At 61.2% G+C, this 44,066-nt stretch carries 45 protein-coding genes; 24 read left to right on the top strand and 21 right to left on the bottom strand.

What is annotated here, in order from left to right; all coding sequences use genetic code 11:
• On the bottom strand, positions 1-895 hold an 895-nt coding region (locus L1075_RS14450; RefSeq protein WP_004574643.1), incomplete at its 3' end, for a cation efflux transmembrane domain-containing protein.
• Between the two features lie 95 nt (positions 896-990).
• Between L1075_RS14450 and cadR the strand changes: the two genes are divergently transcribed.
• The 4 genes from cadR (at position 991) to fhuE (ending at position 6,726) form a co-directional block, all read left to right on the top strand.
• Positions 991-1,398 carry a Cd(II)/Pb(II)-responsive transcriptional regulator gene (cadR, locus tag L1075_RS14445; RefSeq protein WP_004364961.1) on the top strand — a complete coding sequence of 136 codons (408 nt, stop codon included), beginning with the start codon at positions 991-993 and terminating at the stop codon, positions 1,396-1,398.
• Positions 1,399-1,852: 454 nt separating this feature from the next.
• A complete protein-coding gene (gene dbpA, locus L1075_RS14440; RefSeq protein WP_246942510.1) occupies positions 1,853-3,247 on the top strand; it encodes an ATP-dependent RNA helicase DbpA in 1,395 nt (464 codons plus the stop codon).
• Positions 3,248-3,473: 226 nt separating this feature from the next.
• Positions 3,474-4,334, top strand: a complete 861-nt coding sequence (locus tag L1075_RS14435; RefSeq protein WP_246942509.1) for a PA4780 family RIO1-like protein kinase — start codon at positions 3,474-3,476, stop codon at positions 4,332-4,334.
• A gap of 181 nt (positions 4,335-4,515) precedes the next feature.
• Positions 4,516-6,726 carry a ferric-rhodotorulic acid/ferric-coprogen receptor FhuE gene (gene fhuE, locus L1075_RS14430; protein ID WP_246942507.1) on the top strand — a complete coding sequence of 737 codons (2,211 nt, stop codon included), beginning with the start codon at positions 4,516-4,518 and terminating at the stop codon, positions 6,724-6,726.
• 58 nt (positions 6,727-6,784) lie between these two features.
• Here the strand turns inward: fhuE and otnI are convergent, their stop codons facing one another.
• From otnI to L1075_RS14405, 5 genes are read right to left on the bottom strand one after another with little or no spacing between them, the layout of a single operon-like run.
• Positions 6,785-7,573, bottom strand: a complete 789-nt coding sequence (gene otnI / locus L1075_RS14425; RefSeq protein WP_246942505.1) for a 2-oxo-tetronate isomerase — start codon at positions 7,571-7,573, stop codon at positions 6,785-6,787.
• A gap of 24 nt (positions 7,574-7,597) precedes the next feature.
• Positions 7,598-8,257 carry a 3-oxo-tetronate 4-phosphate decarboxylase gene (gene otnC, locus L1075_RS14420; RefSeq protein WP_246942503.1) on the bottom strand — a complete coding sequence of 220 codons (660 nt, stop codon included), beginning with the start codon at positions 8,255-8,257 and terminating at the stop codon, positions 7,598-7,600.
• Positions 8,254-9,519: a 3-oxo-tetronate kinase gene (otnK, locus tag L1075_RS14415; protein WP_343311275.1), complete on the bottom strand. Its 1,266-nt coding sequence runs from the start codon at positions 9,517-9,519 to the stop codon at positions 8,254-8,256. Before otnK ends, otnC begins: the two co-directional genes overlap by 4 nt.
• Positions 9,520-9,521: 2 nt before the next feature.
• On the bottom strand, positions 9,522-10,586 hold the full coding sequence (gene ltnD / locus L1075_RS14410) for an L-threonate dehydrogenase (protein ID WP_425531266.1): 1,065 nt from the start codon (positions 10,584-10,586) through the stop codon (positions 9,522-9,524).
• A complete protein-coding gene (locus L1075_RS14405; protein ID WP_178999059.1) occupies positions 10,514-11,269 on the bottom strand; it encodes an FCD domain-containing protein in 756 nt (251 codons plus the stop codon). Before L1075_RS14405 ends, ltnD begins: the two co-directional genes overlap by 73 nt.
• 423 nt (positions 11,270-11,692) lie before the next feature.
• Here L1075_RS14405 and L1075_RS14400 point away from each other — a divergent pair, with 423 nt between their 5' ends.
• Genes L1075_RS14400 through L1075_RS14390 form a run of 3 tightly spaced genes read left to right on the top strand, consistent with a single transcriptional unit; the run spans position 11,693 to position 14,066 of the window.
• Positions 11,693-12,574, top strand: a complete 882-nt coding sequence (locus tag L1075_RS14400) for a beta-keto acid cleavage family enzyme (protein WP_246942497.1) — start codon at positions 11,693-11,695, stop codon at positions 12,572-12,574.
• Between the two features lie 17 nt (positions 12,575-12,591).
• Positions 12,592-13,581 carry a 3-hydroxyacyl-CoA dehydrogenase NAD-binding domain-containing protein gene (locus L1075_RS14395; RefSeq protein ID WP_246894366.1) on the top strand — a complete coding sequence of 330 codons (990 nt, stop codon included), beginning with the start codon at positions 12,592-12,594 and terminating at the stop codon, positions 13,579-13,581.
• Positions 13,581-14,066, top strand: a complete 486-nt coding sequence (locus L1075_RS14390) for a thioesterase family protein (protein WP_246942495.1) — start codon at positions 13,581-13,583, stop codon at positions 14,064-14,066. Before L1075_RS14395 ends, L1075_RS14390 begins: the two co-directional genes overlap by 1 nt.
• 112 nt (positions 14,067-14,178) lie before the next feature.
• Here L1075_RS14390 and L1075_RS14385 read toward each other — a convergent pair whose 3' ends face one another.
• From L1075_RS14385 to L1075_RS14360, 6 genes are all read right to left on the bottom strand, one after another.
• Positions 14,179-15,450, bottom strand: coding sequence for a TauD/TfdA family dioxygenase (locus L1075_RS14385; RefSeq protein ID WP_246942493.1), 1,272 nt, complete (start codon positions 15,448-15,450; stop codon positions 14,179-14,181).
• A 92-nt stretch (positions 15,451-15,542) separates the two neighbouring features.
• Positions 15,543-16,523 carry a GlxA family transcriptional regulator gene (locus L1075_RS14380; RefSeq protein ID WP_246942491.1) on the bottom strand — a complete coding sequence of 327 codons (981 nt, stop codon included), beginning with the start codon at positions 16,521-16,523 and terminating at the stop codon, positions 15,543-15,545.
• A 175-nt stretch (positions 16,524-16,698) separates the two neighbouring features.
• Positions 16,699-17,553 carry a glycine betaine ABC transporter substrate-binding protein gene (locus tag L1075_RS14375; RefSeq protein ID WP_246942489.1) on the bottom strand — a complete coding sequence of 285 codons (855 nt, stop codon included), beginning with the start codon at positions 17,551-17,553 and terminating at the stop codon, positions 16,699-16,701.
• Positions 17,554-17,612: 59 nt separating this feature from the next.
• On the bottom strand, positions 17,613-18,881 hold the full coding sequence (locus L1075_RS14370) for a M24 family metallopeptidase (protein ID WP_246942486.1): 1,269 nt from the start codon (positions 18,879-18,881) through the stop codon (positions 17,613-17,615).
• Between the two features lie 57 nt (positions 18,882-18,938).
• On the bottom strand, positions 18,939-19,835 hold the full coding sequence (locus L1075_RS14365; RefSeq protein ID WP_246942484.1) for a HalD/BesD family halogenase: 897 nt from the start codon (positions 19,833-19,835) through the stop codon (positions 18,939-18,941).
• A gap of 182 nt (positions 19,836-20,017) precedes the next feature.
• Entirely contained in the window at positions 20,018-20,902 is an 885-nt protein-coding gene (locus L1075_RS14360; protein WP_246942482.1) for a LysR family transcriptional regulator, read from the bottom strand.
• Between the two features lie 86 nt (positions 20,903-20,988).
• Between L1075_RS14360 and L1075_RS14355 the strand changes: the two genes are divergently transcribed.
• Positions 20,989-21,516: an ankyrin repeat domain-containing protein gene (locus tag L1075_RS14355; RefSeq protein WP_246942480.1), complete on the top strand. Its 528-nt coding sequence runs from the start codon at positions 20,989-20,991 to the stop codon at positions 21,514-21,516.
• Between the two features lie 86 nt (positions 21,517-21,602).
• On the opposite strand, the gene glnK is transcribed toward L1075_RS14355, so the two are convergent.
• The 3 genes from glnK to L1075_RS14340 form a co-directional block, all read right to left on the bottom strand.
• Positions 21,603-21,941 (bottom strand): P-II family nitrogen regulator, encoded by a 339-nt coding sequence (gene glnK, locus L1075_RS14350; RefSeq protein WP_011508453.1) that lies wholly within the window; start codon positions 21,939-21,941, stop codon positions 21,603-21,605.
• Positions 21,942-22,099: 158 nt separating this feature from the next.
• The gene (locus L1075_RS14345; protein ID WP_246942478.1) at positions 22,100-23,350 is read right to left on the bottom strand and encodes an ammonium transporter; all 1,251 of its coding nucleotides are present in this window, start codon (positions 23,348-23,350) and stop codon (positions 22,100-22,102) included.
• Positions 23,351-23,377: 27 nt separating this feature from the next.
• Positions 23,378-23,716, bottom strand: coding sequence for a P-II family nitrogen regulator (locus L1075_RS14340; protein WP_011508451.1), 339 nt, complete (start codon positions 23,714-23,716; stop codon positions 23,378-23,380).
• 257 nt (positions 23,717-23,973) lie between these two features.
• On the opposite strand from L1075_RS14340, the gene L1075_RS14335 reads away from it, so the two are divergent.
• Both L1075_RS14335 and L1075_RS14330 read left to right on the top strand, forming a co-directional pair.
• Positions 23,974-24,327, top strand: coding sequence for an accessory factor UbiK family protein (locus L1075_RS14335; protein ID WP_040240098.1), 354 nt, complete (start codon positions 23,974-23,976; stop codon positions 24,325-24,327).
• Positions 24,328-24,484: 157 nt separating this feature from the next.
• Positions 24,485-25,999: a YifB family Mg chelatase-like AAA ATPase gene (locus tag L1075_RS14330; protein ID WP_246942476.1), complete on the top strand. Its 1,515-nt coding sequence runs from the start codon at positions 24,485-24,487 to the stop codon at positions 25,997-25,999.
• On the opposite strand, the gene L1075_RS14325 is transcribed toward L1075_RS14330, so the two are convergent.
• The 4 genes from L1075_RS14325 to L1075_RS14310 all read right to left on the bottom strand — a co-directional run bounded on the left by L1075_RS14325 (position 25,996) and on the right by L1075_RS14310 (position 29,740).
• The gene (locus tag L1075_RS14325; protein WP_246942474.1) at positions 25,996-27,045 is read right to left on the bottom strand and encodes an Lnb N-terminal periplasmic domain-containing protein; all 1,050 of its coding nucleotides are present in this window, start codon (positions 27,043-27,045) and stop codon (positions 25,996-25,998) included. The two genes, L1075_RS14330 and L1075_RS14325, sit on opposite strands and share 4 nt — an antisense overlap.
• A 2-nt stretch (positions 27,046-27,047) precedes the next feature.
• Entirely contained in the window at positions 27,048-28,157 is a 1,110-nt protein-coding gene (locus L1075_RS14320) for an aminotransferase class I/II-fold pyridoxal phosphate-dependent enzyme (protein ID WP_246942472.1), read from the bottom strand.
• A 93-nt stretch (positions 28,158-28,250) separates the two neighbouring features.
• Complete coding sequence (locus tag L1075_RS14315; protein WP_040240092.1) at positions 28,251-28,742, bottom strand: hypothetical protein; 492 nt, start codon at positions 28,740-28,742, stop codon at positions 28,251-28,253.
• On the bottom strand, positions 28,739-29,740 hold the full coding sequence (locus tag L1075_RS14310; protein ID WP_097021410.1) for an alpha/beta hydrolase: 1,002 nt from the start codon (positions 29,738-29,740) through the stop codon (positions 28,739-28,741). The genes L1075_RS14315 and L1075_RS14310 overlap by 4 nt, the downstream gene beginning before the upstream one ends.
• A gap of 232 nt (positions 29,741-29,972) precedes the next feature.
• Here L1075_RS14310 and L1075_RS14305 point away from each other — a divergent pair, with 232 nt between their 5' ends.
• From L1075_RS14305 to L1075_RS15890, 3 genes are all read left to right on the top strand, one after another.
• Positions 29,973-32,177: a malate synthase G gene (locus tag L1075_RS14305; RefSeq protein WP_246942470.1), complete on the top strand. Its 2,205-nt coding sequence runs from the start codon at positions 29,973-29,975 to the stop codon at positions 32,175-32,177.
• A 227-nt stretch (positions 32,178-32,404) separates the two neighbouring features.
• Positions 32,405-32,821 carry a hypothetical protein gene (locus tag L1075_RS14300; protein ID WP_143748557.1) on the top strand — a complete coding sequence of 139 codons (417 nt, stop codon included), beginning with the start codon at positions 32,405-32,407 and terminating at the stop codon, positions 32,819-32,821.
• An 89-nt stretch (positions 32,822-32,910) separates the two neighbouring features.
• Entirely contained in the window at positions 32,911-33,423 is a 513-nt protein-coding gene (locus L1075_RS15890; RefSeq protein ID WP_378111394.1) for a cytochrome b, read from the top strand.
• 80 nt (positions 33,424-33,503) lie between these two features.
• Here L1075_RS15890 and L1075_RS14295 read toward each other — a convergent pair whose 3' ends face one another.
• Entirely contained in the window at positions 33,504-33,956 is a 453-nt protein-coding gene (locus tag L1075_RS14295; protein ID WP_097021407.1) for a DUF411 domain-containing protein, read from the bottom strand.
• Positions 33,957-34,263: 307 nt separating this feature from the next.
• On the opposite strand from L1075_RS14295, the gene L1075_RS14290 reads away from it, so the two are divergent.
• The 7 genes from L1075_RS14290 (at position 34,264) to L1075_RS14260 (ending at position 39,979) form a co-directional block, all read left to right on the top strand.
• Positions 34,264-34,740, top strand: coding sequence for a cupredoxin domain-containing protein (locus tag L1075_RS14290; protein ID WP_097021406.1), 477 nt, complete (start codon positions 34,264-34,266; stop codon positions 34,738-34,740).
• A gap of 9 nt (positions 34,741-34,749) precedes the next feature.
• On the top strand, positions 34,750-35,415 hold the full coding sequence (locus L1075_RS14285; protein WP_097021405.1) for a response regulator transcription factor: 666 nt from the start codon (positions 34,750-34,752) through the stop codon (positions 35,413-35,415).
• The gene (locus tag L1075_RS14280; protein WP_246942468.1) at positions 35,402-35,797 is read left to right on the top strand and encodes a hypothetical protein; all 396 of its coding nucleotides are present in this window, start codon (positions 35,402-35,404) and stop codon (positions 35,795-35,797) included. The genes L1075_RS14285 and L1075_RS14280 overlap by 14 nt, the downstream gene beginning before the upstream one ends.
• Positions 35,798-35,927: 130 nt before the next feature.
• Complete coding sequence (locus L1075_RS14275) at positions 35,928-36,734, top strand: ATP-binding protein (RefSeq protein WP_246942466.1); 807 nt, start codon at positions 35,928-35,930, stop codon at positions 36,732-36,734.
• A gap of 70 nt (positions 36,735-36,804) precedes the next feature.
• The gene (locus tag L1075_RS14270) at positions 36,805-38,601 is read left to right on the top strand and encodes a copper resistance system multicopper oxidase (RefSeq protein WP_097021404.1); all 1,797 of its coding nucleotides are present in this window, start codon (positions 36,805-36,807) and stop codon (positions 38,599-38,601) included.
• A gap of 9 nt (positions 38,602-38,610) precedes the next feature.
• Positions 38,611-39,375 (top strand): copper resistance protein B, encoded by a 765-nt coding sequence (locus tag L1075_RS14265; RefSeq protein ID WP_224113345.1) that lies wholly within the window; start codon positions 38,611-38,613, stop codon positions 39,373-39,375.
• A 184-nt stretch (positions 39,376-39,559) separates the two neighbouring features.
• Positions 39,560-39,979, top strand: coding sequence for a PaaI family thioesterase (locus L1075_RS14260; protein WP_246942464.1), 420 nt, complete (start codon positions 39,560-39,562; stop codon positions 39,977-39,979).
• A gap of 7 nt (positions 39,980-39,986) precedes the next feature.
• Here L1075_RS14260 and L1075_RS14255 read toward each other — a convergent pair whose 3' ends face one another.
• Positions 39,987-40,370: a DUF423 domain-containing protein gene (locus L1075_RS14255; RefSeq protein WP_246942461.1), complete on the bottom strand. Its 384-nt coding sequence runs from the start codon at positions 40,368-40,370 to the stop codon at positions 39,987-39,989.
• Positions 40,371-40,552: 182 nt separating this feature from the next.
• Between L1075_RS14255 and L1075_RS14250 the strand changes: the two genes are divergently transcribed.
• The 4 genes from L1075_RS14250 (at position 40,553) to trmB (ending at position 43,978) form a co-directional block, all read left to right on the top strand.
• A complete protein-coding gene (locus tag L1075_RS14250) occupies positions 40,553-42,034 on the top strand; it encodes an alanine/glycine:cation symporter family protein (protein ID WP_246942459.1) in 1,482 nt (493 codons plus the stop codon).
• 56 nt (positions 42,035-42,090) lie between these two features.
• Positions 42,091-42,291, top strand: a complete 201-nt coding sequence (thiS, locus tag L1075_RS14245) for a sulfur carrier protein ThiS (protein WP_040240072.1) — start codon at positions 42,091-42,093, stop codon at positions 42,289-42,291.
• A 78-nt stretch (positions 42,292-42,369) separates the two neighbouring features.
• On the top strand, positions 42,370-43,170 hold the full coding sequence (locus tag L1075_RS14240) for a thiazole synthase (RefSeq protein ID WP_246942458.1): 801 nt from the start codon (positions 42,370-42,372) through the stop codon (positions 43,168-43,170).
• A 58-nt stretch (positions 43,171-43,228) separates the two neighbouring features.
• Positions 43,229-43,978 carry a tRNA (guanosine(46)-N7)-methyltransferase TrmB gene (gene trmB / locus L1075_RS14235; protein ID WP_246894383.1) on the top strand — a complete coding sequence of 250 codons (750 nt, stop codon included), beginning with the start codon at positions 43,229-43,231 and terminating at the stop codon, positions 43,976-43,978.
• The last annotated feature ends 88 nt before the right edge of the window (positions 43,979-44,066 follow it).

Genomic DNA, 44,066 nt, shown 5'->3' with positions numbered 1-44,066 from the left:
AACCCTTCAACGCCAAAATGCGTCTGGCACCGTTAAGTACAATGCCCCCCGCGATGGTGCCGATAATCAGATCCGGATAATTGGAACCGGTCCACGCGACCAGGGCGCCGGCGGTGATGACCCCCAGGTTGATCACCACGTCGTTGGCCGAGAATATCCAGCTTGCCTTCATGTGCGCCCCGCCTTCCCGATGTTTGGATATGAGCAGCAGACAACTGGTATTGGCAATCAATGCGACGAATGCGATAGCCATCATCACCAGCGATTCAGGCTCACTACCGAATACAAAGCGTCTCACCACCTCTACGAGCACGCCCACAGCCAAGATCAGTTGCAGTACACCAGCAAGATGCGCGGCACGTACCTGCATTTTCACGCTATGTCCAACCGCATAAAGGGCAAGCCCGTACACCGCCGCATCGGCAAAATTGTCCAGGGATTCTCCAATCAGGCCGGTGGACTGGGCGATCAGACCGGCAGTCATTTCCACCACGAACAGAAGTGCATTGATGCCGAGCAACCAGCGCAGGGTCCCGGATTCTTGCTTAGCAGAAGCTGCCGAAAACTCGGCGGCCTTGATGGTCTCCGGATTTGCAGCGACGGTTTCCTGAAGCGAGGCGCCTAGCCCCAAGGTCTTCAGTTTCGAGGTGACGGGCTCGACCTCGCCGTCATGCACGACCTTCAGCCGGCGGTTCGACAAGTCGAAGGACAGCGCCCGAATCTCCTCAAAGCCGTTCAGGGCTAGGCGAATCATTCGTTCTTCTGATGGACAGTCCATCTTCGGCACGGCATAAACACTGACCCATCTCCCTGGCGCCTCGGAGGAGGCCTGTATATCGGTATCCGCTGCGGACGTTGCATCACCGCCACAGGCGCCACCACAGGATTTGCTCATGATACGACTCCACTTGAACAATGTTGTGGTACCATTTAAAACTATAAAGCTACTATAAGGTCAATAGAGTAAAGAATCCGTTGGGGAGGAGGCTGATGCGCATTGGTCAGTTGGCGCAGTTGGTAGGGGTCGAAACACAGACGATCCGCTTCTATGAACAGCAGGGCTTGTTGCCGCCGCCTGATCGGCAGGACAACGGTTACCGTGTCTATACCGAGAAGCATGGTGAGGGGCTGGCCTTCATCCGTCGCTGCAGAATCCTGGGCCTGTCACTGGCTGAGATTCACGAACTACAGAGCTATCAGGACGACCCTCATCAGCCTTGTACCGCCGTCAACGCCTTGCTCGATGATCACATCTCTCATGTGCGGTCGCAGATAACCGCTCTGCAAGCGCTTGAGAAACAACTCGTTTCACTGAGAGCGAGTTGCAACGATGACCGGGAAGTTGAGGCGTGTGGGGTTCTTGCTGGAATTAGCGAAGGAAACATGCACCAGCAGTAGGTGAAGCATCAACCAGATAATCCGATGAGATGCCGGTCTGTCTCACTCTCATGCAAAGGTAAGATCAACCATTTAATCCGCTTACCCGTTCTTTATTGAGCCTGCGAAGCGTAAGCGCTTAATTGGTATTCTATCTAATATATGTATTTCTTGTTTTTGATACTTAAAGAGTTATTGATGAAATGAGAGCGGGCGATTACAAACACTTCTGTATGTGATGCGACCAAAGGTGCGCGACGAAAGTGGGGGCCAGGTAACGCATGCTTGCTGGCCGGTTTCTGAATAATGGTGTTCCGTGCCCTTCGGTTCTGGATCGCTATCACTTGCTTGTGCGCACGCTACTGGCACGATTCTGTTATCCTGCCGCCATTCCATCCTTGGCCATTGCCCCCGCTATCACACGCCACCCATTCGCGCGTATGGCGTGGCCAGCTTCACGACAGGATTTGCCGCCGTGTCCGATTCGCCATCATCCGATTTCGCCACCTTGCCGCTGGCGCCCGCACTGCTCTCTAACCTGGATTCGTTGGGTTATCACGCGATGACACCGATCCAGGCCGAGAGCCTGCCGGCGATACTTGCCGGGCGCGACGTGATCGGTCAGGGCCAGACCGGCTCGGGCAAGACGGCGGCGTTCGGCCTGGGGGTGCTCTCAAGACTCGAGACCAAGACGTTTCGCGTGCAGGCGCTGGTGTTGTGTCCGACCCGCGAGCTGGCCGATCAGGTCGCCGGTGAGGTACGTCGGCTGGCGCGCGGGCTGGGCAACGTCAAGGTGCTGACGCTATGCGGCGGGGCGCCGCTCAAGCCGCAGCGCGACTCGCTGGAGCACGGCGCGCATGTGGTGGTGGGCACGCCGGGGCGGATCGAGGAGCACCTGCGCAAGGGCTCGTTGACACTCGACGCGCTGACCACGCTGGTGCTGGATGAAGCCGACCGCATGCTCGACATGGGATTTCAGGCGGCCATCGAGGCGATCGTCGGCCAGGCGCCGGTCTCGCGGCAGACGCTGTTGTTCAGCGCCACCTACGGCGCGGGCATCCGACCCATCGCCGAGCGTATGATGCGCGAACCGCTGAACGTCGAGGTCGCCTCGACTCACGATGACACCAGCATTCGCCAGCATTTCTACCGCGTCGCGGACGAAAACGACCGTGTACCGGCATTAGAACGCCTGTTGCTCAATAGCCGCCCGGAATCCAGCGTGGTGTTCTGCAATACCAAGCGCGAGACCTTGCAGGTCGCTGACGCCCTGAGCGCGGCGGGCTTTTCCGCGCTGGCGCTCAATGGCGATCTTGAGCAGCCCGACCGCGACCGCATCCTGGCGATGTTCGCCAACAAGAGCGTGTCGGTCCTGGTCGCCACCGACGTGGCGGCGCGCGGGCTGGATATCGACGCGCTGGATGCGGTGTTCAATTACCAGATCGCCCGCGAACTCGAGGTTCACGTGCATCGCATTGGGCGGACTGGCCGGGCCGGTGGGCGCGGAGTGGCCTGTACACTGGTCGCCGAGAACGAATATTACCGGCTCGACAAGCTTAGCGAGTTCCTCGGCGAGTCGCTGGCCTGCGAGCCGCTGCCGACCCTGCGCGGTAATCCGCAGCCCTTCACGCCGCGCATGACGACGCTGCAGCTCGGCGCCGGCAAGAAGCAGAAGGTACGTCCGGGGGACATTCTCGGCGCCTTGACCGGCGAGGGCGGTATCGCCGGCGACCAAGTCGGCAAGATCCAGATCACCGAGCGCAGTGCCTTCGTCGCCGTCGAGCGCGAGGTGGCCAGGGCCGCGCTCGATCAACTCGCCAATGGACGGATCAAGGGGCGGTCGTTCCGGGCGCGCCGTGTCACCCGTTAGGATATCCTGACAAATGCCTGCGCGGGCAAATCGCTGCGTTGCGCGGTGCGCGGAATCCTCACCTATACCCCATAGGCTCCGGCTCCTGTGCTCCGTGCGCCTTGCGCTTTATCCCGCTCGACTATTTGTCAGCGTTTCCTCCCTAGACTGCTTTTCTGGCGCTTGCATTGATGGATGACCATGCGATGCTTTGCCGATTATTGGCCCATACCATATATAAGGTGATATGAAAGTACCCAAACGACTCCAGCCCTTGGTCGACGACGGTTTGATCGACGAGGTCGTCAGCCAGTTGATGAGCGGCAAGGAAGCCCAGGTCTACGTGGTGCGCTGTGGCGCCGAGCGGCGTTGCGCCAAGGTATTCAAGGAAGCCAGTCAACGCAGCTTCAAGCAGGCCGTTCAGTATCAGGAGGGTCGCAAGGAGCGTAACAGCCGGCGTGCCCGGGCGATGGCCAAGAAGACCCGCTACGGTCAGAAGGAACAGGAAGCGGCCTGGCTCAGCGCCGAGGTGGATGCCCTGTACCGGCTGGAGGCGGCGGGGGTGCGCGTGCCTCGGCCGCATGGCTTCGTCGACGGCGTGCTGCTGATGGACCTGATCGGCGACGGCGAGGGCGATGTTGCCCCCCGACTTGGTGAGGTGGCGCTGAGCCCGGAACAGGCGCGCGATTATCACGATCGGGTGATCGCCGATGTGGTGCGCATGTTGTGCGCCGGGCTGGTGCATGGCGACCTTTCCGAATTCAACGTGCTGGTCGACCGTGAGGGCCCGGTGATCATCGACCTGCCCCAGGCGGTCGACGCGGCGGGCAACAACAGCGCGCCGATGCTGCTGGTGCGCGACGTCGACAACATGCGTGCCTGGTTCGGGCGCTTCGAGCCGGCGCTACTGAATACCGACTATGGCAAGGAGATCTGGGCGCTCTATGAAGCTGGTGAGCTGCACCCGGATAGCCCGCTCACCGGACACTTCGAGCCTGATACCCTCGACGTCGACGTGATGGAGCTGATGGCGGTGATCGACGATGCCCGCGAGGAAGCCGAGGAGCGCCGCGAACGCGAGCGTGACGATCTTGAGGACGACGACTGAGGTCTCGACTGCCGCAAGCACCATTTTCAGCATCGATGGCGTCTTCAGCATCGATGGCGCCAATGATGCCAATGCGAATATTTATCATAATCATTGACTCTTGAGTCGAGGGTTTCCATACTTCGCGCTTCGGAAATGCCTCATGAAAGTGACGCCCATGACGCGTCCTCAAGGGAACACAATGAACAAACCTTCCTGTCGGCCGTACGAGTCGGGCCAGTCGTGCGGCCAAGTCCGCGCGCATTTTCTTCGCAGCCGCGCGTTACCGATCGCGTTTTTCTCCACCGTCTCAGTGCTTCCCTTCTCCTCGGCATGGGCACAGTCCGATGAGGCACCTGAGCTGGATACGGTGACGGTCACAGCCGTGAACCTCTATGACAATGTCGGCTATACGCGCCGCACCACCGCGGCGGGCACGCGTTTCGAGCTGAGCCCCAAGGAGGTGCCACAGGCGCTCAGCATCGTCACCGAGCAGCGCATCGAGGATCAGGATCTACAGGACATCGAAGAGGTCCTCACCAACACCACGGGCATCTCCGCCAGCCGCATCGACAGCAACCGTGTGTCGTTCTACTCACGCGGCTTTCGCATCAACAGCTATCAATACGATGGCATTCCCACGCTCAACACGGACAGTCGCTGGTACTTCGGCGAGGGCTCCCAAAACACGGCGATCTATGATCGGGTCGAGGTGGTGCGCGGCGCCAACGGCCTGATGACGGGCGCGGGGAACCCCGGTGCCTCGGTCAATTTCGTGCGCAAGCACGCCGACAGCCGCGAGCTGACGGGGTCGGTGTCCGGCACGCTGGGTAGCTGGGACCAGCGCCGCGGCGTGGTCGATGTCACCACCCCGCTGACGCCGTCCGGCAATGTGCGGGCGCGGTTCGTCGGCGGCTACGACGACAGCGACTCCTCTCTGGACCGCTACGCCGAGCGTGAGAAGTTCGGCTACGCGGTGATCGATGCGGACGTGACCGATCGCACCACCCTGTCGGTGGGTTACGACTACCAGAACACTCATGCCTCGTCGCCGACCTGGGGCGGATTGCCGCTCTGGTACAGCGATGGCAGCGAGACGGATTACAGCCGCTCGTTCAGCGTGGCCCCGGACTGGTCCTACAGCGATTACGAATCGAAGAAAGTATTCGCGCAGATCGACCATCGCTTCGACAACGGTTGGGAGCTGCGCGGCACGGCGACCCATGAAGAGACGGATTTGGACTCCCGCCTGATGGCGCCCTACTACGAGCCCTATTTTTCGTCACCAGATCCGATAACGGGGCAAGGGCCTGCCTTTTATACTGGCTGGAATCGCGGCGATCGTGATGTGGATTCTGCCGACGCTTATGTGAAAGGTCCTTTCGAGTTATTCGGTCGCGAACATGAGCTAGTCGTTGGAGGCAGCTACAGCGATCAAAGTAACGATTACGAAAACAGTTATACGTCTGCCGCTATCGACGTAGGCGACTTCGACAACTGGGGCGGGGCGACAGACGACCTTGATTGGCCGGCGTTTTCTCAGTCGGAAAGCGCCAGTGTGCGGCAGAAGGCGGTCTATGGCGTTGCGCGATTCTCGCTGGCTGATCCGCTGACGCTGATCGTCGGCGCTCGCTATACCGACTGGCATGGCAGCACCTGGTCGAGCGGCCTGGGCAACCATTCGCAGGACGAAGACGACATCACCCCGTATGGCGGCCTGGTCTATGACATCAACGATGTCTGGTCCACTTACTTGAGCTATAGCGAGATTTTCCAGCCACAGAGCTATCGCCTGGAGGGCGGCAACGGCTATCTGGATCCCCTCGTGGGCAAGAACTACGAGACCGGCATCAAGGCGGCCTGGTTCGAGGGATTGCTCAACGCCTCGTTCTCGGTGTTCCGGCTCGAGCAGGACAACGTGGCCGATATCGTCAGTACGCCCGGCTCGCTCATCACCACCGCGACCCCGGTCAGTGACGTGGTCAGCGAAGGCTTCGAGGCCGAGCTGACCGGTGCGGTGACCGACGATCTCGATATGACGGTCGGCTTTACCCACTACACGGCGACGTCCGCGGAAGGCTCGTTCAACACCGACCGCCCGCGTACTCAAGCCAATCTCTTCGCCAGCTACCGTGTACCTCAGTGGCGTCAGCTGACGATCGGTGGAGGCGCTAGATGGCAGAGCGACACCTTCATCGACGACCAGGCCGCGCCCGGCGGCGGAACCCGCGATTACGAGCAGAGCAGTTACGCGGTCGCGAATGTCTTCGGTCGTTACCAGTTCACGCCGCAGCTGGCGCTACAGGTCAACGTGAAGAATCTGTTCGACGAGAAGTACTACAGTTATTTCGACACCTACGGTGTCTATGGCGAACCACGACGGGTGACCTCGACCCTGACCTATTCGTTCTGAATGTCCTGGCGGGCCCCGGCGCATGTGCAAACGCCAGGGTCTGCCAGCGTCTCGGCCTCTAGCCGGCTGGCCGTTTCCACGCCTCGAACCATCCCAGTCCCGCCCGCGTGCCGGCACGGGGCTTGTACTCACAGCCGATCCAACCCTCGAACCCGTCTGCGTCCAACTGTTGGAAAAGCCACGGATAATTCACTTCCCCGGTATCGGGTTCGTGACGCTCGGGAACGCCAGCGATCTGAATGTGGCCGACCCCTGAGCGATGACGCCGATAGGTCGTCCAGATATCTCCATCCATGATCTGGGTGTGGTAGAAATCCATCTGCACCTTGACGTTGGGCTCGCCCAGTTCGGCCACGATGGCGTGCCCCTCGGCCTGATGATTGAGGCAGTACCCCGGCATGTCGCGGGTATTGATGGGCTCGAGCAGCAATTCGAGGTCGTGCTCGGCGAGGCGGCGGGCGGCATGGCGCAGGTTGTCCAGATACACCGCGCGCCATGTTTCCCGTGAAACACCCTCAGGTGCCAGCCCTGCCATGGCGTGCAGACGCGGACAGTTCAGCGCCCGGGCGTAACGAATCGCAGTCTCGACGCTTTCGCGGAACTCCGCCTCGCGCCCCGGCAGGGCGGCGATGCCGCGCTCGCCGGCGTCCCAGTCGCCCGGCGGCAGGTTGAACAGCGCCTGCTGCAAGCCATGACGTTTCAACTCGGCGGCGATGTCATCGGCCGCGAACGCATAGGGAAACAGGAACTCGACCCCTTCGAAGCCGCAGGCGGCGGCCGCGGCGAAGCGCTCCATGAAGGGCACCTCGTTGAACATCATGGACAGGTTGGCGGCAAAGCGGGGCATGGGGAGGCTCCTTTCAGAAAATGCTTACCAGTGGGCGCCGAAGGCCTGACGAAGCTCGTCGATTTCCGCTTCGCCCAGGGTGCGTACGTCGTGCTGGCGTAGCAGGAGATACAGCTTGGCGGTTTCTTCCAGTTCCTCGATGGCGTTGCGTGCCGCTTCCAGGGTTTTGCCCGCCACCACGGGGCCGTGATTGGCCAGCAACACCGCGCCATGGGTCTTGGCATGCTCGCGTATCGCGTCGCCGAGGGCGGGATCGCCGGGGCGATAGTAAGGAATCAGCGGCAAACGCCCCACGCGCATGACGAAATACGGTGTGATGGGAGGCAGACAGGAGCGTTCATCGAGGCCGTTGAGACACGAGACCGCCGCCGAGTGCGTGGCATGCAAATGAATGATGCCGCCGGTATCGGGACGCTGATCGTAGAAGGCGCGATGCAGGAACGATTCCTTGGTCGGTGGCGCGCCGTCGAGCAGGTTGCCGTCCCAGTCAAGTTTGGAAATCGCGGCGGGATCGAGGGCGCCGAGGCTGGCGTTGGTCGGCGTCATCAGCCAGCCGTCATCGAGCTTGGCGCTGATGTTGCCGGAGGTGCCCGGCGCCATGCCCAGTAGCCGGAAGGCACGACCGATGTCGGCGATCTCCTCGCGCAGGCGATTTTCGGTGGTCGTGGTGCTGATGTGGCTCATGGCAACATCCCCCATGCCTTGGTCATGAAGTCCCGGGCGCCGAAGTTGCCCGACTTGAGGGTCAGGGCGAGCGGCGCCGGGGTGCCAAAGGTGGTGGTCCAGGGCACGCCGGGATCGATGCTCGGGCCGATGCGCAAGCCTTGCACCCCAAGCGCGTTGACCACCGCGCCGGAGGTTTCGCCTCCCGCCACGAGCAAGCGCCGCACGCCATGGTGCTCGACGAGGGACTGGGCGATCTCGGCCATGGCGCGTTCGACCAGGGCCCCCGCTTCCGCGACGCCGAGGACCTCCTGCGCCCGTCGCACGTCTTCCGGCGAGGCACTGGCATACAGCAGTACCGGGCCACGGTCGAGATGCTCTTCGGCCAGCGCGAGTGCCTTCGCGATGACGCCTTCGAAATCATCGGCCAAGGCCAGGGCGTCGAGGTGATAGCTCGGGTAGTGCTCGCGGGCATGTTCGAGCTGCGCCAGGGTGGCGCGCGAACAGCTGCCGCTCAAGATCGCTTCTCGACCGGCGATGGCGGGTAATGCATCGGCTTGTCCCGCCGCAGGCAACCGATCGGCCAGGTTAGCGGGTAGCCCCAATGCCAGGCCGGAGCCGGCGGTCACCAGGGGCAAATGACGACAGGCGCGCGCCAGGGTATGCAAATGTTGCGTGTCGATGGCGTCGCAAATGGCGATGCCCACGCCCGCCGAACGCAGCGCCTGGATGCGGGCCTCGACGGCCTCAGCCCCCTCGCTGAGCGTGGCGTAGTCGATCAGGTCGACCCGCTGGTGCGTCTGGGCGCCGAGAACGCGCACCAGATTGGCATCCGTCATGGGCGTGAGAGGGTGGTCCTGCATGCCGCTTTCGTTGAGCGGCACGCCCCCCGCGAACAGGTAGCCGTTGTAGACGGTGCGCTGGTTGGCGGGCAGTGCCGGGCAGGCCACGGTGAAGTCAGTGCCAAGCGACGTCATCAGCGCGTCGGTCACCGGCCCGATGTTGCCCGCGGGTGTGGAGTCGAACGTCGAGCAGTACTTGAAGTAGAACTGCTCGCAGCCCTGGGCCTGCAACCACGCCAACGCCTCGAGAGACTGCGATACGGCCTCGTCGGCGGGCAGGGTGCGCGACTTGAGGGCGACGACCACGGCCTCGACGTCATCGTCCAGTGACGTTGTAGGGACGCCGATGGTCTGCAGCGTGCGCATGCCGGCACTGACCAGCATGCTCGCCACGTCCGTTGCGCCGGTGAAATCGTCGGCAATGCATCCGATGATGGGCATCGTCATTCCTCCTCCCCTGTGTCGGCATCGTTGGCCGCGTGAGATGGCAACCCGAAGCCCGGAAACGTCTTGATCACGGCAGCGTCATCGTCGCCGCCATGGCCTTGTGCCGAGGCTTGGGTAAACATGGTGAGCGCTTGGCTGGTCAGCGGCAGGGGAAACTTGTCGCGATGGGCAGTGTCGTGGACCAGGCCCAGATCCTTGACGAAGATGTCCACTGCCGAGCGCGGCGTGTAATCGTCCTCGAGAATGTGCGGCACGCGATTCTCGAACATCCATGAATTACCAGCACTCTGGGTGATGACCTCATACAGCACCTGTGGGTCGCAGCCGCCGCGAATGCCATAGGCCATGGCCTCGGCGGCAGCGGCGATGTGCACCCCCGCCAACAGTTGGTTGACCAGTTTGACCTGCGAACCCTGTCCCATCGCGTCGCCAAGGCGGAAGACCTTGGCGGCGAGGGCATCGAGAACCTCCTCGACGCTGTCGAAAACATCGGCCGGTCCCGAGGCCATGATCGTCAGCGCGCCTTGCGCGGCCTTGGCGGCACCACCGGAAATCGGCGCGTCGAGCAGGCGCAGGCCCCGGGTGGAGAGCTCATCGCCCAGGGCGACCACGGCATCCGGCGCGCAGGTAGCGCATGAGACGATGACGCTGCCGGACGCCAGGCCGTCGGCGATGCCCTGGGGGCCGAACAGAACCTCACGGGTTTGCTCGGCATTGACGACCACGCTGACGACGACATCGACGTGAGCGGCCATCTCGGCGGGCGTGGCAACCGCCCGGCCACCGTGCGCGTCGAATGCCTGCCTGGCGTCGGGTCGCAGGTCGCATCCCCAGGTCGTGAAGCCGGCATCGACCAATGACGTCGCCATGCCCATTCCCATCGACCCCAGGCCGATGATCCCCACCCGCGCGCGTCGTGCTTGTGTCATCTCGCGTTCCTTGTCTGTGGTTCTTTGATGAAACGGTCGTTGGTCAGAACGGCCATTGATCAGACCGGCGTGTCGGTTGCGGTGTCCTCGAGACGTTCCAGCAGATCCGTCGGCGCCTGTCGCAGGCGCCACTCGGCATGCTCGAGGTGGCGCGCGGCGGCCTGGGCGGCGGCGTCTTCGTCGCCTTGGTCGATGGCATCGACGATTGCTTGATGCTCTTCGATGACCTGCGCCATGAACGTTTCGCGTAGCGATTCATTGGTTCGCGTCACGGTAATGGCGTGATGCAGGAAGCGATTGTAGAAGTCGATGATTGCCGTGAAGTGCGTGTTGTTCGACGCCTCGGCGATGGCGCGGTGAAAGGCCATGTCCTGATCGACACCATCGGCACCGATTTCGACGGCCTCGTCGATATCGGCCATGGCATTACGGATTCGGCGCAATTGGGACGGCGTGCGGCGCTGCGCCGCCAGACGCGCCGCCTCGACCTCCAGGGCCCGGCGCAGTTCGAGAAGACGGATGACCGATTGCAGCGATGGGTCGGGAATCGCCAGGCGCAGTGCCACGGTGGGCACCTCGGCGACGAAGCTGCCGCTGCCGCGACGCGATGTCACCAGGCCGGCGTTACGCAGCATGGAAATGGCCTCGCGCACCACCGAACGGCTGATGCCATAGCGTTCGCCGAGCGCGGCCTCGGTGGGCAAACGCTCCCCGGGGCGCATGTCGCCGGTATGGATGGCGTGCGTCAGCTGCCGTGCGACCTGCTCCGAGAGTTGGGTGCCACGGGTCGGTTGGGTCTCTGGGTTCGTGATCACCGCTATTCCTTCTCCTTCGTTCGTCGCCGCCAGGCGTGGTGCGGGCCTCGCATCGATGGTGCGGGACGTCTCCGACTAATGGCGGTGTTGCCCCAATGGATTTGTCAGACAACATTATAAATAGTGTGGTGACGACACAATACGTCTTTGGACCAACGTCGCACTGCCAGTGGAGATTCATGCGAAGTGACGCTTCGCTCGACCGGGAGAAGTGCATGCAAGTCATTGTGGAGGTTGTGGTTTATTGGCTTCGCAATGATGTAGAGCCCGAGCGTGGATCATCCAAGACTGTTGGTGGCTGAGACGTTCTGACGCAACACGCCAACCGCATGACGTTTCATGGCAATCCCTTTTCCGCCGGACTTTCGATAATGAGGGCGTTCGACGGCATCGCGCCGCCATTTAGACGCTCAGGAAGACATCATGAATCGAAACGTCATTCTTACCTGCGCCATCACCGGCGCCGGTGATACGGCCGACAAGCATCCCGACCTGCCCATTACGCCCAAGCAGATCGCCGATAGCGCCATCGAGGCCACGCGCGCCGGGGCGAGCATCGTGCACTTGCACGTGCGCGACCCGGAAACCGGCGGTGTGAGCCATTCCACCGAGTACTTCCGTGAGGCGGTGGGGCGCATCCGCGAGGCGGATGTGGATGCGGTCATCAATATCACCGCAGGCGGCGGGGGCGATCTCTTCCCCGAGGTGCGCGATGGCGTTATCCATGGCCTAGAAGGCACCGATCTGCAGACACCGGCGGAGCGCCACGCGCCGGTCGGCGAACTGCTGCCGGAAATCTGCACCCTGGATTGTGGCAGCCTCAACTTCGGCGACATGGTCTATCTCAATACCGCCGACTGGCTGCGTGAGCATGCCCGGCTGGTCAAGAACGCCGGCGTCAAACCCGAACTGGAGTGCTTCGATCTGGGGCATGTGTGGTTCGCGCGCCAGTTGATCGAGGAAGGCCTGATCGAAGGCGATCCGCTGTTTCAACTGTGTCTGGGGATTCCCTGGGGCGCCGAGGCGGACACCGAGACCATGCTGGCGATGCGCAACAAGCTGCCCGCCAACGCTCATTGGTCGGCGTTCGGCATCGGGCGTAGCGAGATGCCGATGGTCGCGCAATCGATGCTACTCGGCGGTCACGTGCGGGTCGGCCTTGAGGACAATCTTTACCTCAGCCGCGGCGTGTTCGCCACCAATGCGCAGTTGGTGGAACGTGCCGCGACGATTGCCGAAAACCTGGGAGGCCGCGTGCAGACGCCGGCCGAAACACGTCAGACGCTGGGGCTGCGCCAGCCGTGAGCGACAAGGAGAACATGATGTCTCGACAAGACACGGCCGCGGCGGCCGATGTGCCTGCGCGGGTCGCCGTCATCGGCACCGGCGTGATCGGCAATGGCTGGATCGTGCGAGCCCTGGCGGCGGGCTGCGATGTGGTGGCCTTCGACCCGGCCCCCGGTGCCGAGGCGACGACGCGCGCCTTCGTGGAACGGGTTTGGGATTCGGTGGCGACGATGGGGCTCGCCGACACGGCGGACCCGAGCCGGCTGCGTTTCGCGGCCTCGGCTAGCGAGGCCGTCGAGGAGGCCGACCTGGTCCAGGAAAACGTGCCGGAGCGGCTCGAGATCAAGCATCGCGTCCTGGCGGAGTTGGATGCACATGCCCCCGAGGGCGTGGTGATCGGCTCCTCGACGTCCGGCATCAAGCCCAGCGAGCTGCAATCGGCCTGCACGCGCGACCCCGGTCGCGTCATCGTCGCGCACCCGTTCAACCCGGTGTACCTGCTGCCGCTGGTCGAGCTGGTGGGCGGCGAGCACACCGCGCCGGTCGTCACCGAGCGCGCCCGGGCTCAATATGCCGCGCTGGGCATGCGGCCGCTGGTGGTGCGTCGCGAAATCGAGGGCCATGTGGCCGACCGTCTGATGGAGGCGCTGTGGCGCGAGGCGCTGCACCTGGTCAACGACGGTGTCGCCACCACCGAGGAAATCGACGCCGCCGTGGTCTACGGCGCGGGGCTGCGCTGGTCGCTGATGGGCACCTTCCTGACCTTCCACCTAGCCGGGGGTGAGGGTGGCATGCGCCACATGCTGCACCAGTTCGGGCCGGCACTGAAGCTGCCGTGGACCAAGCTCGAGGCGCCGGAGCTGACCGACGAACTGATCGAGAAGGTCGCCGACGGTTGCGAGCATCAGGCCGCCGGGCGCAGCGTCGCCGAACTGGAGACGCGACGTGACGCCTTCCTCACCGAGCTGCTGGCATTGACCCGCAAGTACTGGCCGGAAGCCGAGGGGCTTGAGGGGCGCATCTGATGAGCCGGATACCAGACAGTTCAACGTTCGGCCCCTTGCTGGAAACCCGGGTGGCCGACGCCTGGGTCGACTACAACGGCCACATGAACGATGCCGAGTACGCGCGGGTCTTCTCGCTGGCCGTCGAGGCGCTGATGGAGCGTATCGGCCTCGATGTAGCGGGGCGAGCCGAGCATGGTTACACGCTCTATACCCTGGAGACGCATCTCTGCTACCGCCAGCAAGCGCATCGTAGCGAGGCGTTGGCGGTCGAACTGACGCTACTCGATCATGATGCCAAGCGGTTGCATGTCTTTTTTACCCTGCGCAACGCCGACGGCGACCCGCTGGCGACCAGCGAGCAGATGCTGATGGGCATCGATGTCGCTAGCGGTAGGCCCGGGCCATTCCCCGAACCGGTCGCGGCTGTGGTCGCCACGTTGCCCGCCGCTGGCGAAACGTGGCCGAGCGCTGCGGGGCGGCGCATCGGGATCGTACGCCGCTAACGTCGAATGGAGAGTCAAAACGCTCCATGACGTTTTCCCTCGCTGCAAAGAACCCGCCCATGGCAAGCCATGGGCGGGTTTTCGTGTTGGCAGATACTGCTGCGCGACTGGATCAGCCCTGGCCGAGTACCTCGACGCGTTGCCGGCGGTGGGCACGGCGCAACATGCGCAGCCGCGAGCGGGCTTCGTCGCGCTCGAGATAGCAGCCTTGCAGCCAGCGCCGGCCGCCCTGGCCGACATCGAAGGCATCACGAGCATGCAGCAGGCGGCGGTTGTCGAAGATCACCAGGTCGCCGGGGGTGTAGGTGAAACGCAGCGCAAACTCGGGCTCCCGCAGCAGGCGCTGCAGTGACATCAAGGCGGCATAGGCGGACTCCACGTCCTCGAACGGCGCCATCAAGGGGCCGCGCAGGAAATCGGCGATGCGCACTTCGTCGAAATTGCCGTCGTCATCGAGCTTGATCATCGGTGCGTACCACACATGATCGGTGGTCCGGGCGGTGTTGGCGTAGCACCAGCGTACACGCGTGAGCGTCGCGAAGTGCTCGGGATGACGCTCGCGCAGGGCCTCGGCCACGGCGAAACCGTCCATCATCACCGCTTCACCACCAACGGTGTCGTTTTCCAGGCAGTGCAGCAACTGCAGACCGGGCTGATACTCGCGGGTCGGCAGATCGACGTGCGGTGGCAGGGCGATCGAGGTGTAGGCATTGGAGTCGGGGTCGGGTTTGGCACGCACGTCGAACAGCGTGCCGAAGTTGGTGGCGCGCGGCGGGCCGATGCGCCGGGCGATGGCATCCAGGCTGCCGGGCTCGGTGGGCAGGTTGCGTAGCCGCACCAGGCCTTCGCCGATGACGGCCTCGAGGGCGCTTTCGAGGCAGGCATCCGGTGCCAGAGGATCATCGTCGGTGTCCAGCCAGTCGCGCGCATCGAGGGTCGTGGGCGCGTCGCGTTCGCTGCCTTTCCATAACGTGGCAGGAGGCAGCGGGGCGTCGAGTTCCGCCAAGTGGGTATAGTCGTGCGCGCGCAGCCAGCCGGGGTGAAAGCGCAAGCGGCGTTGCTCCGGGGCGAAGACGATCTCCAGCGCACCGGTGTCGTCGAGGCATGCCTCGCTGACGGTGGGCCAATCCTCGAGGCGTGACAGGTCGAGGATACGCTCGCGGGTGGCCGGATTGACGGTACTGTCGTCGGCGGCGTTTTCGCGCAGCCAGATGCTGTGGTACCGGCTGACGCGACCGTCTTCCCAGCGCACTTCGACCTGGCGGGGCGTGTGGCTCACGTTGTGGATGGCGACCTCGACCGGCCAGGCGTCGTAATCAGGCGTCGCGGGGAGCGTGCCGCCGGGCGTATTGGCAGACGTGGCAGCAGGCGTGGAAAGGGTCATGACGGCATCCTTGGCTACAAAACGTAGCCCCAGCATGGCTTGACTCGGCGTCCATATTTACACCCCAAGCGACGGCTTCTTGCCGTCAGTCGTCATCTTGTGTCGTCAGGGTGCGGGTGGCGTGCCTGGCGCGGGCTAGTACCGAAATGCTGCTTGTAGGCCCGCGAGAAACTGGAAGCCGAGGTGAAACCGCTGGCCAGGCCAATGCTCAGAATGTCGCGGTCGGTTTCCCGCAGTAGCTGACGAGCATGTTGCAAGCGCAGGCGCAGATAGTGATCGCGTGGCCGCTCGCCCAGCTCCTGTTCGAAGAGACGCTGAAGCTGGCGCAGCGAGATACCGATGCGCGCGGCGAGACGGGCGAGTGTCAGCGGTGTCTCGAGGTGGCGCTCCATCAGGGCGACGGCCTCGATCACGCTGTGCTTGTGGGTCCCCAGGCGCTGAGTCAGATCATGACGCTGGTGGTCGTGGCGAGGCCGCATGCGAGCGTGAATCAACTGCTCGGAAACGTCAGCGGCCAGCTCATCGCCATGGCGGCGGGCGATCAGGTCTAGTGTCATGTCCATCGCGGCGGTGCCGCCGGCGCAGGAGAAGCCGCGTGGGCCGACTTCGAACAGCGACTCGACGGCGTTGATCTCGGGGAAGCGCTCGCGAAACGCCGGTAAGCTTTCCCAGTGCAGAGTGACACGCTGCCCCTCGAGCAAGCCGGCGCGGGCTAGGATCAGGCTACCGGTGTCGATGCCGCCCAGCACACAGTCGCCTTGATGACGCTGATGCAGCCAATGCAGCAAGTGGTGGGTCAGGCGCTCCTCGGGCTCGAAGCTGGCACAGATGGCGATGCTGGGCAGTGCCGGTGCCGAGGCGAGGGTGTCGTCGGCGAGCAGGGTCATGTCGTTGCTGGCGGTGACCGAGGCGCCGTCCAGGCCGATCACGCGCCAGGTGAACAGGCGCTCTCCAGCGATGCGGTTGGCAATGCGCAGCGGCTCGATGGCAGAGAAGAATGCCATCATCGAGAAACGCGGCAATAGCAGAAAGCCGATGGGCTCGGGAAACGCCCCGGCATAATGTAGACGCATCTCTCCCCCGTGGCGGTAGCGACTCAGGCGGCGAACGGTGACGCGCCGAGGCGCGCGATGCGCTCACGATAGCAAATTCGATTGCCGAGGGCTTGCGGGTCGCGTCAGCGAGAGCGGGAAGAAAATAGGCAAGGCTTGGAGGTGGGCCGGTCCTGACGACCGGCCCGGAATGGGATCAGTCCTCGACGAGCCAGCCGTCGATGAGATCGCGATGTTCCTCGATCCACTGTTTGGCGCCTTGCGTGGGATCGCCGACGTTTTCGATGGTCAACATGAGATCGGCCAACTGGGCGTGGCTCATGTGCCAGGCATCGAGCATCTTGGTGACTTCGGGGTGCTCCTCGCCAAAGCCCTTGGGCGACATCCACATGATGTCGTCACCGCCGCCATAGCTTTTCTTGGGATCTTTCAGCGCCTTGAGGTCGTACTGCGCGTAGGCCCAGTGCGGCTGCCATAGCGTGACGGCGACGGGCTCTTCGTTGGCATAGGCTTCCTCTAGGGCCGCGAGCATGGCGGGCCCGGAGCTGTTCAACTGGCGGAACGGCAGATCGTAACTCTCGATGGCGTTTTCGGTCTCGCCGGAGATGGCCGAGCCCGATTCGATGCCGATGATGGTCGGTTCATTCTGGTAGACGAAGCGCTCGGCGTTGTCCTTGAGGTCACTAATGCTGTCGATGTCTTCCATGTAAGCCGGCACCACCAGTTCGTCCTGGGCGCCGTCGAACCAGGCATCGTGAACGTCGATCTTGTCCTCGTAGGGCTTGATGTACTGGGCGTCGCCATGCGGCAGCCAGACTTCCAACGAGATATCCAGATCGCCCTGCGCCAGTCCGCTGAAGAGCACGCTCTTGCCGGTAGTCGTCAGGTTGACGTCGTAGCCTTGCTCTTCGAGCAATTGCTGCCACATGTGCGAGACGGCGATGTTTTCCGACCAGTTGTTGGTGCCGATGGTCAGCGTGTCGTTGGCCGTGGCGGTCATCGAGATACCGGCCAGGCCACAGGCGACGAAAAGGGAAGTCAACGGTTTCATACGCGTCCTTTTTGTGTGGGTGAATCGAAAGGGATGAGAAAGGGTGCTGCGCTATGGCGTCATTCTGCCATCAGCGTGTCGGAATAGCCGTAGGTCGAGAGGCGTTCGATGCCATCTTCGGTGATTAGCACCTGTTCTTCCAACTTGACGCCCTCGGTGCCGTCACGGTGGCCGATATAGGCCTCGACGCAGAGCGTCATACCGGGCTCGATGGCGCCATCGTAGCCGACCTCGTCCCAGTCCATGTCGTGGGCGATAAGCGGCCATTCGCCGGTCATGCCGCAGCCGTGGACGATGTCCAAGTAGCGATTTTCACGATAGCCGTCGGGTATCGGCCACGCTTGTTGCGAGTAGTCGCGAAAGCTCATGCCGGGGCGCAGCAGGGCGATGTTGCGTTCGAGCTGGTCGGCGGCCATGCGATAAAGCGCCTTCTGCTCGGCGTTGGGCGCGCCTGCGCCGGGCACGTGGAAGGTCCGCGAGAAATCCGTGTAGTAGCCGAAGCAGCCCACGATATCGGTATCGAAGGCGACCAGCTCACCCGGGGCGATGATCTTATCCGAGCACTCCTGGAACCATGGATTGGTGCGCGCGCCGGAGCTGAGAAGCCGAGTCTCGGCGTATTCGCCGCCAGTGGCCAGCACATGCTGGTTGAAGATCGACCACAGCTCGTTTTCGCTCATGCCGGGGCGAATGGCGGCTTCCATACGCGTCATCGCGGCTTCGGTCAGCGTCACGGAGCGGTGGATGAGCGCCAGCTCGTCGACACTCTTGATCGACTTGGCGCCCTCGACCACGGTAGCGGCATCGGTCAGCTCGAAGCCAGCCTGACCCAGTGCCTCGATGGCGCCGGTGGGCGCGGACTCGATGCCCAGGCGTTGCCCCTGGGTATGCGAACGCTCGAATAGACCGCGGATGTCGTCGACGAAGGCCTGGGTATGCGCCGCGCAGCGCGGGCCGCTGTATTGCGGCATCACCGCGCGGGCGGGATGCACCTCGTCGAGCAATTCGGCGTTGGCCGCCAGGTGCAGGCAGGCGCTGAACTCAAACAGCACCACCGGGCCGTCCGCCGCGACGTAGAGGTAGCGCGCCGGGTTGCGCTGCGAGTAAACCTGCATGTTGCGCACGCCGCAGGCATAGCGAATGTTGATGGGATCGAACAGGATCACCGCGTCCAGTTCGTGATGCTTCATCTGCTGGCGCAGGCGTTGCAGCCGGTAGCGCTCGACGCGCGAGAGCAGCGCGGCGTCGAGCGTGGCGTGACGGAAGCCGCCGTCGGTGTAGGGGCCGCCCGTGGGGACGGACCCGGCGAGTGATACGATATCGCCCATTGAAAGGCATCCTTGTAAAGAGTGAACGAGACGCTTGGTGACGTACGCGAGGCGGTGTTAGCCCATGAGCGCGTCGTGACGGCGCTGATTGTCAGCATCGATGTGTTGCTGGGTGACGCGACCGTAGATGCGCCGGGTGTGCTCCAGGCTACCCATCATGTCGGGCGTCTTGGCGTAGCCGAGCAGGGTGCACAGACGCTGCCCCTTGGCGGCGGCGACGCGGTGCATGGAGTAGCGCCCCTTGAAGAGCTGCAGGTCACCGGTGTTGAGCGTCAGCGATTCGACGTCGGTGTGGTCGCCCTCGAGCACGCGTTTCACGGCCGCGAAGTTCTCCTCGCCGGGACGGCGGATGCTGGGGGCGTATTGGAATTCGCCGCCTTCGTTGGGGCGCCGCGTCATCAGGCTGACGATGAATTCGTTGGTATCGAAATGCCAGGGCAGCTCGGTGTCGTCGGGCATCACGTTGATGACCAGCCCCGCGATGGGGTCGGCGAACTCGTAAATCACCGGCTCTTCGAGGCAATCGGCGACGAAGCGTTGAAAGTCGGGGTCGCGATAGAGCTGCTGGACGATGGCGTCCTCGGGGATCAGGTCGCGCGCCACGAAGCCATTGGTGTAGTGCTGGAAGAAGCGAGCGGGGTGATCCTCGGGCAGCGACGGATCGTCCGGCGTGACGTAGGGATTGACGTTGTTGTCCGAGTAGAACGCCTTGGGCGCCAGGGCCTCGCTTTCCTCGCGCAGCGGTTCGATGAGGTCCTCGCGGATGAACTTCGACAACAGGGCGCAGCCGTCGGTGCGTAGTTGATCGCGCACGCCCTCGACAGTGGCCCGGTAGGCGTCGCTATCGCGCTCCAGGATCGGATAGCGTTCGAGGTCGATGAAACGCGCCAGGGGATGATGCTCGGCGGTGACGTCCTGTGCGGTAGTTTGAGTTGCGAGCGTGGCCTGTGACATGAGATCGCCCTCCTGTGCGGTCGTTGATCGGGACTCGTTGGTTGGGAGCCGATGATTGGGAGTCCTTGATAAGGAGTAGCGATACGGTAAAAGGAGGGAGGGCGTGAAACTAATGAGAATGTCCGGCCATCTGCGACGAGATTCTTATCGATCGCGTGCGTTGTAGCAGATGGCGTCTTGTCTCAGTCGTCGGTGCGGTAGAGATGACGCAGTGTGGCGGCCATCGACTCGGCAGCGGCGGTGATGTGGGGCGTCTGCGTATAGGCCAGATACCAAGGGATGCGTGGCAGCTCGCCAGCCAGAGGGCGCATGACGACGTGCCCTGCCTGATGGGCATCTCGCGCGGCCCAGCGCGAGAGAATGCTCACGCCCTTGCCGGCGGCGACGAGTTCCAGGATCAAGGCCACCGACTCGATCTGTACCATGTGCGAAGGATAGACGCCGGCCGGCTGGAAGAAATGCTCAAATTCATGACCGGATTCGGGCGTGATGCTGTAGGTGAAATGTCGGCCTCGATCGAAAACCTCGGCGGGAACCGCATCGCTCTGTGCATAAGGATGCTCGGGCGGCAAAACGGCCACCAGCGGTTCCTCGAACAATAGCTGATGAGCGATGCCGCGCTGCGAGGGCACCTCGATCATGCAGATCATGTCGACCCGGTTGGCGAGTAGCGCCGTGGTCATGTCCGCCATGGGCAGGCGGACCAGATCGATGTCGCGCGCATGCTGGTCATAAAGATGTGGAATTGCCCGCGAGAAGGTGTCGTAAGGGCCGATGCCCAGGCGCAAGGCGGGTTCGGCCCGGCGTGCCAATTGCCACGCCTCGAGCTCGGCACTACGCAGGCGGGGTAGCACGTCGTGCGCGGTATCGAGCAGCCGCTCGCCCGAGGCGGAAAGCGTCAGTCGGCGTCCTTCGCGATGGAAAAGAGCGACGCCCAGGCGGCGTTCCATCTCCCGAATGCGATGCGTCGCCGCAGGCTGGGTGATGCCGATGGCGGCGGCAGCATCGTGCACGGTGCCGTGGGTGGCAATGGCGTCGATCAATACGTAATACTTGATATCCAGCATGGGACTCTCGGGTCTCTTGGAGGGTGACGCGTCGCGTGAAACGACATGCTACGCTCGATGCTAGATGCCACAAGGAGCACGACACGATGTCGGATGATAATGACACCGGCAACGCCGAGCTGGATGAGGCCACGATTCGCCTGGCCACGGAGATTTTCAATAGCGCGCGCAACGGCGAGGCGGAAAAGCTACGCGGCTGGCTGGCTCAAGGGCTGCCGCCCAACATGTGCAACGACAAGGGCGACAGTTTGTTGATGCTGGCCAGCTATCACGGGCATCTCGAGGCCACGCAACTGTTGCTCGAGCAGGGCGCCGATCCCGAGATGTACAACGACAACGGCCATCATCCACTCTCTGGCGCGTCCTTCAAGGGCGACCTGGCCATGGCCGAGCTGCTGGTGTCGCATGGCGCCTCGGTCAACGCCCGCTCTCCCGACGACAAGACGGCATTGATGTTTGCCGCCATGTTCGACAACGCCGAGGTCGTCGACTTCCTGCTGGCCCAGGGCGCCGACCCCAATGCCACCGACAGCCGTGGCATGACGGCACACGAACTCGCCTCGGCGATGGGGGCGACCAAGACGCCTGCGATGCTGCCCGGCGCTCATACCTAACGCCCATGCCCTGAACACGACAATGCCCCTGGCTGCGCAGGGGCATGACGAATCAGAGGCGGCTTCAGCCAGCTGGCTGAGTGCGCTTACACCGCGTCCTTGCCGGTTTCTCCGGTGCGGATACGGATGACCTGTTCGAGCGGCGAGACGAATATCTTGCCGTCGCCGATCTTGCCGGTGTTGGCCACCTGCGTGATGGCGTCGATCACCTTCTCGATCATGTCATCGTCGACGGCGACCTCGAGCTTGACCTTGGGCAGGAAGTCGACCACGTATTCGGCCCCACGATACAGCTCGGTATGACCCTTCTGACGGCCGAAGCCCTTCACTTCCGTGACGGTAATCCCCTGGACGCCGATCTCGGACAACGACTCACGAACGTCGTCGAGCTTGAACGGCTTGATGATGGCGGTCACCAGTTTCATCGTCTTTCTCCTCGCATCGTATATGCGGGTGGCGTATACCACCCTCGATTATGCCCAACGATCATGCTTTCAAGCATACACCGCTGGTCGCGGGATTAAAAAAGGCCCCCCGAAGGGGGCCAGGGGAGCACGCCAGCTCACTCGGTACGTCGGCTTGCTTACTTCTTGCCGACGGAAAACTCGGGATAGGCTTCCAGACCGCATTCGGCCAGGTCGACCCCTTCGTATTCTTCTTCTTCACTGACTCGCACGCCCATCGCGGCCTTGATGATCAGCCATACGATCAGGCTGGCGATGAAGCACCACAGGAAGATGGCGAGGGCGCCGATGATCTGAGCGCCGAAGGAGGCACTGGCATTGGTAAGAGGCACCACCAGAACACCCCACAAGCCGGCCACGCCGTGCGCGGAGATAGCACCCACCGGATCGTCGATCTTGAGCTTGTCCAGCGCTACGATGGAAACCACCACCAGCAGCCCGCCGACGGCACCGATGAGCGTGGCGCCCAGGCCGGTGGGGGACAGCGGGTCGGCGGTGATCGCGACCAGGCCGGCGATGGCACCGTTGAGCGCCATGGTCAGGTCCGCCTTGCGGAACCAGATCTTGGCGAGGATCAGCGCGGCAATCACCCCGCCCGCGGCGGCGGCATTGGTGTTGACCAGCACCTGCGCCATGTTATTGGCGGAATCGATGTTGGAGACCATCAGCTCGCTGCCACCGTTGAAGCCGAACCAGCCCATCCACAGGATGAAGGTCCCCAGCGTCGCCAGCGGCAGGTTGGCGCCGGGAATGGCGTAGATCGCGCCGTTCTTGCCGTATTTGCCCTTGCGCGGCCCGAGTACCAGCACCCCGGCCAGGGCCGCGGCCGCACCCGCCATGTGGACGATGCCCGAACCGGCATAGTCGGAATAACCCAGCTCGGCGAGCCAGCCACCGCCCCAGGTCCAATAGCCGGACGTCGGATAGATGATCCCGGTCATCACCACGGCGAAGGCCAGAAACGCCCAGAGTTTCATGCGTTCTGCCACGGCCCCGGAGACGATCGACATGGCGGTTGCGACGAACACCACCTGGAAGAAGAAGTCGGCACGGTTGGAATAATAGATATCCCCGTTGCTGCCCATTACCTGATCGACGGAGTTCTCGCCGCCGAGCAGAAAGCCCAGACTCGGCAGGAAGCCGCCAGCGCCACTGGAATACATCAAGTGGTAGCTGAACAGCAGATACATGGTGCAAGAGATGGCGAACAACACCACGTTCTTGGTCAGGATTTCCGCCGTGTTCTTGGAGCGGACCAGGCCCGCTTCGAGCATGGCGAAGCCGGCGGCCATCCACATGACCAGCACACCGGCGATCAAGAAATAGAAGGTGTCGAGCGCGTACGATAGCTGTGTAATATCTTCAGTCATTTATTGTGTCTCCCTTCAGCCCTTGCCTTAAACGGCGTCGGCTCCGCGTTCACCGGTACGGATACGAATGACGTCTTCGAGTGGCGTGACGAATAGTTTGCCGTCGCCGATCTTGCCGCTATTCGCGGCATTGCTGATCGCCTCCAGCACGCTTTCCAGTCGGTCTTCTTCCACGGCGATTTCTATTTTTACCTTGGGAAGGAAGTCCACGACGTATTCGGCGCCGCGGTAGAGTTCCGTGTGACCCTTTTGGCGCCCAAAACCTTTCACTTCCGTGACGGTGATACCTTGGACGCCGTTGTCGGCCAGCGCCTCGCGAACATCGTCCAGTTTGAAAGGTTTGATGATGGCGGTAATGAGCTTCATGCCAGTTCTCCCGTTGTCGGCTTTCGCCTCTCGGGACGTACGCAGAAGCCATGCCATATTGGCTTGTGTGCCATTAAAAACAGCCAGTTACGGGAGGGTGTGGAAACGACGCTGTGTGTAGTGCCCAAACATGGAACGCCCCTCGCCAGCTTTTGGTGCGTGTTGCTGACGGGCCTGCACCAATATGGCGCATGCGTATTTCGTCGGCCTTGCGTATGCTGTGGCGAGAAGGAAACGTTCAATCCGAGGGAACTCTCATGGCGACACACGACCTCTTCTCACGTCTCGCACAGCAAGTCGGCGACCGGCTCCAGGATGCCTCGCACGCGCCGGAAGACATCCAGCGCAGCGTCCAGGGTGTGATGCGCGGCGCCTTCGATCGCATGGAGCTGGTCTCGCGTGAGGACTTCGATATCTTGATGGAAGTGCTGCAGCGCACGCGCTCCCGGGTCGAATCACTCGAGGCGCAGGTCGCGGCATTGGAAGCGGCGCTAGAAGTGGGCCAGAGCGCCCCGGTGGCCGCCGCCGAAGGCGCCGAGCCGGCGACCGAACCCGACGCCAATGGCGACGCCGACGAGTCGAGCGCGTCCGACACCTCCCGCAAGAACTGATCGCCGCTCGATCACGAATGCCGTCTCGGTCGAGACGGCATCCGCCTTTTGCCTCTTTCTTGCCGATAGGCCCTCTCGCCGCCTTCCGCAGCGCGTGCGTTACCGCCGTCAATCAATTAGTGTATACGCATATTTTGATGTGACGGAAGGAGGCTGCATGGCGCTTGCCATCATCAATACGCGTGCCGGCTTGGGGCTGGAGGCGCCGAATGTGTTGGTCGAAGTGCACCTCACCAACGGCCTCCCGGGATTGGCGATCGTCGGACTGCCGGAGGCAGCGGTAAAAGAGAGCCGCGAACGAGTGCGCAGCGCCCTGATTAATGCCGGTTTCGACTTTCCCACGCGGCGCATCACGCTCAATCTCGCGCCGGCGGACCTCCCCAAGGAAGGCGGACGCTTCGATCTTCCCATTGCGCTGGGCATTCTGGTGGCCTCAGGGCAGATTCCCGGCGAGGCGGTGGCGGATCTCGAATGCCTGGGCGAGTTGGCGCTGGATGGCAAGTTGCGCCCCGTGCGCGGGGTGCTGCCGGCGGCCCTGGAAGCGCGTCGCGCCGGGCGTGCACTGTTGCTGCCCGAGAGCAACGCCGATGAAGCGGCGTTGGCCGGCGACCTGGACGTCCTCCCCGCCGCCGACTTGCCACAAGTCGTTGCCCACTTGCTCAAACAAGCGCCGATCACGCCGCACCAACTTGGTGAACGGCCTGCACCGCGCTTGGCTGAGCCCGACCTCGCCGAAGTGCGTGGCCAGCATCAGGCCCGGCGGGCGTTGGAAGTTGCCGCCAGCGGCGGCCACAATCTTCTGTTCGCTGGCCCGCCGGGTACCGGCAAGACCATGCTCGCCAGTCGATTACCCGGGATTTTGCCACCCCTCCAAGAAGATGAAGCGCTGGAAGTGGCCGCCGTGCGCTCGGTATGCGGCCTGCCGATCCTAGAACGCTGGGGGCAACGGCCGTTTCGTACGCCGCATCACACCGCCAGTGGTGTGGCCTTGGTCGGCGGTGGCGGCAAGCCACGCCCGGGGGAGATTTCACTGGCGCATCACGGGGTGCTGTTTCTGGATGAATTGCCGGAGTTCGACCGGCGTGTGCTGGAGGTGCTACGCGAACCGCTGGAATCGGGCCAGATCGTCGTCTCGCGGGCATTGATGCAGAGCTGCTTTCCCGCTCGCTTTCAACTCGTCGCGGCAATGAATCCGTGCCCGTGCGGACATCTCGGCGACCCGCGCAAAGCCTGTGTGTGCACGCCGGCCCAAGTGCAGCGCTACCAGGCCCGTATCTCGGGCCCACTGCTCGACCGTATCGATCTGCAGGTGGAAGTCCCCGCATTGCCCGCCGCACAACTCACCGAACAACGCAGCGGCGAAAGCTCCGAGGTCGTTCGCCAGCGTGTTCTCGCTGCGCGCCAGCGCCAAGCCCAGCGCGGCGCGCTCAACGCTTATTTACCCAGCAGCGCGCTGGAGGACCTCTGCGCCCTGGATGGCCAGGAACGCACCTGGCTGGCCGACGTGCTCAACCGCCTCAACCTCTCCGCCCGCGCCTATCATCGCGTGCTACGCGTCGCCCTGACGCTCGCCGATCTTGCCGAGGAGCCCCGCCCCCGCCAGCCGCAACTGATGGAAGCCATCGGCTATCGTCAGTTGGATCGGCTGATCGGTGGCAATGGAGGGGCTTAGTTGTCGGCGTCGTAGGAAGGCGTGTCGGTGCCGGGGATGCCCTCGCGAATGCGGGCGGAGAAGCCGTCGGCGCCGTTCGTTTTCAGGGCCTGGGCGTTGATATGCCCCTTGGCCTTGAGTTCGGCGAAGGGAACGCCGGGTGCCAACGCGCCGACGCTGTGCACGTACTCGGGCAGGTAGCCGGATAGCAGCAGTCGGTAGTCGAAGGGCAGACCGGGGACGATGCGCTTCATCATGGCGTAGACCAGCGTGGTGCAGTTGGAGGTCAGCGTGTTGTAGTAGTGCGGCTCGCGTTGTAACTGGTGGGCCTCGTCGAGGTAGGCGCGAAACAGATCCTGCATGACCGGCTTGGGCATCTGCACGCGATATAGATAGACGTCCTCGCCGCGCGTGTTGGTGCGCACGCGCACGATATCGCGCTCGTCGGCGGCGATGATGCTGACTTCGTATTCCTTGAAGAAGCCGCCCAAGGTGGAGAAGGCCTCACCGCGCTCCTTGCGTATCTCCACCGAGAACGTCAGGTAGCGCCCGTCGTCGAAGCCGAAGCTGACCAGCGTATGGGCGATGGCCGGCCCCATCCAGTAGGACACCAGCAGATCGACCGAGCGTAGCTGGTCCAGGTCGTAGTGGCGGGTTTCCCAGCGCTCATCGAAATCCTGCGGGGTGCGCCATTGGAAGTTACGCACGTTGTTGACGGTGACGCGGTTGTCGTCTTCTTGTGTGCCGCTGACGATATGCGCGACATCCGGCGCCCAGTCGCGCTCGGTGGCGGGTTGGATCGTCCACCACCAGATGCCGAGCACGAGGTACATGGCTAGATAGCCGAGTAGGGCGCGTGCCGGCCAGCCCTTGAGGAACAGCCCCATGCAGCATGCCAGCGCGGCGATGATCCACAGCCCCGCCACGCCGTAACGCAGCACGGTGGGACCGGGAAGGCGATACCACAGCGCCAGCACCGCCCAGCCGCTGCTGGCGACGATGAGCAGTGCCAGCACGCCGGCGATGAGCCAGTGCCATAGTGAGGCAAGCCAGCCGGGACGTGCCATGATCAGTGCTGTGCCTCGAGCGCGCGTTCCAGCGCGGCCAGTCGACCGGGCGCCAGGGCGTCCTCGAGCGTGCTGATGCGCAGCACGTGGCCCAGCGCGGGATGCGCGGGACGATGCACGAGCGTGCCGGCCTCGAGCAGTTCGCGATGGATGCGGGCGGCGAGCTCCGCCTCCGGCAGGCGCACGGCGATGAAGTTGGTGGCACTGGGCGGCACGTCAGCGCCGAGAACTCGTAGATGGCCGGCCAGTGCTTCGCGGCGGGCGATCACGTCGCGTACGTGCTGCGTGGTTTCCTCCGGGTGGTCGAGCACAGTCTCGGCGGCGGCCAGTGCCAGCGATGAGACCGCGTAATGAATACGCACCTTGTGCATCACCTCGATCAGCGCCGGTTCGGCGATGGCATAGCCGATCCGCAAGCCGGCCAAGCCGTGTGCCTTGGAGAAGGTGCGTAGGCGCACCACGCCGGGCCAGACTTCGCCTGCAGCGGGAGCGTCGGCATCGTCACGGAAGTCGTGATAGGCCTCGTCGAGCAACAGCGTGCAGTCCTCGGGCAGAGCATCGCGCAGCGTGAGGATATCGGCGTCGCTGTGCAGGTGGCCGCTGGGGTTGTCGGGATTGGCCAGGTAGACCACGCGGGCGTTATCGCGCACCGCGCGGTCGGCCAGGGCGTCGAGGTCCGGCGCCAGCACGCTGGGCGCGTCGTGATAGTCAACTTCGACCAGCCGACAGCCCTGACCCTCGGCGAAGTAACGAAAGGTGGGATAGGTACCCGCGCTGGCGATGACCGTGCTGTCGGGATCGCACAGCGTGCGCAGGGCGAGCGCCATCAGGCTGTCGGCGCCGGCATCGATGATCAGCGCCTCCAGTGGCGTGCCGAGCAGGGCATTCAGGCGTTGGCGTACATCCATGGCCTCGGCGTCGCCGTAGGCGCGGGCCAGGGTGGCGACCTCATCGCCAAAACGCGCCTTGAGCGCCTGGTGGGGCATGTCCAATCCTTCGTTGGAGCCCAGGCGATGCGGCACCTCACGGCCTAGCTTGCGTTCCAGCGCTTTGAGGCCGGGGAACGGATTGGACGGCCCGGAACGATCAAGGTGGCGAGCGTGACGCGACATGCGAGACTCCTGAAACGCAAAAGGCTCATTGTGCGACCGAGACGCGCTGGGCACAACGTGACACGCATACGTCCGATGCCTCGCACGCACGCATTACAACGCGCTGGCGTCCAGGGCTCCGGAGAGCGTGGCGCGCCAGCTGGGGGCGTCTTGGCCGGGACGGCGCAAGGTGATTTCCCACTGATAGGGACGCAACTCTCGATCGGAGAGGCGCAGTACGCCGTTGCCTTGGAGCCGACTCTCGAGTACCCAGTGATTGTCCGGCGCATCGTCGGCCAGCATGCCCGGCGTCCAATCGAGGACTTGGGGGCCCTCTGCCTGTGCCAGTAGGGCGCGGCCCAAGGTTTCGGTGAGTCGTCCCGGTGCGATACCCAGCGCTGGTGATACCGTCGGTGGTGCCAGCATCACCACCATATCCTGCGCTTCACCCGACCAGGGCGGCGATTCGAGCAGTGCCTCGGCGGCCTGGCTACTCATGCCATATACCGCCTGGCGCATGTCCTCGGGCGGGGCGTCGCCGAGCCCAGCGCATCCCGCCAACAGCAGGCAGAGTGCGATGATGCCAGCGGCGTGGGCATGCTTCATGGTGTTTCCTGCGGGCAAGGGTCGGCACTGGATAGCGCGTCGTGCGGGTCGAGCCGGCGCTCGTAACCCGCCAGGAAACCACTCAGTTCATGGAAGAGAGGGGTGCGAATCGGCTTGGCCTCGTTGACCAGATGATGACGGGCTTCCGGATGCCGATGGACATCGGCATTGGGGAATTTGTCCGTCAGCGTTTCCAGGTTCCACTGCCAGTCCACGGTGAAGTCTTGTTCGCCCTGGAGGATCAGCACCGGCAATTCGCTGGGCGGCATGGACATCAGCAGGGGGATCCAGTCGCGCATGGCGCTGACCCAGGTCAAGGCCAGGCGGTCCGGCTGCAAGGGGTCGCCGCGGCGCAGGAAATCGGCGAAGCCAAGATCGGTGGTGTTGGGGCGAAACCGGCGCGGCACCGAGCGCACGAAAGGACTGACCACACGGTGCAGCCAACTGGATTGCTGCCAGCCCCAGGGGCGCACCAGCGGTGCCAGTAGCGCCAGGCCGTCCCAGCGTGTCTGATGGCCGTGGGTCAGGGCGTCGGTGGCGAGAATCGACGCGCCGGTGCTTTGGCCGATGCCGATCCAAGGGCCATCGGCCAGGCCGAGACGCGTGACCTCCTCAGTCAGCGCGCTCAGGCAGCCGACATAGTCGCCGAAGTCGTCGATGGAAGCGCGCGCGCCGCTGGAGAGCCCGTGCCCCGGGAGATCCCACATCACCACGCGCCAGCCACGCGCCAGCAGCAGTTTGAGAAGATGGCGGTAGAGCCCTAGGTGATCGAAGTAGCCGTGCACGACGAACGCCGTGCCTTGCGGTTTGGGCGGGCTCCATACCTGAGCCCACAACTGAAACCCCCGAGCCTCGAAGAAGCCGGCATGTAGATCGGTATTCTCTGTCAACAGCGACGCTAAGCGATAGTGCTCGAGATAGGCATTCATAGCCGGCGACACGGGGCGTGCCATCGGCGTCAGCAGGCCTAGCTGTTTCAAGGGGGTAAAGTCGGTCATTCAATTCTCCCGGTGCGTTCCATGCTAGCGTCCGCGCGGTCCCCGAGGCTATAGGGAAGTGATTGCCGGGCCCATTTTTTCAGGTCTTGCACGGCATTTGTCAGCATTGGCATCGCTTTCTTCCGTGCCGAAAAACGACGCTCAGACCAATGGTGGAGATGACAGCGCGAGGATTTACGTCTAATTTGTGGAATTATTTTCCACGTTTGAGGCGACACCCGAGGAGAGCCGCATGACAGACCGTACGACACGCCATCGTTTGCAGGTGGCCAGCCAGCTCGATCGTTTCATCAACGACGAAGCTTTGCCCGGTACGGGTGTCGACTCCGAGGCCTTCTGGGCCGGGTTCGATGCCTTGGTCCACGACCTTACGCCCACCAATCAGACGCTACTGGCCGAACGCGAGCGGTTACAGGCTGAGCTGGATGCGTGGCACAAGGCTCACCCTGGCCCGGTGCAAGACATGGACGCCTATCGCGCCTTCTTGAAAAACATCGGCTATTTGGTCGAGGCGCCGGCGAAGGTGCAGGCGACGACCGCCCATGTCGACGACGAGATCGCTATCCAGGCCGGGCCACAACTGGTGGTGCCGGTGAGCAATGCGCGCTACGCGCTCAACGCCGCTAACGCGCGCTGGGGCAGCCTGTACGACGCGCTCTACGGCACCGATGTGATTCCCGAGACCGATGGCGCCGAGAAGGGTCAGGACTACAATCCCAAGCGTGGTGAAGCGGTCGTCGCCTATGCGCGTGGCGTACTCGATCAGGCCGCGCCGCTGGCCGAGGGCTCGCACGCCGAGTCGAGTGGCTACAGCATCCGCGACGGTAAGCTGGTGGTGCAGTTGCAGGGGGGCAGCGAGACGACGCTGGCGCGTCCCGCCCAACTGGTGGGTTATCAAGGCGAGACGGAAGCACCCACTGCGGTACTGCTGGCCAACCACGGTCTGCATCTGGAAGTGCAGTTCGACGCTACGCATCCCATTGGCAAGACCGATCCGGCGCACGTTAAGGACGTCCTGGTCGAAGCGGCGGTGAGTACGATCATGGATTGCGAGGACTCCGTGGCCGCAGTCGATGCCGAGGATAAGACGCTGCTCTATCGCAACTGGCTGGGGCTGATGAAAGGCGATCTCGAAGAGCGCTTCGACAAGGGTGGCAAGACCGTGACGCGGCGTCTCAATCCGGATCGCGACTACACGGCGCCGCAGGGTGGCCAGGTGCGTCTGCCCGGGCGCTCGCTGCTGTTCGTGCGCAATGTCGGCCACCTGATGACGACCCCGGCGGTGCTCGACGGCGAGGGTAACGAGATCCCCGAGGGCATACTGGATGGCGTAATTACCAGCCTGCTGGCGATCCACGACCTTAAAAAGCGCGAAGGTGACGCAAGTAACTCGAGGACGGGCTCGGTTTATATCGTCAAGCCGAAGATGCACGGGCCCAAGGAAGTCGCCTTCTCCAACAGCCTGTTCATGCGCATCGAGGACATGCTGGGCCTGCCGCGCGATACCCTCAAGATGGGCATCATGGACGAGGAACGTCGCACCTCGATCAACCTCAAGGCGTGCATCGCTGAAGCCGCCTCGCGCGTGGCATTCATCAACACGGGCTTTCTGGATCGCACCGGCGACGAGATGCATACCGCCATGGAAGCCGGTCCCATGCTGCGCAAGGGGGAGATGAAGGGCACCAAGTGGATTGCGGCCTACGAAAAGAACAATGTCCAGACCGGTCTGGCATGCGGTCTGCGCGGTCGGGCGCAGATCGGCAAGGGCATGTGGGCGATGCCGGAGCTGATGGCAGCGATGATCGAGCAGAAGATCGGTCATCCCCAAGCGGGTGCGACTACGGCTTGGGTCCCCTCGCCTACAGCGGCAGTGCTGCATGCGCTGCATTATCACCAGGTCGATGTCGCGACGATTCAGCGTGAACTGGAAGCCAAGCCGAGCGACGACCTGCTCGACGATCTACTCAGCGTGCCGGTGGTCAAAAGCGCGGCTTCGGGTGCTAACAAGAACCCGAGCTGGGCCGACGACGAGATTCAGCAGGAGCTGGATAACAACTGCCAGGGGATCCTCGGCTACGTGGTGCGCTGGGTCGAGCACGGTGTGGGCTGCTCCAAGGTGCCGGACATCCATGATGTGGGGCTGATGGAGGATCGTGCGACGTTGCGTATCTCCAGTCAGCACATCGCCAACTGGCTGCATCACGGCATCGTCAGCGAAGCGCGGGTGCGCGAGACGCTGGAGCGTATGGCCAAGGTGGTCGACGACCAGAACGCCCACGACCCCGACTATACGCCGATGACCTCGCACCTGGCGGAGTCCAGCGCCTTCCAGGCGGCATCCGACCTGATCGTCAAGGGACGCGAGCAACCGGCCGGCTACACCGAACCGCTGCTGCACCATTGGCGAGCGGTGCACAAGGCCAAGTTGGGTTGATCTGAACTGGGCGCCGAGGCTAACTCTTTCCTCGGCGCTCACCATCTGAGCCTGGCATCCCGCTTTCTGTCATGTCAGGCTTTTTGCCGATTTTGAACGCAAAAGTTTGGCGAGCTACGTCGCTCGTCAGGCTGCACATGGTTGCCGCATAGTGTAAGGGTGTTTTTAATACTCATTTCAGCTTTATGGGATATAAAGTATTTGTACCCAATGAAATGAGGTGTGCCATGAAAGTGAAAATGATTGCATTGACAGCTTTTATCTCCAGCGTGTTAGCAATTCCTGCTGTTGCGAGCGTTGGTCATGACGGTGGCGTTCCCGTGCTAGAAGATGGTATTTCATCGAGTCAGATGATTAGCAATGGCAACGAAAACCGATACACCGTGCCTATTGATAAGCCGACTACTTTAACAGTAACAAGTGAGCACTATGCTGGTAGCTCTAGCCGTGGAAACTATCTGAAGGCGGTGCTCTATGACGCATCAGGAGAAATGGTTGCCGCAGCGTCAGATCCTGATGGGCACTTTTCTCTTGTCAGGTCATTAGAGCCAGGAGATTATCAGCTTATGGTTACTGGAAGCACTACCATGGGAGGCGCTCATGAAAGTCGGAATATCTACCAACTCCACACCCAATATCAATAAGTGATGCATGGTAAATTAAGGGCCGGCTGATTGGGGTTGGCCGGTTCTTCTTGTAGTGTGCAATCCTAAAATAGCATGGGGTGTGGATAATGAAGGCAACGGACTCATATAAATGCTATGGTGTTGTTAGTCGCGTATTGCATTGGATAACTGCAATATTGGTCATTATACAGCTAGCCGATGTATATATGCGTAGTTGGGACCCCAAGAATATTTTTAGTCAGTATGTACAGCCGTGGCATATGACGATAGGGGTTTCTATTTTGGGGGTAATGTTGCTCCGCATGATCTGGTTGTTGGTGCAGAGAAAGCATAGGCCACGAAGTAGAAGTATAATGGTAAGGTTTGGGCATTTTAGTATATACGTTGTTCTGATCGCTATCCCGTTGAGTGGCTTATTGCAAGGTTATCCCGTTTTAGTTTTTGATACTCTTCTGACAAAAGGTCTTGACACAAAATGGGATACGATTTTTCAGGAGCTGCATGGCCCACTTGCTTATATACTGACAGCGTTGATTGCAGGACATGTGTTTATGGCGATATTGCATCGCCTAGTACATCGTGACGGAACTTGGGAAAAAATGATAGGGAAAAATCAATAGCTTTGGTTAAGAATTTGTCGTGTGTAAAAAAGGAGGGGAGATGCCCCCCTCTAAAAGCCAGGCTGCGATGAAAATATTTTCTAAAAAGTCATGAAAGAATGGTCTTTATTATTTTTAAATTCATAGATTTTAAAGGGTGCTTCTTGAGCCCCGGGCATGCCTGGGGATCCTTTCGGCATGCCGACAAGGCCAATGCCATTTATATCTGGTTGTTTAGAGAAAAGCGTTGCTAGTGCTTTCTTAGGAACGTGACCCTCGATCCAATACTTACCCATTTTAAGGGTATGGCATGAAGCCAAATTCTTGGGCACTTCTGCTCGCTTCTTGATGCTATCCAGCGCAACATCATCCACGATCGTGATCCTGACACCTTGCGTTTCAAGGTAATGTGCATAAGCTGTACAACAGTCGCACCTGGGGTCTTTGTAAAGAATTGCTTCATCAGGTAGGTCGTTTGCCGACACTGCCCCTGTTGCCAAGAAACTACATGCCAGTAGTGAAGCAAGGAGTTGTTTAATGCCTGTATCCTTCATGAGGCCCCCTGAAAAGGTACTTAATAAGAGAAGCAATGCTTAATCCAATAAGCAAAAGTAATGTTAGTGGCATAAGCCACCCTATCCATCCCATTGAGCCCATTAAAGCGAAACATTCTGAATTCATCATGAAAATCCTCTTGGCAGTGCTATCCTAAGGTAAAGAGTACAGCCTTTGTGTAGCCCAAAGGTCAAGCTGTAGAAATGATCATGGCTTGTTTGTTAGCAAACTAAGTAGATGTATTCAGGATCATTTCAGGTTGTGCCTCTATAAAGGGTAGACATCCACTTTTGTAGGAGAACACTGATGTATAAGAAGCATCTGGTATCAAGCCTTTTGGCAATCTCGTTGAGTACGCTGGCGGCGGCTTCCTGGGCCTCGGCCGGGCATGGAAATAGCGAAAAGGTGAGTGACGCTGACGTTGATCGCACCATCACGGTGGAAGCGGGAGACATGTGGTTTGATCCTGAGGACATTGAGGCCTCTACCGGGGAAACCATTAAATTCGAGATCACTAACACGGGTAGTATAGAACACGAGTTCACAATCGGAGACGAGTCTGCTCAAGAGGAACATCGTGATATGATGCAAGAAATGAGTGAAGGCGATGGGGGACACCATATGTCGGAAGGTGGTGATGGCATGGCTTCGGTGACCATTGAACCCGGTGAGACCAAAGAGCTGGTTTGGACAGCTCCTGACAGTGATAAAAGCTTAGAGTATGCCTGCAACATCCCAGGTCATTATGAGTCAGGCATGTATGGTAATGTTACAGTAAAATGATGTGAATATATGAGACTGTTGCTTCTCGAAGATGATGATCTGCTTTCCGAAAGCCTGGCGGAAAGCTTGAAGGACAACGGTTACCTCGTTGACGTGGCCGACTCTATAAAGGCGGCCACGTCGCTTGCGGCAACCGAATGTTATGAACTGGCTGTTGTCGATATTGGGCTGCCTGATGGTTCTGGGCTTGAATTGGTTGCACATTGGCATAAGCAAAATCGTGACATGCCTATTTTGGTTCTTACGGCAAGGGATACTTGGGAAGATAAAGTGTCTGGATTAGAAACTGGCGCAGATGATTATTTGACAAAGCCGTTTCATGAGGCCGAGTTATTGGCGAGACTTAAAGCATTGCTTAGGCGTCGCTCTGGTAGTGTATCTCAAATATTGACAGTTAACGGGGTTTCCTTAGATGAGGCTGGGCAGTCGGTTTGTACAGAAAGTCTTCCTTGGCGTTCGCTAACGGCAACTGAATTTCGACTGTTGCGTTATCTAATGCACCATCCCGATCGTGTGCATTCTAAAGATCATTTGCTCGATCAACTTTATGCGCTTGAACAAGATGCAGCTGAGTCTAATCTGGTGGAAGTGTATGTTGCCCGGCTGCGCCGGTATTTAGGTAAGGCGTTGATACAAACACGCCGCGGCCAGGGGTACTTATTTGTATCGCATTGATTGGCATAGCTTGCGGTTTCGCCTGCTAGCTTGGCTAGGAAGCGTGGCGCTTATAGTCGTGGTCGTGACATGGTTGATGCACGGCTTTTTTTTGGAAAGTATCGCCAAGGACTTTCTTGGTGAGCGCCTGCGTAGAGAGGCCGATCATGCTGTTTCTCAGTTGGGTGAAGAACGTTCCCTGGTCCCTGAGTCATTACAGTCTGTGAGCAAAAGTTATCAGGTTTTTCACCACCTGTATGTGCTGTCTATTGGCGATAGTGTTAGTGCCTCGGATCCGAAGTGGCAGACAAGACTTTCTCCACTGCTCGCAAGTGACCGTGATTCCTTGGTAGAAGTAGAAGAAGGGGGGGCGCCACTTACTGGTCTATCGTCGCCATTTTAGCTGGGAAGATAGTAACGGTGTTTTGCTTATTGGGGAAGACTTTTCACAAGTGGAGGCTGGGCTTGCAACCTTGCATTGGTGGGTGGGGGCGGTCGCAGGAGCCTTGTTAATAGTATTGATAGTGCTTAACATGTTGGCAGTCAATCGTGGCTTGAAGCCATTGAGGGAACTACGCGAACAACTTGATGCACTACAAGCGGGGCAGCGTCGGCGGTTCTCAGTATTGGTACCTTCCGAATTGAATGTCCTCGTCGAGCAGCTCAACCGTTTCATGGATGATATAGATTCACGCTTACAGCACTCGCGTGAGTCGGCGGCGAATCTTTCTCACGCGTTGAAGACGCCATTGGCTGCCGTGACACAGGTGCTTCGTGGGAATCGGCCAATTGATGATGATCGACGCCTCAAGTTGCTCGTAAGGATAGAAAGTATTAATGCTCAGCTTGATGCTGAGCTGCGCCGCTCTCGAATCGCGGGTCCCAATATGGGGAGGGTGACTCATTTAATGAACGATAGTCCTCGCCTTATAGATATGTTTCGTGGTCTTTACCCGGAAAAAGAGTTCCAAATAACGTATTCTAATGTTGACCGGGATCAGATACCCATAGAGCCCCACGACTTTTCGGAAATGCTCGGTATATTATTAGATAATGGAGGTAAATGGGCGAAATACTATATTTGCTGTGATATAAGGTTATTAACAGAAATGCTAGTGATAACCGTCGATGATGATGGCCCTGGTGTGGTGGAAAGCGATTTGCCTAGGTTGGGCGAGCGGGGCAAGCGTTTGGACGAGCGCCATCCGGGGTATGGCTTGGGGTTGTCCATCTTGACTCAGCTAGCTGCGCGCTATGCTGGATACGCACAATTTTCCCATAGCTCACTTGGTGGGTTGCGCGCTAAGGTGACGCTGACCTTGGCAGAGGGGGCGAGGTAACAGTTCGTTCAGTTTTGATTCAGCTTGTTCTGGCAGGATAGGGCCATGTAAAACCTAACGGGAGTTGTACATGGCACGCTCACCTGTTGTATCGCGCCCCTTCTCGCGCCGCCAGATATTGAAAGGGGGGGCTGCGCTTGGGCTGGGCTCCGCAGCCGCTATGGGCATGAGTCCTGCCTGGGCCAATCCCTGGGGGCGCACAAACGTCTATTCCAAAGGCGTTGAAGAAGGGCCAGAGGTGGCATTAGCCATTCGCCGTGAGTCCATTCCGATTGACGGCAAAGAGGCTCGCCCCTTTAGTATTAACGGCAGCAGCCCCGGCCCGCTGATCCGCCTTAAGGAAGGCCAGGACGCCGTATTACGCGTCACCAACCTGCTCGACGAACCCACCTCAATCCACTGGCACGGTTTGATTCTTCCTTCCGGCATGGACGGCGTGCCGGGCGTCAGTTTTGCCGGTATTGAGCCAGGCGAGACCTTTACCTACCGCTTTCCCGTACGCCAGAACGGCACCTATTGGTATCACAGCCACTCGGGCCTTCAGGAACAGGTGGGGCATGTGGGGCCGCTGATTGTTGATGCCGCCGAGCGTGAACCCTTCCGCTATGACCGCGAGCATGTGCTGCTTTTGACTGACTGGACTTTCGAAAATCCTGCGTCGGTATTTCGTAATTTGAAAACCATGGAAGGCTATTACAACTTCCAAGAGCGCACGATGGCTGATTTCTTTGCCGATGTTCGACGTGAAGGCTTTTCAGACACGGTGGAAATGCGCCGAATGTGGTCAAAAATGCGCATGAGTTCGCGGGATATCGCCGATGTGACTGGCAGCACTTACACTTACCTGCTAAATGGCCGCGCCCCCGAGGAGAACTGGACGGCGTTGTTCAAGGCGGGTGAGCGCGTGCGCCTTCGAGTGATTAACGGTTCGGCGATGTCGTATTTCGATGTGCGCATTCCCGGCCTGAAAATGACCGTGGTAGCCGCCGATGGCCAGCCAGTGCAACCCGTGCCTGTGGACGAATTCCGCATTGGTGTGGCCGAGACCTACGACGTGCTGGTCTCCCCCGAAGACGATCAAGCTTATACGATCTTTGCTGAATCAATGGATCGCAGCGGCTACGCCCGTGCCACCCTGGCCCCACGTGATGGCATGCAGGCTGAAATCCCCAAGCGCCGCCAAATTGCCGACCGCGGGATGGAAGGGATGGCAGCTGGCGCAATGGTGGGCATGAAAGGAATGGATCATTCCGGCATGTCCAGAGATGACATGGAGGGCATGGACCACTCCAATATGTCCGGCGGAGACATGGAGGGCATGGACCACGGCAGCGGCGACGGCATGGCGAAAGAAAAAGCCAAGACGCGCGAGAATGGCATGCTTGTGGCCGGTGAGGCCCAGCCGGGCTCACGCTATGGCGAGGCAGGCATCGGCATCGACCCCGACGAGCGCCGTATGCTGGTCTACCGCGACCTGAAAGCCTTCACCCCATGGCCTGACCGGCGCGGCCCCGGCCGCGAGCTGGAGCTGCATTTGACCGGCAACATGGAACGCTACATGTGGTCGTTCGATGGCAAGAAATTCAGCGAAGTCTCAGGCCCTATCCACTTTGAAAAGGATGAGCGTCTGCGCCTGATCTTGATCAATGACACCATGATGGAGCACCCCATTCATCTTCACGGTATGTGGATGGAGCTGGAAAACGGCCAGGGTGAGTTAATTCCACGCAAGCATACCCTGAACGTGAAGCCCGGTGAGCGGGTCTCCGCGCTTATCACGGCAGATGCGGAAGGAAGCTGGGCTTTTCACTGTCACCTTCTTTACCACATGGAAGCTGGCATGTTCCGCGTTGTTCAGGTTTCTTGAGGAGGCAGTATGAAGATAAAACTTTACCTCGTGGGTGTGAGTGCGGCATTCATCTTTGCTTCCTTGGCTAAAGCTGATGATGGTTACGATGCTCCTGATGGCTGGCCATCCCCTATCGTGGAGCATAATCAAGGCACGGCACAATTTGATCGGCTTGAATATAGTATTCCGGAGAATGGTAAGGATGCCATGGTATGGGACTTCCAGGGGTGGTACGGCAGCGACGTTAACCGTATGTACGTAAAATCGGAAGGTGAAAATATTCAGGGAGACGGTGAAGACGCCGAGTTTGAGTCCCTGGAGCTACTCTATAGCCGGTTGATTGCCGATTTTTGGGAGCTGCAGGGTGGCGTGGGTTACCAAGGGGGTGTGTTCTCTGATGATCATGAAGAGCGAACCTACGGTGTCGTTGGGTTGCAAGGGGTTATGCCATATGAAATTGAGACCGATGTAGCCTTGCAAGTGAGTGACGAAGGAGATGTATCCGCTAGTTTCGAGGGAGAATATGACTTTCGACTTACTCAGCGACTCTATGTACAGCCACGCACGGAAATCGCCATGGCCGCCAATGAAGTCGAAGAATTTGGCGTGGGCGAAGGGCTGAACTCCGTGCGTGTCGGCATGCGTTTGGGTTATGAGGTGACCCGCCGCGTCGCGCCTTACGTAGGCGCTTACTGGGAAAAAGAGTATGGCGATACTGCTGATTTGTCCCGTGAGGGTGGGGAGAGTACCGAAGATACCGGCGTAGTTGCGGGCGTCAGGTTAATCTTATAAGCCATCCGGCGGATTCAGGGTAATGTCAGGTGGTGTTGTAGGAGGTGCATGAGCTCTGGCGCAAATCCGTTTTAGGAGAAGGTGAGACGGTGAGGGCCGCACGGTAGTGTGTGTTCGGGTGATGTTGCGCTATCTTGACCACTGCGCCGCCGTCTCGAGCACCGTTGCCAGGGGAGAACTTGCCATGACCGTGATGACCGCCGCCGCCATCGAGGAATTTCTCGACGAGGTCTTTCCGCACCGCCAGGGCACCATCGAAGGGGTGGGCGAGATGCGCGCGACCATGAGCCTGGCCATCGAGGATGAGCACTTGCGGCCCGGGGGCTGCATTTCGGGGCCGACGCTGATGGGGCTGGCGGACGTCTGCCTGTACGTGGCGATTCTGGCCCAGATCGGCCCGGAGCCGATGGCGGTGACCACGGACTTCAACTGCCATTTCCTGCGCCGCGCCCGCGGCGACCGCGATCTCATCGCCAATGCACACGTCGTCAAGCTGGGCCAGCGCCTGGCGGTCGGCGAGGTGCACTTGTTTTCCGCCGACGACGAGGAACCGGTGGCCACCGTCACCGCAACCTATGCGCTGCCCGATCAGGACGATGACTGACGTCGGTTCAATCAGCGGGGCGCTGACGCCAGGCGCATATCGCTAACGTCAGCCAGCCGGCCATCAGCAACAGTCCACCGAGCGGCGTGATGGGCCCCAGCCAATGGGCGCCGGTCAGGGCCAGTAGGTACAGCGAGCCGGAAAACGCCGCCATCCCCATGCTCCATAGCCAGAGCACTGCCCGCTGCCCTTTAAGCGGTTGCTGCGCCCGCCAGATGAGTACCGCCATGGCGGCCAGGGTGTGCCAGGCCTGGTAACGCACGCCGGTGTCGAAGGCGTCGAGTCGTGTGGGCGTGAGCGTGCCGCCCAGCGCGTGGGCGCCGAACGCGCCCGCCATGACCACCACCAAGCCGCTTAAGGCGACGAGTGTCCATCCACGACGCTTGTGCATATTGCATCCCATGCCGCTGACCTATGCTGAAACGGTGAGTGAACGCCGGAACGTCATCCCGGGGCTCAGTATCGCCGCGCTGGCGCTTACCCTATGGCGTCGCTTACGCCATGACAAGCTTCTCGGGATGGCGTATCGTCGCGGCCTTGCCGATCTCAAGAATCATAATGGAGCATTAATCCATGGACTCTCTCGCCAGTCTCGTCGCACCGCTGCACGATGCTATCTACGCGGTGATGACCCCTGTCAGCGATTTCATCTGGTCGTATATTCTCGTTTATCTCTTGTTAGGCGCGGGGGTGTTGTTCACCGTGCTGACGCGTGGCATGCAGTTTCGGCTGTTCGGTCACATGGCGCGCGTGACTTTCAATAGCCGTGGCGCGGGCGAAGGCGTCAGCGGGTTCCAGGCATTTGCCACGTCGCTGGCGGCGCGCGTGGGCACCGGGAACTTGGCTGGTGTGGCCATCGCGTTGTGGATCGGCGGCCCGGGGGCGATCTTCTGGATGTGGATCACCGCGCTGGTCGGGTTCGCCACCTCGTTCGTCGAGTCGACCCTGGCGCAGGTCTACAAGAAGCGCCACGAAGACGGTGTGTACCGCGGCGGTCCCGCCTACTATATCGAGCGCACGCTCGGCTGGCGTTGGATGAGTCTGCTGTTCGCCTTCTTTCTGCTGGTGGCCTATGGTCTGGCATTCAACGGCGCCCAGGCCAACACCATCGCCCAGGGCATGAACCAGGCTTTCGGCATGCCCAATTGGGTCACCGGTTTGATTTTGGTCGGTGTCGTGGCCGTGGTCATCTATGGCGGGCTAAAGTCCATCGCGCGCACGGCGGAGAAGATCGTGCCGATCATGGCCATCGCCTACTTGCTGGTGGCGCTGGTGGTGCTGGCGCTCAACATCACCGCAGTGCCGGATATGCTGGCGCTGATCGTCAAGAGTGCCTTCGGCTATGGGCCCGCAGTGGGTGGCGCGGCCGGCTATGCCATCAAGACGGCGATGGAGAACGGCATCAAGCGTGGCCTGTTTTCCAATGAGGCCGGCATGGGCTCGGCGCCTAATGCGGCGGCCCAGGCCAACGTCAAGCATCCTGCCGCGCAGGGCTTGGTGCAGTCGTTCGGCGTGTTCGTCGATACCCTGGTCATCTGCAGCTGCACGGCGGTGGTGATCCTGCTTTCCGGCGTCTACGAGAAGTTGATGGCCAATTCGCCGGGACAGGACATCGTCGGCATCCAGCTCACCCAGGATGCGATGGCGGATCACTTCGGCGGCTTCGGTGAGGTCTTCATCGCCGTGGCGATTTTGCTGTTCGCCTTCACCTCGATCATTGCCAACTTCTCGTTCGCCACGGTCAATATCGAGTACATGTTCAAGCGCCATGCCAAGGGCGCGGTACAAGCGTTGCGCCTGGCCGTGCTGGCCATGGTGATGATCGGCTCGGTGTCGCAACTAACCTTCGTATGGGACTTCGCCGATCTGTCCATGGGGCTGATGGCGACCACCAACCTGATCGCGATCCTGATCCTGGCGCCGATCGCCATGCGTGTGCTCAAGGACTACGAGCGCCAGCGTCGCGAAGGCGTCAAGGAGCCGCGCTTCGACCCCAAGATCCTCAAGCGCCCCGACCAGGTAGATGACGACGTATGGCCGTCCAAGGATTCTTGAACACGGCATTTGGCGTTATAATGGCGGTCTCTCCCCACCTAACGTGAGAGGCCGCCATGCACATTCAGCTCAACGGCGATCATCGCGAGCTCGCGTCCCAGCTGACGATCAGTGAGTTGATCGATCAGCTTGCACTGACCGGGCGCCGCATCGCCGTCGAAGTCAACGAGGAAATCGTGCCGCGCAGCCAGCATGCCGAGACGCGCCTGTCCCCGGGCGACCGTGTGGAAATCGTGCATGCCATCGGCGGCGGCTGATGTTACTCGCTCGCCGACGCGCGGAGCCACTAAGCGGCCACCCGCGTCGGCGGCTCCCTTTACGCCAGGAGGTTCGTCATGTCCGCTGAGCAGCGCCAGGACATCCCATTGACCGTCGCCGGTCGCGTCTTCTCATCACGCCTGCTGGTGGGTACCGGCAAATACCGGGATTTCGACGAGACCGCCGCCGCCGTCGAGGCGAGTGGCACCGAGCTCGTCACCGTCGCGGTGCGCCGCACCAACTTGGGCCAGAATCCCGATGAGCCCAACCTGCTCGACGCTGTGCCGACGAGCCGTTACACGATCCTGCCCAACACGGCGGGTTGCTATACCGCCAAGGACGCGGTGCGGACCTGCAAGCTGGCACGCGAGCTGCTCGACGGCCACAACCTGGTCAAGCTCGAGGTGCTGGGCGACGATGGCACGCTTTACCCCAATGTGGTCGAGACTCTCAAGGCCGCGGAGACGCTGGTCAACGACGGTTTCGATGTCATGGTCTACACCAGTGATGATCCCATCGTCGCCAAGGAGTTGGAGCGCATCGGCTGTTGCGCGGTGATGCCGCTGGGCTCATTGATCGGCTCGGGGCATGGCCTGTTCAATCCGGCAACGCTTGAGATCATCCTCGGCAATGCCGAGGTACCGATTCTCGTCGATGCCGGTATCGGCACGCCCTCGGATGCTGCGCTGGCCATGGAAATGGGCTGCGCCGGCGTGCTGATCAATTCTGCCATCGCCAACGCACGACACCCGGTGCGCATGGCGCATGCCATGAAACTGGCGGTGGAGGCAGGGCGTGAGGCGTATCTTGCCGAACGCATGCCACGCCGGGCATCGGCGAGCCCGTCATCGCCCTTCGCCGGGCGCATCAACGCTTGAACCTTATCGCGGCCCGCACGGCCTGCTTCGCTACTTGATCGACAACGCAGACTTGCCCATGAGTGATTCACCATCGTCTTCCCCCGAGAACGCCCCTGAGGCGGGCTCGGCGTCATCCTCGCGGGCGCCGCGGGGTATCAAGAGTTATGTACTGCGTGCCGGGCGCATGACCGTTGCCCAGTCGCGGGGGCTCGAAGAGGTCTGGCCACGCCTGGGGCTAAGCGTGGCCGATGGCCGCCAGTCGCTGGAGACGCTGTTCGGCCGGCAGGCGCCTTGTGTCGTGGAGATCGGCTTTGGCATGGGTCAGTCGCTGGTCGAGCAAGCCGCCGCACATCCCGAGACCGACTTCATCGGCATCGAGGTGCATGCGCCGGGTGTTGGCAAGCTGCTCGACGAAGCGGATAAGCGCGGCCTGACCAACCTGCGCGTGTACCGCGAGGACGCGTTGGAAGTGCTCGGTAAGTGTCTACCCGAGTCGAGCCTGACGGGGCTGCAACTGTTCTTCCCTGACCCCTGGCCGAAGAAGAAGCATCACAAGCGGCGCATCGTGCAGCCGGCCTTCGTCGAACTGGTACGCACGCGTCTGGCGCCTGGCGGATATTTGCACATGGCGACCGATTGGGAAGCCTACGCCGAACACATGGTCGAGGTCATGGAGGCGGCGCCGGGCTATCGCAACACGGCGTCTGCCGAGAGCGCGCCCTATGTGCCGCGACCGGAATTCCGCCCGTTGACCAAGTTCGAGAGCCGTGGCGAAAAGCTTGGCCATGGGGTCTGGGATCTGATCTATGCCCGTGAGGATGGATGAGCGCACGTTGCAGCACCGCTCTTACAGCACGCGTTCAACACAGAAGGCTGACTCCCTCGAAAACCGCTGTTCGCAGCGGTTTTTTCGA

Source organism: Chromohalobacter beijerinckii, from assembly GCF_023061185.1.
Lineage (GTDB): Bacteria > Pseudomonadota > Gammaproteobacteria > Pseudomonadales > Halomonadaceae > Chromohalobacter > Chromohalobacter beijerinckii.
The sequence above is the reverse complement of the archived record's forward strand: the minus strand, read 5'-3'. Positions and strand labels throughout refer to the sequence as shown.

What these genes read in the sequence shown, in the direction of transcription:
- L1075_RS14380 (WP_246942491.1), bottom strand. Translation starts at nt 16,523, where the DNA reads ATGCGTCTACATTATGCCGGGGCGTTTCCCGAGCCCATCGGCTTTCTG.
- L1075_RS14285 (WP_097021405.1), top strand. Translation starts at nt 34,750, where the DNA reads ATGAGACTGTTGCTTCTCGAAGATGATGATCTGCTTTCCGAAAGCCTG.
- L1075_RS14275 (WP_246942466.1), top strand. Translation starts at nt 35,928, where the DNA reads ATGTTGGCAGTCAATCGTGGCTTGAAGCCATTGAGGGAACTACGCGAA.
- L1075_RS14335 (WP_040240098.1), top strand. Translation starts at nt 23,974, where the DNA reads ATGGCGACACACGACCTCTTCTCACGTCTCGCACAGCAAGTCGGCGAC.
- L1075_RS14390 (WP_246942495.1), top strand. Translation starts at nt 13,581, where the DNA reads ATGAGCCGGATACCAGACAGTTCAACGTTCGGCCCCTTGCTGGAAACC.
- fhuE (WP_246942507.1), top strand. Translation starts at nt 4,516, where the DNA reads ATGAACAAACCTTCCTGTCGGCCGTACGAGTCGGGCCAGTCGTGCGGC.
- L1075_RS14265 (WP_224113345.1), top strand. Translation starts at nt 38,611, where the DNA reads ATGAAGATAAAACTTTACCTCGTGGGTGTGAGTGCGGCATTCATCTTT.
- L1075_RS14360 (WP_246942482.1), bottom strand. Translation starts at nt 20,902, where the DNA reads ATGCTGGATATCAAGTATTACGTATTGATCGACGCCATTGCCACCCAC.
- L1075_RS14310 (WP_097021410.1), bottom strand. Translation starts at nt 29,740, where the DNA reads ATGACCGACTTTACCCCCTTGAAACAGCTAGGCCTGCTGACGCCGATG.
- L1075_RS14345 (WP_246942478.1), bottom strand. Translation starts at nt 23,350, where the DNA reads ATGACTGAAGATATTACACAGCTATCGTACGCGCTCGACACCTTCTAT.
- L1075_RS14320 (WP_246942472.1), bottom strand. Translation starts at nt 28,157, where the DNA reads ATGTCGCGTCACGCTCGCCACCTTGATCGTTCCGGGCCGTCCAATCCG.
- L1075_RS14290 (WP_097021406.1), top strand. Translation starts at nt 34,264, where the DNA reads ATGTATAAGAAGCATCTGGTATCAAGCCTTTTGGCAATCTCGTTGAGT.
- L1075_RS14400 (WP_246942497.1), top strand. Translation starts at nt 11,693, where the DNA reads ATGAATCGAAACGTCATTCTTACCTGCGCCATCACCGGCGCCGGTGAT.
- L1075_RS14295 (WP_097021407.1), bottom strand. Translation starts at nt 33,956, where the DNA reads ATGAAGGATACAGGCATTAAACAACTCCTTGCTTCACTACTGGCATGT.
- L1075_RS14270 (WP_097021404.1), top strand. Translation starts at nt 36,805, where the DNA reads ATGGCACGCTCACCTGTTGTATCGCGCCCCTTCTCGCGCCGCCAGATA.
- cadR (WP_004364961.1), top strand. Translation starts at nt 991, where the DNA reads ATGCGCATTGGTCAGTTGGCGCAGTTGGTAGGGGTCGAAACACAGACG.
- L1075_RS15890 (WP_378111394.1), top strand. Translation starts at nt 32,911, where the DNA reads ATGAAGGCAACGGACTCATATAAATGCTATGGTGTTGTTAGTCGCGTA.
- otnC (WP_246942503.1), bottom strand. Translation starts at nt 8,257, where the DNA reads ATGAGCCACATCAGCACCACGACCACCGAAAATCGCCTGCGCGAGGAG.
- L1075_RS14240 (WP_246942458.1), top strand. Translation starts at nt 42,370, where the DNA reads ATGTCCGCTGAGCAGCGCCAGGACATCCCATTGACCGTCGCCGGTCGC.
- L1075_RS14330 (WP_246942476.1), top strand. Translation starts at nt 24,485, where the DNA reads ATGGCGCTTGCCATCATCAATACGCGTGCCGGCTTGGGGCTGGAGGCG.
- thiS (WP_040240072.1), top strand. Translation starts at nt 42,091, where the DNA reads ATGCACATTCAGCTCAACGGCGATCATCGCGAGCTCGCGTCCCAGCTG.
- L1075_RS14375 (WP_246942489.1), bottom strand. Translation starts at nt 17,553, where the DNA reads ATGAAACCGTTGACTTCCCTTTTCGTCGCCTGTGGCCTGGCCGGTATC.
- L1075_RS14325 (WP_246942474.1), bottom strand. Translation starts at nt 27,045, where the DNA reads ATGGCACGTCCCGGCTGGCTTGCCTCACTATGGCACTGGCTCATCGCC.
- trmB (WP_246894383.1), top strand. Translation starts at nt 43,229, where the DNA reads ATGAGTGATTCACCATCGTCTTCCCCCGAGAACGCCCCTGAGGCGGGC.
- L1075_RS14370 (WP_246942486.1), bottom strand. Translation starts at nt 18,881, where the DNA reads ATGGGCGATATCGTATCACTCGCCGGGTCCGTCCCCACGGGCGGCCCC.
- L1075_RS14355 (WP_246942480.1), top strand. Translation starts at nt 20,989, where the DNA reads ATGTCGGATGATAATGACACCGGCAACGCCGAGCTGGATGAGGCCACG.
- L1075_RS14305 (WP_246942470.1), top strand. Translation starts at nt 29,973, where the DNA reads ATGACAGACCGTACGACACGCCATCGTTTGCAGGTGGCCAGCCAGCTC.
- L1075_RS14250 (WP_246942459.1), top strand. Translation starts at nt 40,553, where the DNA reads ATGGACTCTCTCGCCAGTCTCGTCGCACCGCTGCACGATGCTATCTAC.
- glnK (WP_011508453.1), bottom strand. Translation starts at nt 21,941, where the DNA reads ATGAAACTGGTGACCGCCATCATCAAGCCGTTCAAGCTCGACGACGTT.
- otnI (WP_246942505.1), bottom strand. Translation starts at nt 7,573, where the DNA reads ATGCCCCGCTTTGCCGCCAACCTGTCCATGATGTTCAACGAGGTGCCC.
- L1075_RS14365 (WP_246942484.1), bottom strand. Translation starts at nt 19,835, where the DNA reads ATGTCACAGGCCACGCTCGCAACTCAAACTACCGCACAGGACGTCACC.
- L1075_RS14395 (WP_246894366.1), top strand. Translation starts at nt 12,592, where the DNA reads ATGTCTCGACAAGACACGGCCGCGGCGGCCGATGTGCCTGCGCGGGTC.
- L1075_RS14300 (WP_143748557.1), top strand. Translation starts at nt 32,405, where the DNA reads ATGAAAGTGAAAATGATTGCATTGACAGCTTTTATCTCCAGCGTGTTA.
- L1075_RS14340 (WP_011508451.1), bottom strand. Translation starts at nt 23,716, where the DNA reads ATGAAGCTCATTACCGCCATCATCAAACCTTTCAAACTGGACGATGTT.
- L1075_RS14260 (WP_246942464.1), top strand. Translation starts at nt 39,560, where the DNA reads ATGACCGTGATGACCGCCGCCGCCATCGAGGAATTTCTCGACGAGGTC.
- L1075_RS14315 (WP_040240092.1), bottom strand. Translation starts at nt 28,742, where the DNA reads ATGAAGCATGCCCACGCCGCTGGCATCATCGCACTCTGCCTGCTGTTG.
- L1075_RS14255 (WP_246942461.1), bottom strand. Translation starts at nt 40,370, where the DNA reads ATGCACAAGCGTCGTGGATGGACACTCGTCGCCTTAAGCGGCTTGGTG.
- L1075_RS14385 (WP_246942493.1), bottom strand. Translation starts at nt 15,450, where the DNA reads ATGACCCTTTCCACGCCTGCTGCCACGTCTGCCAATACGCCCGGCGGC.
- otnK (WP_343311275.1), bottom strand. Translation starts at nt 9,519, where the DNA reads ATGCCCATCATCGGATGCATTGCCGACGATTTCACCGGCGCAACGGAC.
- L1075_RS14435 (WP_246942509.1), top strand. Translation starts at nt 3,474, where the DNA reads ATGAAAGTACCCAAACGACTCCAGCCCTTGGTCGACGACGGTTTGATC.